Consider the following 45,164-nt stretch of genomic DNA (forward strand, 5'->3'; position numbering starts at 1 on the left):
TGAATACCAAGGTCTTTGGACGCCTGCGCATACGACACGCCGCGCTGCTTGATCAGCCGCACGGCCTCAAGCTTGAACTCCCGCGTAAACTGCCTTCTCTCCATGACGCACCTCCTGCTCCATAAAACACCTAACTTGGTGTCTTCGGAACCGGGTGCAGCTCAAATCGATTGTTCTAATAGAAGAGCCTGAGTGCTTCCTTTCACCAGGTTCCCAGTCTGCCTTCACCGATTTTCTACTCAAAGTCCTCTACTCTAAGAAGATCTGCGCGGTAGTCAGCAGCCATTCAGCTGAAATTATAACCCCCTTGCCTTCTGAATGCGTTCGCTTCTTCCGACGGGAACAGAAAGGAATTGCGTTACTCACCGAACGCCCATCGCCCATATTGCTGGAAACGATTGGCATTCGACAGCCGACAGACATTCTCGCCTTCGTCGAAGATGAAGCTGCAGCAAGGTTCTGCCGCCTCCTCGCGGAACGTTTTGCTCCATTCCTGTCGCGCCGCATGATCATCGTGCCAAAAAACGGAGACGGCGAGATCGTCAATCTGCTCAAGCAGATTGAAAACACGTACGGCACGTTATCCATCCTTGGCATTTTTGATGGAGATGCGGCCGGCAAAATCCCGGCGCAGATCGCCACGAAAGCTAGCTTCCTTCCGGGTGACAAGCCGGTTGAGAAATTGTTCAAGACTTTTGCTGAAGAAAATCAGAACGATCTGCAGACGGCAATTGGCTCTGGAGATATCAGAGAGGCGCTTTTTGCGCTCCAAGGCAGGGATCATCATGACTGGTTTGTCGAGCTGGCGAAGAGCTACGGGCTCGAGCCCGGGCAGATGTTTATGATCCTCTTCAGATTGTGGATGACAAGCGGAGATAATGAAGCCCTTGCCCGCAAGGCTTTTGAGAAAATCCAAAAGAGAATTGACCCGATGTTTAGGTGTGAGGACAGCCCAAGCGAAGAGGCAACAAGCAGAGCTCCGGCGAACGAGAAAATTGACATTTCTCCCGTTGCAGTAGCCGAGGCACCCCAAAAAAGCTGCGATTAGCGCCAGACGCGACAATAAGATCTCGGCTGGGTCTCATGCAGGCAAGGCAAACGGCCCCGACCGGCCCGCGGCGGACGATTTCGAGCAGCGCTTCTACGATGCGGGCTGCGACGACGCGGCGATCGCATTCCAGAAGGGGCGCATCATCGTCGACTTCGCTCGCGAGGCGAGATCAGTCAGCGAGGCCATCGTCACGGCGGTGCAGAACGTGCAGGCCGCTGGCGCCCGCGTCGATCGCGTGCTCGACCGGTCCGCGTGAGGCGGGGATCGTTAGAAACGCGATGGGCTGACGTTGAATCGAGTTGCCAACGGTGCTCTCTCCGTTCCCTCCCGCTTTGAGGGCTGGAAAGGGTGCCGCATGGGGAGTCTCTCCATCGCGCACCGGCCTCGGTCCATCGCCCAAAACGGGGACCTTCTCCTGGGCTACCCCTCTCCCTAGCCCTCCCCCACAAGGGGGGAGGGAACGCACCTTTGTCGGCGCGTTCGTCGAGACTCATTCCATCAGGTGTGGAAGGCGGATTGCTGTGCGGCTCGCCCCCCCCCCCGAAAATCAATGCTCCGCAGCACGATCCCGGGCGGCGTCCCCTCAAACTCCGTCGCCTGATACTTCCGTTCCGCGCAGGCTTCGATGCACTCGCGCAGGCGCACGAGCTGAGCTTCGCGCTCGGCGGGTCTGGCGCGCACGCCCGGCGCTAGCGCCCCGCGCGCGTTAACCGTCCATTAACCAACGCACCCTAGCCTAAACTAATCGTCCAGCCATCATTAGCCCGAAATGCCTTCCCGGCTCGCTCCAGGAGAAGCGCCGATGTGCGTTGCGTTGTTGACGTATGCCGATCTCAGTGCCCGCCTCAATATCTCGCGCGAGGCCGCTCGTTCGCTTGCCAGGCGACGCGGTTTGCCGCGCTCGCGTTCGGATGATGGGAAAGCCCTGGTGAGCGTTGATTTCTCCGAACTCCGGTACACGCCTCGCCCACGAATTGGCCGCCCGGCAGACCGCATCGATGTCTCCATGGCAAAGATCGAGGCCTTCAAGATCGAGGCATTCAAGGCGGAGGTCGCGCGGCTCGAAGCAGTCGCAGCCGGCTACCGGTCAGATCTCGAGCGCGAGCGCGAGTGCGCCGATCGCCTCGCCGTCGAGCTGACGCAGGCGGCTGCCGAGACGATGGCCGCCAATGCGTGGGCGGCACGACTGGAAGACGAAGTGGCGGCTCTGCGGACCGGTCGCCGGGCTGGCGGCGCGACCGCGGGACCAGCCGCGCTTCGATTGGGACATCTGGCGGCGGCCATCGTGGACGCAGACCGCGCGGCTTGCGGGTAGCACTCGATACTCATCCCACCCGGCCTGCCGGAGCAACCGCGAGGACAGAATGACTGGCACTACAGATATTCGCGAGATGAAGGCGCGCATTGTCGTATTCGGGGTTGGCGGCGCTGGCGGCAATGCCGTCAACAACATGATCACGGCCGGGCTGCAGGGGGTCGACTTCGTCGTCGCCAATACCGACGCGCAGGCGCTTGCCATGTCGAAGGCGACGCGCCTCATCCAGCTGGGCACACAGGTGACTGCGGGCCTTGGCGCCGGCTCGCAACCCGAATTGGGACGCGCCGCAGCCGAGGAGGCAATCGATACGATCCGCGAACATCTGACCAGCGCGCACATGGTGTTCGTGACTGCCGGCATGGGCGGCGGTACCGGCACCGGGGCTGCACCCATCATCGCCAGGACCGCGCGCGAGCTCGGCATCCTCACGATCGGCGTGGTCACCAAGCCATTCTACTTCGAGGGCCAGCGCCGCATGCGCTTTGCCGAAGCCGGCATCGAGGAATTGCTGAAGACAGTCGACACCCTGCTGATCATCCCGAACCAGAACCTGTTCCGGGTGGCCAGCGCGAAGACCACATTCGCCGATGCCTTTGCCCTTGCCGATCAGGTGCTCTATTCGGGCGTGGCCTGCATCAGCGACCTCATCGTCAAGGAAGGCCTGATCAATCTCGATTTTGCCGACGTTCTCTCCGTGATGCGAGAGAAGGGCAAGGCGATGATGGGACGGGGCGAAGCTTCCGGCGAGAAACGCGTGCTCGCCGCCGCCGTGGCCGCAATTTCCAATCCGTTGATCGAGAACCCCTCGATCAAGCGCGCCAGTGGCCTCATCATCTCCATCACCGGCGGCAGGGATCTCATGCTGTTCGAAGTCGACGAAGCTGCCACCCGCATTCGCGACGAGGCCGACCCGGACGCCAACATCATCGTCGGCGCGTCGTTTGACGAAAGCCTCGAGGGCATCGTCCGCGTCTCGGTGGTGGCGACGGGAATCGACAATCTCGATCCGACGCTGCAGACGCCGCCGGCGGAAACCTCACTCACGCAGCTCGCCGGCAAGCTGCGCAACGACAGCCGCCGCATCGCCGATCGCATCGAGCGCAGCGCACCGCTTCCGCAGGTGGAAAGCCCGCCGCGCCACCCCGCGGCCGGCCGACCCACGGGGCAACCGGCAAGGCCGGATCTGGAATATGCGCGCCAGGCAGCTCCTCAGCCGCTCGATCCCTACGGCCGCTCATCTCCACGCAACGCGACCGACGAAAGCATTCTCGATATCCCGGCCTTCCTGCGCCGCGCCGCCAACTGAGCTGGCCGCAAGAGCCGGAGTTACTTGCCTGGCGGACCAGCGAGCCTGACAACGGGTCGTCATCCCGGGGCGCAACCAACGGGTCCGCGCGAAGCGCGGCCCGGTGACAGACTCCGTCGCGAGCTACGATGCCGGGAATGGGCCGCTGCTAGGCGTCCAGGGCGCGATGAGATTGGGACGAATCGTCATCGCGCAATTTCATCGGCGAATTCCGAACGTCATGCATTCGAGCTTCTTGAGGTGCGCGGCGCGCCGATGATTCACGCTGCCGTGCTGCGCGGGCTCTCCGCTGTTTCCTTTTCCGGCTCCTTGTCGCGAGACAACCATGCCGGGAAGCGAAGCAGGCGATCGTTGTTGTCTTTTGGCGGTTCCACGGGCGGTACGATGGCCCCCTCATTGGCCGAACTCGGGATGTCCGGTGCAGCGTGGCCTATTCGCACCGCATCCGCGCGCTGATCCAGTTCGCGCACCAAGGGATCGATGACGTTGTCGATTTCGGCCGCCACCGATACCAGGAAGCTATTGAGCTCGCGGGCCTCGGGCACAACTGCCGCAGCCTGCTCGATCGCCTTGCAGAGACCATCGACAACAGGTGCAAATGCGCTCCCGGCCTGTTTGATTCGGGTTTTGATCGCTTCGATTTCGCCCAGGACGCGATCACGCTCCCGCCTGTTCTTCTCCTCCGAAAGGCGGGTTTCGATTTCGGCGATCTGAGCCGTCAGGGTCGCAGCCTCGGATGCAAGAGCATCGCGTCGTCCGCGCGCGCGATCGAGATCGCGACCGAGATTGTCCACTAAATCGTCCTTTCCGAACATGGCATTGCTCCGTAGGACAGCCGTTTTGGTCTGTATGAAGGCCTTGGCACGAACCGCGAGCCCGCCAAGCAGATGAAAGGCAGGATCGGCTGGCATCAACTTCGGTCGCGTCACATGGGCCGACATGGTGATCCCCCAATCCTTCACATTAGGCGACCGCATGGTTAACAGATGGTTAATATCAACAGCTGAGGCGGTAAAGGGGCCTGCGGATGCGATCGAAAATGCGCGAAGCCTGCACGCTCGCGGTGCGAACCGTCGCCCCCTATCCCCGAAAATCAATGCTCCGCAGCACGATCCCCGGCGGGGTGCCCTCGAACTCCGTCGCCTGATACTTCCGTTCGACGCAGGCTTCGATGCGCTCGCGCAGGCGGGTGAACTGCTCTTCGCGCTCGAAGGGCCGGGCGCGCGGGCCGCGCTCGAGGTCGTCCATCGCGGAGGTCGAGATCGCGCAGGCGATCTGCTTCGCGCCGTCCTGCATCGAGAACTGGACGATGCCCCGGTCCTGTTCGTGGCCGATGAAGCGGCTGCTGGTGAGCGTCATGGGGTACTCCTTGTGCCGATTGGTTCTGGTGCGCTCCCTCTCCCGCTTGCGGGGGAGGGTTGGGGTGGGGGTGTCTCCACAAGCGATAACCCCGATGAGGAGAGAGCCCTCACCCGCCGCGCGCGGGACGATGCTTCGCATCGCCCGGGGCGCGTCGACCTCTCCCGCAAGCGGGAGAGGTGCAGCGAGCCCGGGGCTTGCGGCTCGAGTCAATTATCGCCGTTCAGTCTTGCGAAATCGTCGAACAGCGCGGCCACCAGCGCGCGGTGGCGGGTGTCCTCAGTGGGCAGGCTCGCGGCATAGAGGTTGAGCAGATGGCGCGCCTTCACGGCGGCCTCCGGCCAGGACGCGGCGGGCACCGACATCATGCGGTTTTCGAGATCGGCCTCGCGCTCGCGCAGCTCCCTGACCTGGGCCTCGACGTCGGCCAGCGCGCGGCGCAGATCGGTCGCCTTCTGGGCGGCCATGCCGCGGTGGCTGTCGAGATCGACCGGGATGTCAGTCATTGGCGGCACTCGCGTCGATGCGTTGGGCATCCGCCAGATCGACCGAGCCGATCGACAGCATCTCCATCGCACCGCGCACGCCTTCGGCGGGCACCGTGATCATGGTGGCGACGCGGCGATAGGACGCGAACGACAGGCCCTCGATCATCTCCTCGTCGGTGACGACCTCATAGGCGCCGGCCGGCAACTCGCGCTCGACGCCGCGGATGTGGAATGGATGCTTGAAGGTGACGGTTTCTCGCCGCGAGCGGATGGTCATGCACACCTGCCTTTCACAAGAAGGGGCCCCAACCGACGCCAGCTGCCGCAAACATGCGCTCCTAGCGCGGCAATAGCCAGCATTATGTCAGCGCGGGCGGGCACTTAGGGCCGCATCGCGGCGCGCGTGCGCGGCGTTTTTGTCCTCGCCTTCGGCGTGGCGCAGGCGTACGCTCGTAAGCGTCAGCGCAACTCACGCAATTGCCGTGAGGTCGAGATTGCGCTGCATGTTTCGTGTGCGCGGCACCGCGTGTCTTTTCTCGTCGCCGCGTGCCTAGCGCATACGGCAGCGCCAATCTCGCAGTCGAACGAACCCAGCGAATTCGAGCCCCACAGGAGACGGACGTCATGGCCAAGGGACAGCAACGCAGCAATCGCGAGACCAAGAAGCCGAAGAAGGACAAAGTCAAAGCAACCGCCGCGGCACCGAGCCGCAAGGACGCCGCCTGGCAGCCGGAGATCGGTCAGGGGAAGAAGAAGTAGGGGCGATAGAGGCCGGGCGCCTCGTCCTTCGAGACGACCGCTACGCGGTCTCCTCAGGATGAGGCTTGGCTGCATCCGTCTGCGTTGAAATGCTGCCGCACACTCATCCCTCATCCTGAGGGCCCGCCGGAGGCGGGCGTCTCGAAGGATGGCTGCAGTTGAGCTTCCAGCCATATGTTTCTTCATATGCGATAGCCCTGCCCACAATGGGAGAGGGAGAAGCGACCGCTATCATCTCTTCTCCCCTACCCTTTTCCGCTATACTCGCCCGGGTAGCACCACCGGGAGGGCGTACCGTGGAGCACGACCGCACGACCGACCATCAATCCGAGCCGAAAAACCTCGTCATCTGCTGTGACGGCACCGGCAACGAGATCTCGGAGAACATCTCCAACGTCCTGAAGCTCTATCGCTGCCTGCGCAAGACCGACAAGACGTCGCCGCGGCAGATGGTGTTCTACGATCCAGGCGTCGGCACCGTGACGGAGCCGTCGACGTGGCACCGCTGGAAAGCCAACGTCAATCTGGTGCTGGGGCTCGCCACCGGCTACGGGCTCGATGACAATGTGCTGTCGGCCTATCGCTTCCTGGTCGAGCACTACGCGCCGGGCGACAAGATCTATCTGTTCGGCTTCTCGCGCGGCGCCTATACCGTGCGGGTGCTGGCGGGGCTGATCCACAAGATCGGCCTGATCTCGCCGGAGCAGGCGAACCTCGCAGGCTCCGGCCTCGTCGCCTACAAGCAATATTCCGGCACCGGGCGCGGCAACGACATCGAGGACCTCAAGGGTATCGATGTCGATGATCAGGGGCCGTTGCCGAAAGACGAATTCGACCTCGCCGCGCAATTCGCGCGGATCACCTCCACGCGCTGGCCGACCATCCATTTCATCGGCGTCTGGGACACGGTGGCGAGCGTGATCGTGCCGCGGCGCGACGTCTTCTTCCTTGTGTTCAGCCTGGAGGAGCTCGCCTTCACACTGCGCAATCCGAGCGTCAACATCTTCCGGCAGGCGATCGCGATCGACGAGCAGCGCTGCATGTTCCGCCTCAAGAAGCATGACGAGCCGCAGGAGTACTGGAGCCACCGTTACGTGCCCGACGAGAAGAAGGAGCCACAGGACATTTTGCAGGTGTGGTTCGCCGGCGTGCACTGCGATGTCGGCGGCGGTTATCCGGAGGCAGAGAGCGGCGAGTCCAAATATCCGCTGATCTGGATGATCGAAGAGGCGGCGAAGGCCGGGCTGAACTTCAACCCGCGCACCGTGAACCAGCTTGCCTGGGGCATCCAGCGCAAGCACTCACCGTTCCAGTATGTCGAGCCCGCCTACACCGGCAAGACCGGCGAGCTGCACAATTCGATGACCGCGCTCTGGCGCGTGCTGGAGTATCTGCCGAAGAGCGCGACCTACAAGGAATGGCCGGAGCGGAAAGTCTTTCTCGGCTTCTATATCCCCGATTGCGAACCGCGCCCCATCCCCGAAGGCGCGCATGTGCATGAGAGCGTGCTGAAGCGGATGGCGGTGGAGCCGGGATACCGGCCGGTGAACTTGCCGAAGGATTATGTGACCGTGCCGATGCCGGTGCCGCCGGGTGTGGGGGCGGCGGCGGAGTGAGGTGGGGCCTCGTCATACCCCACTACCGCCGCTTTCTCCATTCGCCGACACTTTTCATTAAAATTCTCACCCCCGCCTTAGCCGGATCGCATCAACTCCTCTGCATCATCTCCCAGACCACCCGCGCTATTCGCGGAAATTGGAGGAGAGTGCCAATGCATCCGCGCCGACATGCCCGCGTCAAACCCGCCGGCCTGGTGTCCCGCCAGGCCAAGATCATCACCGACCCGCGCGCGCCGGTCATCGTCTGCACGCTGATCGACTATTCGCCCGGCGGCGCCTGCGTCGATCTCGGCGGGCAGGTGAAGATTCCTGATCGGTTCGAGCTGCTGCACGTGAATACCAAGAAGCGCTGCCGCGTGGCGTGGAAGCGCGGCACGAAGGTGGGCGTGGTGTTCTGAGGCGAAGCCGCCCCACCTACTTCCGCATCCGCGCCTTCGCCCCCGCGACGATCTGCATCGCGACGCCTGCGATCCAGCCCAACAGGGCGAACCAGCTCCACGCGATGTGCGGATCGAGGCGGAGCACGATGATGGCGACCGAGGCGAATGCGGTCAGCGTGGCGCAGAGCGTGCCGGCGCCGCTCAACAGTTCCGCGGCGTCGATGTCGCCGTGGGCCTCGTCGAAGGGCAGCTGCGGCGTGTCGATGCCGAGATAGAAGCCGACGAAGCCCAGCACCATCATCAGCAGCAGGAATCCCTCCGTGGTGAGCGCGGGTATCACAGATCCCACATAGGCGCCGACGAACAGCCCGCACGCCGCCCCTGCCATCGCAAGACCCACGCGCTCGATGACGTGGGCAGCCTTCCGGACACGAAACCGCATGGCGGGCCTCCGTGACGAATTGGAGTGCGCGCGAGGTTAGGCCAGTTTTGCCTGACGTGGAAGGTGAGAGGGGTTACGGATGCGTGAGGTTAATTCCCTCTCCCCGCAAGCGGCAGGGCTATCGCATATGACGTCCTGGCGGAGGCTGAGCGAGCGCCTCGTCCTTCGAGACGACCGCTTTGCGGTCTCCTCAGGATGAGGCTGAGCGGCATCCTTGCCTGCCGAAAGTGCTACCGCGCACTCCGTCCTCATCCTGAGGGCCCGCCAAAGGCGGGCGTCTCGAAGGATGGGCGGCAGGTGAGGACATCACCTTGCGCCGAACGTGGTCTTGCCGAACAGCGCCTTCTGCGTCGAGGGCTGCGAGCGCCAGTATTGCGGGGGTGCCTCGACTTCGCCGCCGACGTCCGCTGCGGCGTGCCAGGCCCAGCGGGGATCGTAGAGCATGCCGCGGGCGAGCGCGACCATGTCGGCCTTGCCGGATGCGACGATCTCTTCGGCCTGCTTTCCATCGGTGATCAGGCCGACGGCGATGGTGGGCAATCCGGTCTCGCGCTTGATGGCCTCTGCGAACTGCACCTGGTAGCCGGGGCCGAGCGTGATCTTCTGCAGCGGCGAGACGCCGCCGGAGGAGGCATCGATCCAGTCGACGCCGCGCGCCTTCAGCGCGTTGGCGAATGCGATGGTCTGCGCCAGATCCCAGCCGCCCTCGACCCAGTCGGTCGAGGACACCCGCATGCCGACCGGCTTGTCGTGCGGGAACACCGCGCGCACCGCATCGTAAACCTCCAACGGGAAGCGCATGCGGTTTTGCAAGCTACCGCCGTATTCGTCGGTGCGCTTGTTCGAGATCGGCGACAGAAACTGATGCAGGAGATAGCCGTGCGCGCCGTGCAGCTCGATCGCGTCGATGCCGATGCGATCCGCGCGTTTCGCGGACTCGACGAAAGCGTCGCGGATGCGCTTGAGGCCTGCGGTGTCGAGCGCGAGCGGCGCGGCCTCGCCTTCCTTGTGCGGCAGCGCGGACGGCGCCACGGCCTGCCAGCCGCCTTCGCTCAGCGGAATCAGCTGGCCGCCGTCCCAGGGCCGTGCGCTCGAGGCTTTCCGGCCCGCATGCGCGAGCTGCATCGCGACCGCCGTGGAGGAATGTTTGCGCACCGAGCTGAGGATCTGTTTCAGCGCGGCCTCGGCGGCGTCACTGTAGAGCCCGAGGCAGCCGGGCGTGATGCGGCCGATCGCCTCGACATGAGTCGCCTCGATGCAGAACATCGCCGCGCCCGACAGGCTGAGATTGTTGATGTGAGTGAAGTGCCAGTCATTGGCGACGCCGTCGTCGGCCGAATACTGGCACATCGGCGACACCACGATGCGGTTCTTCAGCGTCAGGCCGCGCAGCTTGATCGGGGAAAACAGGGCGCTCATGCGGGGGGAGTTCCGGAGGATGGAGGGGCGATGGTGGGGGCGACAGAGGGAGTGTAGTGATGGAAACGCGGATTGCCAGCCGCGCGGGGGGAATGGCGGCCCGTAACGTCATGCATTGCGGGAGCGCGCCGGGCCGCCCTACTCCACCAGCGCGAACTGCAACAGCAGCGTGCGCTGGAGCAGCGAGAAATTGTCGTCCGACACCAGCGTCAGCACGGTCTCGCCGTCGGCGCTGACGTGGGCGTCGATGCCTTCCATGTTGTCGATCTCGTGGCCGAGATCGGCCTTGAACAGCACGGGGCCGTCGACCACGGCGCCCGGCGCGATCGACTTCAGGGGGATCGCGCGGATACGGATATCGATGCCGGTGAACCAGGAGAATTTGCGCTCGAGGATCAGGAGATCGCCCGAGGGCAGCAGCACGGCGTCGCTGATGAACTGCTGGTCGGTGCGGCGAATGCTGAACTGGCCCGGCGTGGGGCCGCCGATCAAAAATCCGATCAGATTGCCGTCGGCATCGAAGCCGCCCTCCGACAGCGCGATCAAGCTGCCGGCGAGCGGCTGCCCTTTGGGGACAAACACCAGCGCCTCGAGCCCCTTGTTGTAGGGCAGCTTGCGCACCGCCGGCGGCGCCTGCAGCACCTCGCCGCGGGCGCGGATGCCGCCCTTCGAAAAATCGAAACGCATGATCTGGTTGACGCGCTCGAGCCCGACATAGACCAACGAGCCGTCACGCGCGAGCGACTCGGTATCGTACCACAGGCGCTTCTCGGTGATCGGCCGTCCCTCCGCATTCAGCACCGGCGCGGCCTCGACGTCGTCGAGACCCGTCATGCTCCGTCCCGAATAGCGGATCGCGCCGGTGAACCAGGTGCCCTGGTCGGAGATCGCGAGAAAGCGCTCGCCCTTGGTATCGAGGAAGCGAAAGCCGGAGAGGCCACCGAATCCGCGATGCGGCGAGGTCAGCACAAGGCCGCTGCGATACTCAAGCGAACCGAAGCGCGTGCGTGAACCGTCGCGCGGTGCGAAATTCGGAATCGGTCGCGCGTTCACCTCGATGCGGACGGGCGCGGCGACGGCGTGCTCGATCAGCGAAGTGCGCGGCGGCGGCTCGGTCGCAGGCTGCGCCTGCGCCAGGCGAGAAAGTGCGAGAGTGGAAAATCCCGCCGCCGCGTGGCCGATAAAGCTGCGGCGGGATCGATGGTTGCTCACGAATGCAATTTGCGTCGCGGGCGGTTGGCCGGTTGCGTGGGTGCGGTGTTGGTCTCGCTGAAGAGTTCGGCGAGTTTTTCAGTGATGGCACCGCCGAGCTCTTCGGCATCCACGATTGTCACCGCGCGGCGATAATAGCGCGTGACGTCATGGCCGATACCGATCGCGATCAGCTCGACCGGCGAGCGGGTCTCGATCTCCTCGATGATGTGGCGCAGATGCCGCTCGAGGTAGTTGCCGGGATTGACCGACAGCGTGGAATCGTCGACCGGCGCGCCGTCCGAGATCATCATCAGGATCTTGCGCTGCTCGGGCCGCCCGAGCAGGCGCTTGTGCGCCCAGTCCAGCGCCTCGCCGTCGATGTTCTCCTTCAGCAGCCCCTCGCGCATCATCAGGCCGAGATTCTTCCGCGCACGGCGCCAGGGCGCATCTGCCGATTTGTAGATGATGTGACGGAGATCGTTGAGACGGCCGGGATTGGCCGGCTTGCCGGCGGCAAGCCACGCCTCGCGCGATTGCCCGCCCTTCCAGGCGCGGGTGGTGAAGCCGAGAATCTCGACCTTGACGCCGCAACGCTCCAGCGTGCGGGCGAGGATGTCGGCGCAGGTCGCCGCGACCGTGATCGGGCGGCCGCGCATCGAGCCGGAATTGTCGAGCAGCAGCGTCACCACGGTGTCGCGGAAGGTCGCCTCCTTCTCGTGCATGAAGGACAGCGGGTGATAGGGATCGGTCACCACGCGCGACAGGCGCGCGGGATCCAGAATGCCCTCTTCGAGATCGAACTCCCAGGCGCGGTTCTGCTGCGCCATCAGCCGGCGCTGCAGGCGGTTGGCGAGACGGGCGACGATGCCCTGCAGATGCGCGAGCTGCTTGTCGAGATAGGCGCGCAGGCGCTCCAGCTCGTCATGGTCGCAGAGGTCTTCAGCGGCGATGATCTCGTCGAATTTCGGCGCGAAGGCGTGATATTCCGGCCCGCGCGGCTCGTTCTTCCCGTGCGAGTTCGGACGCGTCGCCTCGCCCGGCGTCTCGTCGTCGCCGAGCTCGCCGTCGTCGAAGGTGTCGGAGGTCGAGGCCTGCGCACTTTCCATCGCGCTCTCGCTCATATCTTCCGAGCTGGCCTGCGCCTGGTCGGCGCTCATCTCCTGCGCGGCGTCGGAATCGGGCGAGCCCTCGGCGCCGGACTGGTCGTTGTCGCCGTCCTGATTGTCCTCGTTGTCGTCGTTGTCTTCACTGTCGGCGTTGCGCTCGTCGCCGATCTCGAGCGCGGTCAACAGATCATGCACGGCATCGCCGAACCTGGTCTGGTCCTCGACCAGGATATCGAGCCGGTCGAGCCGCTTGCCGATCTTGTCTTCGAGAATGGGACGCCAGAGGTCGACGACCTTCCTGGCAGCCGTCGGCGGCGCCATGCCGGTCAGGCGCTCGCGCACCAGCATCGCCAGCGCGTCCGCAAGCGGTGCGTCGGCGCGGTCCGTGATCTCGTCGAACTTGCCGCGATGGAAATGGTCGTCGAGCATCGCGGTGAGGTTTTTGGCAACGCCCGCCATGCGGCGCGCGCCGATCGCCTCGACGCGGGCCTGCTCAACCGCTTCGAACACGCCGCGCGCCTGCGGATTGCCGGGCATCAGCTTGCGATGCAGTTTTGGATCGTGACAGGCGAGCTTGAGCGCGATGGAATCGGCGTGGCCGCGCACGATGGCGGCATCACGCTTGGTCATTTTTCGCGCGGGCTCAGGCAGCCGCGCCTTGCCCGGCGCGAGCCCGGGACGCTCCGCAGCAAAGCTGACATCGAGTTCGGGCGCCTTGGCGATCGCCTTCAGGCAGGAGGCCACCGAGCGCTTGAACGGCTCGGTCGGCGCTTCCTTGGTGTTGCGGAATTTGGAGTTGGACGTCGTCATCTCACCCTATCCGTCGTCCCGGCGAAAGCCGGGACCCATAACCACCGGCCGTTGTCGGGCAGGGAAAACTATCGGCGTCGCTTCAATCGAGAGACCTCGCGGTATGGGTCCCGACTCCATGTGCGCGATTGCGCACCAGGCCGGGACGACATCTCGAGATATCAGCTGAGCGCCACGTTGACCGCCGATTCCGGCAGCTCCGCGTTGAAGCAGCGCTGGTAGAACTCGGCGACCAGCGGACGCTCGAGTTCGTCGCACTTGTTGAGGAAGGTGACCCGGAACGCAAATCCGATATCGCCAAAAATGTCGGCGTTCTCAGCCCAGGTGATCACCGTGCGCGGGCTCATCACCGTCGACAGATCGCCATTGGCGAAGGCGTTACGGGAGAGATCGGCAAGGCGCACCATCTTGTTGACGATGTCGCGTCCCTCCGGGGTGCGATAATGCTTGGCCTTCGCCAGCACGATCTCCACTTCCTCGTCATGGCTGAGATAGTTCAGCGTGGTGACGATCGACCAGCGGTCCATCTGGCCCTGGTTGATCTGCTGGGTACCGTGATAGAGGCCCGAGGTGTCGCCGAGGCCGACGGTGTTCGCGGTCGAGAACATGCGGAACGCAGGGTGCGGCTTGATCACCTTGTTCTGGTCGAGCAGCGTCAGGCGGCCGGAGACTTCCAGCACGCGCTGGATTACGAACATCACGTCCGGGCGTCCGGCGTCATATTCGTCGAACACCAGCGCGATGTTGTGCTGGAGCGCCCAGGGCAGGATGCCGTCGCGGAATTCGGTGACCTGCTTGCCGTCGCGGACCACGATCGAGTCCTTGCCGACGAGATCGATTCGGCTGATGTGGCTGTCGAGGTTGACGCGCACGCAGGGCCAGTTCAGCCGCGCAGCGACCTGCTCGATATGGGTAGATTTGCCGGTGCCGTGATAGCCGGTCACCATGACGCGGCGGTTCCGGGAAAAGCCGGCGAGAATGGCGAGCGTGGTGGCGCGGTCGAAACGGTAGTCGGAATCAACTTCGGGTACATGAGGATCGACCTCGGAATAGGCCGGCACTTCGAGATCGGTGTCGATCCCAAAGACCTGGCGCACCGACACCTTCATGTCGGGCAGACCGGAAACTTCCTCAACTTTGGACAGGGCGGCGGTCGTCATCAATCCTCCGAGGCCCCGGGCGGTCCCGAGACCAGTTATTTGCACGTTGGCTGCGGCTGGGTGCGGTCGCGAACCTATCAGAGACAACGTGCGGGCAGAAGCCCGCCCCCCAATCAAAGTTCCGTTGTCTTTTCATTTAGATAGGCAAGGAACGCAGATTTTGGAGGGCTGCCTTGCGAATCACGCCTGAAATTCGTGCGGGATGCGCGGCCCTGCGTACCTGGGTGGCACTTTTACCGCCGCTTGTTACTTATGTAGGGTCTTAACCCCACAGCCCAACCCCACCACAGAGACGATGTGACGTCCTTCCTCGATCCCCTCATTTCATTCGTCTCGGCCCATGCATGGCTGGCCTATCTGACCCTGTTCCTGGCGGCCCTGCTGGAGGCGGTTCCGGTGGTCGGCTCGGTGATCCCCGGCTCGACCATCATCCTGGCGCTGAGCGCGCTGGTTCCGGGCGGCGAGCTGAAGCTGCAATGGGTGTTGCTGGCGGCGGCAATTGGCGCTGTGCTCGGCGACGGGTCGGCCTACTGGATCGGGCACCGGCAGCAGCGCGAGATTCTCAACACCTGGCCGCTGACCAACTATCCCCGCGTGATCGAGCAGAGCGAAAACTTCTTCCGCCGCTTCGGCGCCTGGGCCGTGTTCTTGGCCCGCTTCGTGCCACCGATCCGGGCCTTTGTGCCGGTCACCGCCGGCGCGCTGGGCATGCCCCCGGCCCGCTTCTACGCCATCAACATCCCGGCGATCCTGGTCTGGGCGCCCGCGCATGTGCTGCCGGGTGTTTTGGCGGTGTCGGCTCTGCACGAATATGCCGGGCTGCCGCATCATGATCATCTCGGCAAACACATCTGGATTCTCAGTGTGGTCGGCGGAGCGATCATTCTGGGACTGACGATCTGGTTTTACCGTCGCCGCCACGGAGCCGTCGTCGCGGAAGCAAAGCCGCGGGCTTAGACCTCAGCGTACCAGTTGGGGAAGCTTCTACAACGGCGGCCATCGTCGCTGTTTGCCGAACATCACTCGACCTGTCAGCGTCATCGCCCGGCCTCGAGCGGAGATCGAACGAACATCACCGTTGGATAGAGCCCGAAAATCAATCTCATAAGCACCCCGCGACGGCTCGCGTTGCCGCAAATGCTGACCTGACCCTTTCGGGATCGGCGCTAGCGTAAGAGGATTGCTTCGGGCGGCACCGCGACCGAGCCAAGCGGCACATCCAATGAATAGATGAACCCACCGGGGTCGTAGGCAAGTTGCACCCGACCGGTCAGCTGTTGGCCGAGAGACTCCATCATTCGGGTGCCGAAGCTTCGCCGGGTTGGAGGCTCCACGGCCGGACCGCCTCTTTCCATCCAGACCAGGCGGAGTCTCTGCTTCAGCTCGTCTATCGTCCACGTAATTTCGACGCGGCCCGCAGGAACCGACAACGCCCCGAACTTGGTGGTGTTGGTGCACAGCTCGTTGACGGTCATCGCGAGCGCGATGACCGCTGCGGATGTAATCCTGATGTCCGGTCCGTTGAAATGAAAGCGTCGATCGCCCTGGCCGTCATAGGGCTCCGTCGCGCTGCTCAGCGTGTGAGTAAGGCTGGCATCCGCCCAACTGACCTGCATCAGCAGGTCGTGCGCTCGTCCCAATGCCGTCAGCCTTCCCTCCATTGCCTTCTGTCCGTGCTCTATGCTGGGGGCTGCGCGGAAGCTCTGGGACGCGATCGCGCTGACCATCGCCAGCGTATTCTTGACGCGATGATGAAGCTCCCCGAGGATCAGCTTCTGCAATTTGTCAGCGGCTTGCCGCTGCTCGGCGTCGATCCCGGCCTGGATAAGGAGGGCCTGCGCGTCAATCCCGGCCTGTTCAAGCAGCAGGCGAAGGCTGTCGTTCTCCGCGGAAAGGACGGCATCCTGCGCGTGGTGGGGCGCGGAATCAGCCGCCGCCGGGGCGCGAAGCGCCTGATCCGCCGGCCAGTCGGTTGGTCCCGGAACAATCCTGAGCGCCCCCGCACCGACCATCTTCTGCAACTCGGCAATCATCTGCTCAACGCCAAGCGGTTTGCCGAAGAAGCGGCTATTCTCCGGCCTTTCCGCGTCAGATGGCTTCACTTGACCTGAAACCAGTATGATCTTGATCGAGGGCCAGCGCTCGTGCACCGCATGCGCGAGTTTCAAGCCGTCGATGCTTCCGGGCATCTGGATGTCCGTAAATAGCAGCGAGATGTCCGAGCGGGACTCGAGAATCGATATCGCCTCGTCGGCGTTGACGGCCTCGACAGGATGAAAGCCGGCATCCTCCACGATGTCGACGGCGCGCATGCGCAGGACCATTTCGTCCTCGACGACAAGCACATTCGGCACCGAACCTGGATCTGCTGACATGGATGGCCTCACACTTTCGAAGGAGCGGATGGATCGGTCCGGAGAATGTTTCGCGAATAGCGGAAGGGGCTTGCCCGGCCTCTCGGCGGCTCGACGCGGTCGTGATGACTGGGTCTTTCGCACGAGACGACAAGCATTCGCGGCTTCCGCCAGCGCGTCATCTTCGATGAACGGATGAAGCGAATCCGGCCTATCGGCGGGCGGTCACAAGACGAGCTTCCACGATTTTTCCGCCCGCGCCCCTGTCTTGCAAACAAGAGGCGGAGAAATCGGGCCAGATCTGTGTGGAGCAATTCGAAGCTGCGGCCCGGACTTCAAGCCGGTCACTCTTGGCCATCGCGATGACCTCACTCGATTGCACCTGGGGGGTGAAACCCGGTAGGGCAATAACCAAAGCTCCGAGGAGCGAGAACATCGCCGTCGCCGAAAGTAATCTAAACATTTTGGGCTGCTGACTTTTTGGATCTTCGGTCCCGCCACTTTCGGGGACCACATTGGCAACAACCATAACGGAAGATGGTTCCACGAGAACAACTTGTATTTGTTCCGGCTCTCGGCCCCTTGTGTTGGCAACTCCCGACGCGAGTAAGTCTTCAGGCTATGACCGCGCCTAACGCGTCCGGTTGTTGGCAGAAATAGAGAGATCCTGAGCGCCCCAAGTGCTGGCGTGTTTCCGAGTGGCGCGAACCACGCTGAAAGAGGCGGTGGCCTATCCATTTCGTCACCGCGAAACGAATTAGATGGACTTCAGAACTCAACAGGCGCCCAGTTCCGCCATCGCCGCGTTGCCTTATGGCTCATATCGGCGACTGAGAGTCCGGTAATGCTCCCGCCCAACGCTTAAAGGAGCGGCTATGACCTGGCTTGTCAACAAATCGCCAACACTGCGTGAACGTCTTGCTGATGAACACAAGCGCATCGAAGCGGCGATGTCTCTTCTCGCACCCGGATTGAAACGCAACAAGCTTTTGGAGAAGCTTCGTCAGCTTGATGTCGCCGCACAAACCAACGAATGGCTTTCATCTCCCAACCTGCGCGCACCGCTCTAAACATGAACAAGGCCGTTGCAGTTGGCAGCCGGTTTTAGGGCCCTCACCTGAGCCCTCGTCATCCTGATCCGCGTCGTCGATAGGACATCCCAGGTTGCGCAACGTCTTGGCGCTGACTTGAGAAGTTGAGCCGGGCTCTCCACGATTTTATCCACAAGCGGCAACCCGCCTGATTTGCTTCAGCGAGTGAACTTTCACACCGCTCGTCCCGACCTATTTACATCCGGGATTTTGTTAGTTCCTTCCGGGGAAGAGATTCAGCGCCGCCGGCGATCGTTTCAACGCCCGGCGGCGCTGCATTTACCAGCACCTCCAGCTTGATCTTCAAGGCCTGTTTGCCCTCCATGCGCGCGCGGCGTTCGTCATCTTTCATGGCGTTCCTCGCATCGCTTATGACTGGCACGGCACTCCTTAGCTCTTGAACACGGTAGCAGTCCCTCTCCGCCCCGGCGCCGGGCCCACATAGCGGGCCCGCGGGCGGATCAGCTTGCCGTGCTGCAATTGCTCGCTCGCATGCGCGATCCATCCGACGCTGCGGGCCATTGCGAATAGCGCGAGCTCGCTGCCTACAGGCAGGCGCAGTGCGTGCACGAGCACCGCGAGCGCGTAGTCGATGTTGACGAGCTCGCCGGTCGCCTCCGCGATGCGCTCCGGCACCTCCTTGGTGAATTTGCGCGGTGCGCCGGCGCGGGCCAGGGCATTCAGGAGCGACTGCGCGCGCCGATCGCCCCGCTTGTAGACGCCGTGACCGAAGCCGGCAAAGCGTTCGCCGAGCGCGACGCGTTCGCGGACCATTGGCTCGACGTCACGATCCACCAGCGCCTTGACGAGCTGCGAGGCGAGCACGCCGGCGCCGCCGTGCTTCGGCCCCTTCAGCGCGGCGAGGCCGGCGATGACGGAGTCATAAAGATTGAGGCCGGTCGAGGCCGCGCAGCGCGCGGTGAAGGTGGACGCGTTCAATTCATGCTCGGCGAGCAGAACCAGCGCGCGGCGGATGAGATCAGCCGCGTGCTTGCTGTCGGGCGCCCAGGCCCTGGCGATCTGCTGGTGCAACGGCTCGGCCGACGGCTCCGTATTGAGCATGGTCGCGACCAGGAGCCGGACGATGCGCGCACCGACCATCGCACGTCCGTCATGTGCACGGGTGAAGGCGCGGGGATCGGCGCTCGATGCGAGCGCCAGCACCGCGATGGCGCGATCAATCGGCGCGGCGCGGCGCGCGGCCTGCGCGATCAGGCGCATCTCATCGGATACTGCTGGAAAATTGTCAGGTGCAAAGGGATCGACGCCGGAGACGTCCCATAGAAGCGTCGCGGTGTGCTCCAGCGTGTCGTTCTCGGCGAGATCGACGCAATTGACGCCGCGATAGATCGCGCCGTCCTCGGTGATGGTGGATATCTCCGTATCCATGACCGGCAAATCGGCGTCGAAGCTGCGCAGGCCGCGCGGCTCGGGCGATGGCACCCGGCGCTCCTTCAGCGCCCGGACGTCCTCGGCGCGATAGCGATTCTTGCGCGAGTCCGGCGTCGGCTCGGAGCGGACCAGGCCGCGGCTGACATAGGCGTAGAGCGTGGCCGGCGAGATCGCGAGTTCGGCAGCGGCCTCCCGGGCCGAGAGATAGAGCTCCTCAGAATTTTTCATATTGATTTATATAATCAAGATTGATCAATCTGTCGAGAGGCCCGACCTTTCGCTGCGTAGCAAAACGGAGATTGGGCCATGAACATCCACCTCACCAAGAGTCAGATCGGGCTGGACGGCGTTCCCGCGGCTGAGACCGTGCTGAGCCATGTCGACGGCGAGCGCGGCGAGTTGATCATCGCAGGCGAGCATGTCGGCCGACTGGCGAGCCAGTCGAGCTTTGAGGGTGTTACCGCCCGGCTTTGGAACGGCGCCAGCCAGACCACGCTGAGCGAAGCCAATGTGCGGGCGAACCTGGGTGCCGCACGCGAACGCGCTTTCGCGCGTTTGGCCGACCTGCTGCCGGCGACAAGCGGCATGGGCATCCTCGACGGGTTTCGCGCGGCGGTCGCGGGACTTCGCGCGGAGCACGGGCTGGAGCACGAGGCGACCATCGTCGGCGCATTTCCGGTGATCGCAGGTGCGCTGGTCCGGCGCGCCAAAGGTCTCGATCCGGTCGCGCCCGATCCGAGCGTGAGCCACGCCGCCGATACGCTCCGCATGCTGCACGAGTGCGCACCGGCGACGCGCGAGGTCACGGCGTTAGACGCCTATCTCGTCACGGTCTGCGATCACGGCATGAATGCCTCGACCTTCACCGCGCGCGTGGTGGCCTCGACGCAAGCCGATCTGTTCGCCGCCGTCACCGCCGGCTATTGCGCGCTCACCGGCCCGCTGCATGGCGGCGCGCCGGAGCCGGTGCTGGAAATGCTCGACGCGATCGGTTCGCGCGAGCGCATCCAGACCTGGGTCGATGCGGCGCTGGCACGCGGCGAGCGGATGATGGGTTTTGGTCACCGCGTCTATCGCGTGCGCGATCCCCGCGCCGACGTGCTCAAGACCGCGATCGAGGCGCTCGCCTCGGACGGCGCCGGCCTGCCGTTTGCCGGCGAGGTCGAGGCCTATATCCGTAGCGCGCTGCGCAAGAAGAATCCGGACCGGCCGCTGGAAACCAATGTCGAGTTCTTCACCGCGATCCTGCTCGATGCGCTGGCGGTTCCAAGACAGGCTTTTACGCCGATCTTCGCGGTGGCCCGCGCAGCCGGCTGGACCGCCCATGCGCGTGAGCAGCAGCGGACGGGGCGGTTGATCCGGCCGAGTTCGTCGTATGTGGGGGCGATGCCGAACGAGTAGGGAATGCGTGGCCCGGAGCGGCGAGACGGGTGAGGGTTGTCTCGACATCCTCATCTCTCTTGCAGTTGAATTCGCCGAGAGAAACCCCTCATCGGGCGCTTCGCGCCACCTTCTCCCGTTAGCCACCTTCTCCCGCAAGGGAAGAAGGGAAGAAGGCGAGTGCGGGGCCTACGCCTCGCGCACCACGGTCTTCAGATAATTATACGCCTTGATGATCTCGATCAGTCGATCCTCTGTGGAGCGGTCGCCGCCGTTGGCATCGGGGTGGTGCTGCTTCACCAGCGACTTGTACTTGGACTTGACGTCGGCGAGCGAAGAGTCGGGGCCGAGGCCCATCACCTGGAGCGCCTTGCGCTCGGCGTTCATGATCTTGCGCGTCTCGGCCTTGGGCGCGGCCTGCGGGCCGGCGCGCCAGCCGGAGCGGCCGTTGAGCTCCTGGAACATGCTGAACGGATCGAAGGCGCCGTCGATCTCGGCCTCCGCGCCTTTCTTGACGCCGCCATTGGCGCCCATCTTCCAGGTCGGACGGTGGCCGGTCAGCGCATCTTTCTGATAACGCGCGACCGCATCGGCATTCATGCCGGAGAAGAAATTGTAGTTCTGATTGTACTCGCGCACGTGGTTCAGGCAGAAGTGCCAGTATTCACGCTGGTTGTCGCGACCCTTGGGCGCACGATGGGCGCCCTTGTTCTGACACCCGGTCCATTCGCAGTTGGCCACGGCGTCGCGCGGCTTCACTTCCGGCTGCTTGCCTTTCGGCTTGACCCGGATGGAGTCGAAGAACTTTGATGAATCGATCGGCATGACTGACTTTGACTACGCAATGCAAAAACCTTCAAGTCTTGACATTGCAATTAGCTGAAAACACATAGCCAAAGCTCGGCTTCGGCGTTCTCAAGAACGGTCGCCAGAGGCGGCCTGCGCAAATAACGGAGAGCGATCTCGCACCTTAATGGCACATCCATGGCTATGACAGATACTATCAGCAACAAGTTGCAGGAAGCTTTCACGCCGGAAAGCCTGCAGGTCGTCGACGAGTCACATTTGCATGAGGGCCACGCCGGCCATCGGCCGAGCGGCGAGACGCACTTCCGCGTTTATATCGTGTCTCAAGCCTTCAAAGGGAAGGGCCGCGTCGATCGTCACCGCATGATAAATGCGGCGCTGGCCGCGGAACTCTCCGGCAGCGTGCACGCGCTGGCCATCCACGCGCAGGCGCCGGGGGAAGGCGGGACTTAGCTCGCCAATTCGAGCAGCAGACGGCGCCATTTCTCCTCATCCTGAGGAGCGCGCATTTGCGCGTCTCGAAGGATGCAGGCCCCCGCTGCGGCATCCTGGCCTGCATGGTTGGAGACGCGCCTTGCGGCGCTCCTCACCATGAGGGGGCAACAGGGTCACGCGAATCCTAAAACGACGTCCCGGCCCTTCTCGGCTTCGCCTCGTCCACCTCCGACTCGCGCGGCACCGGTGAAATACGGAGCGCGGTGATGCGGTTGCGTTCGCGGCGGAGGACGCGGAAGCGGAAGCCGTGGAAGGTGAAACTCTGGCCGCGGTCGGGGATCGAGCGCGCCTCGTGAATGACGAGGCCGGCAACCGTGGTCGCCTCTTCGTCGGGCAGATGCCAGTCCAGGGCGCGGTTGAGGTCGCGGATCGGCACCGAGCCGTCGACGACGACCGAGCCGTCCGGCTGGGCGCGCACGCCCGCAACCACGACGTCATGCTCGTCGGAGATGTCGCCGACGATCTCTTCCAGAATGTCTTCCAGCGTCACAAGACCTTCAACTTCGCCGTACTCGTCGACGACCAGCGCGAAATGGGTCTTGCGGCGGCGGAACGCCTTGAGCTGCTCCGACACCGGCCGCATCTCCGGCACGAACCAGGGCGGCAGCGCGATGGTGGAGACGTCGATGCGCGAGGTGTCGCCGTCCGAGGCGCGGATCGCGCGCAACAGATCCTTGGCGTGGAGCACGCCGATGATGTTTTCCGACTTCTCGCGCCACAGCGGGATGCGGGTGTATTCGGTCGCCAGCACCTCGCGCACCAGCTCTTCCGGCGGCAGATCGGCGTTGATCATCATCATCTCGGTACGATGGATCATGACGTCGGAAACCTGAAGCTCGCGCAGATCGAGCAGGCCGCCGAGCATGTCGCGATCCTGCTTCTCGACCTTGCCCTCGTGATGCAACAGGTCGACCGCGCCGCGCAGGCGTTCGGTCGGCGACAGGATCGCCTGGTGCTCGCCGGCGAGGCCAAACATGCGCATCAACAGACGCACGATGACTTCCACGATTCTGAGCAGCGGCCCCAGCACGTACATCGTCATCCGCATCGGGCGCGCCACCGCAAGCGCCATGCGGTCGGGCGCGTTGATGGCGATGGTCTTCGGCAGCACCTCGGCGAAGATCACCACCAGCACGGTCATCACGCCGGTCGCATAGAGCACGCCGACATCGCCGAACCAGGACGTGAAGATGCTGGTGGCAAGGGCGGATGCACTGATATTGGCGATGTTGTTGCCGAGCAGCAGCGCGCCGATCAGGCGCTCGCGCATGGCGAGCAGTCGCGAGACCACGTCGGCGTCGCGGTTGCCCTGCTTGGAGAGCCGCAACATGCTGGCGCGCGAGGCGCCGATCAGCGCGGTCTCGCTCGCGGCAAAGAAGCCCGAGACGAGCAGGCAGAGGACGACGATGGTGAATCCGAGCCAGTCCATGAACCACTCTGGTTTCTTGTTTTGACGCGTTTTCCTGACACGAACCGGTACCCACTTCGCTCGAAAACGCTCTCACGCCGTTCAGCCGCGTATCACGCCTTGAGGGCGAGCTTGTCCTTGAGGAAATCGCGCACCGGAGCCGGCTCGACGTCCTTCGCGATGACGGCGCGCCCCACGGCCTCCAGCAGGATGAAAGTGAGCTTGCCGCGCTCGACCTTCTTGTCCTGTGACATCAGCGCCATCAGCGCATCGGCATCGGCAAGCCCTTCCTGCGCGAAGCCCGCGATGTCCTGCAAACGCGTCGGCAGGCCGGCCTCAATCAGATGCCGCTCGACGCGCGCGGCATCGGCTTCGCCGATCATGCCGAGCCTGGCCGAGAGCTGCGCCGCCAGCGTCATGCCGATCGCAACGCCCTCGCCGTGGAACAGACGATCGGAGAACCCAGTCGCCGCTTCCAGCGCGTGACCAAACGTGTGGCCGAGATTGAGCAGCGCGCGCTCGCCGGTCTCGCGTTCGTCGCGCGAGACGACGCCGGCCTTGGCGCGGCAGGAGGTCGCGATCGCATGCTCGCGCGCCGCGCCGCCCCTGGAGATGTCGGAATGGTTGTTCTCAAGCCAGGTGAAGAAGGCCTCATCGCCGAGCACGCCGTATTTGGCGACCTCGGCATAGCCGGCGCGGAATTGCCGCGGCGACAGCGTGTCGAGCACGGCGGTGTCGGCGACGACAAGCACCGGCTGGTGAAAGGCGCCGAGCAGATTCTTGCCCTGCGGCGAGTTGATGCCGGTCTTGCCGCCGACGGAGGAATCGACCTGTGCCAAAAGCGAGGTCGGGACCTGCACGAAATCGACGCCGCGGCGCAGGATCGCTGCCGCAAAGCCGGCGAGATCGCCGACAACGCCACCGCCAAGCGCGACGACGAGATCGTTGCGCTCGATCTTTGCGGCGATCAGGGCCTCGCTGACCTTTTCGAGCCCGGCATAGGTTTTCGAGATCTCGCCTTCCTCGACGACGATGCGCGATGTCGGGATGCCGGCGGCTGCGAGCGAGGCCTCGGCGGGTTCGAGCCAGTATTTTGCGACGGTGCGATCCGTCACGATCGCGGTGCGCACGCCGGGACGTAAACGCGCGACCCGTTCGCCCAGCGAGGCCAGCACGCCGCGGCCAATGACGATGTCATAGGCGCGATCGCCGAGCGCGACCTCGACGTTGACGGGATCGGAATGTTTCAAAGGCGCGGTCATCGTGCGGCACTCGCGACGTCGGCTGGTGGCGGGGACGCCTGTTCGCCGCAGAGATGGGCGCGCAGCGTCTCGATGGTCTCCTCGACGATCTTGTCGTGCGGCACGTCGCGCGAGGCGATGGTGAGGTCGGCATGGCCGTAGACCGGCTCGCGTTCGATGAGCAGGCGCGTCACGGTTCCTTCGGGGTCGGCGGTCTGGAGCAGCGGACGGTCGGCGCGCCGGCGCACGCGGCGCATGATGACGTCGGCATCGGCCTTGAGCCAGATCGAGATCGCCTTCGCCGCGATGCGGCCCCGCGTCTCCTCGCGCATGAAGGCGCCGCCGCCGGTCGCCAGCACGATGGGGCCGCCGTCGAGCAGACGCGCGATCACGCGGGCCTCGCCATCGCGGAAATGCGGCTCGCCGTGGCGCTCGAAGATTTCCGGTATGGTCATGCCGGCCGCCGCCTCGATCTCGGTGTCGGCATCGACGAAGGGCAGCTTGAGCCGGATCGCCATGCGGCGGCCGATGGTGGATTTGCCTACCCCCATCATGCCGACGAGCACGATCGAGCGCGCGCCCAGCGCCGACAGGATGTCGGCCTCGGGCGAAGCTTGGATCGGCAACGCGGCGTCGGACATTTGTCTCGCTCGAATGGGTCTCGCTCGAACCGCCGCCAAAGGCGGCATGCTTTGGCCACCTATACGACCCCAAAGGGGGCCTCGCCAGAGGACTCTTGCCACGAAACGGCGAACATGTTGGATGATTTCATTGGTTAATTCGGCCGCCCGAGACCCTCTCCGAGACCTTGCCCGATGCCCAGCCTGTTCCGCTTCCTGACGGTCGTCGCCGTGATCGCCGGCATTGTCTATGGCGTGGTCTTCGCGCTGGCGAACTTCGTCAACCCCAAGCCGCGGGAAATGACGGTGACGATCCCGGCGGACAAATTTCTCAAGAAATAGGCGCTAGGCTGCCGGGCATGCGTGCCAGATCTTCCGCTAACAAGCCCTCAGATGCCAAGCTCACCGGCCTGTTCCTCGACATGCTCGCCGCGGAACAGGGCGCCGGCCCCAATACGCTCGATGCCTACCGCCGCGACCTCGCCGATTTCTCGGAGTTTCTCGGCCGCGTCGGCCATACATTTGCGGACGCCGAGACGCAGACGCTGCGCGACTATCTCGCCGACCTCGACACGCGCGGCTTCAAATCCACCAGCGTCGCGCGGCGGCTGTCGGCGATACGGCATCTCTGCCGTTTTCTCCTCAACGAGCGCATCCGCGCTGAAGATCCCGCGGCGATCCTGTCCGGCCCCAAGCGCGGCCGCGGGCTGCCAAAGGTGCTGTCGATCGCGGACGTCGACCGCATGCTCCGCCGCGCCACGGAATTGAGTACGGCGGAAGATGCCTCGCCCTCGAAACGGCTGCGCGCTTTGCGGCTCTATTGCCTGCTCGAGGTGCTCTACGCCACCGGCCTGCGCGTCTCCGAGCTGGTGGCGCTGCCGCGCACTGCCGCAAAGCGCGACGCCCGCATGATCGTGGTACGCGGCAAAGGCAACAAGGAACGGCTGGTGCCGCTCAACGAGGCCTCGCGGCAGGCGATGGCCGATTATCTCGCCGCGACGGAAGCCGCCAAGGAAAACAACAAGACGGACAAGAAGAACAGCGTGGCGGCCTCGAAATGGTTGTTCCCCTCGTTCGGCGAGAGCGGGCATCTGACGCGGCAGCATTTTGCCCGCGACCTGAAGGAGCTCGCGGTCGCTTCCGGCCTGCAGGCCCGGCTGGTCTCCCCACACGTGCTGCGCCATGCGTTTGCCAGCCACTTGCTTCACAACGGTGCCGATTTGCGGATCGTGCAGACGCTGCTCGGCCACACCGACATCTCGACGACCCAGATCTACACCCACGTGGTCGAGGAGCGGCTGAAGAGCCTCGTTCGCGACCTGCATCCGCTGGCGGAGAAGTAAGGCTCGTGCCCCGGTCGCAGCGCAGCGTGAAACGGTGCGCTGCAGAGCCGGGGTCCATGCCGCTTGCTGGGTCCCGGCTCTGCGCAGCAGCACTGAAGAAGCGCTGCAACGCGTGCGGGACACGAGAGCCGGCCGGGACGACGATGAAACCGCCTTGACTTCGGCCACATCTCCGCAGAAAGAGCCGGGGCCTCACGATTGATTTGGCGGGCGGCCTAAGAGTGCACAAGCCAACTCATTGAAGAAGCTACACTTCTTTCCGAAGGCTCGAATCTGCTTCGCCGCCTCGCCCCGCCCTCCCTATATTGAGTTGATGCCAGACCAGATGCGCAGCTATCTCGATTTCGAAAAGCCCGTCGCCGAGCTCGATTCCAAGCTCGACGAATTGCGGACGCTTGCGGCCTCCGGCAGCGACATCACTGATGAGATCGGGCGAATCGAGGACAAGGCAGCGCAGGCGCTGGCCGACCTCTATCTGAACCTGACGCCGTGGCAAAAGACGCTGGTCGCGCGGCATCCGCAGCGGCCGCATTTCAACGACTTCATCAAGGGCCTGATCACCGAGTTCACTCCGCTCGCCGGCGACCGCAAGTTCGGCGAGGACGAGGCGCTGGTCGCCGGCTTCGGCCGCTTCCGCGGCGAGGCCATCTGCGTGATGGGCCAGGAAAAGGGCGATTCCACCGAGAGCCGCATCAAGCATAATTTCGGCATGGCGCGGCCCGAGGGCTATCGCAAATGCGTGCGGCTGATGGAGATGGCCGAGCGCTTCGGCCTGCCGGTGCTGTCGCTTGCCGATTCCGCCGGTGCCTATCCCGGCATCGGCGCGGAAGAGCGCGGCCAGGCCGAGGCGATCGCGCGCTCGACCGATGCCTGTCTGGCGCTGACCGTGCCGAACGTCGCCATCATCACCGGCGAGGGCATGTCGGGCGGCGCCATCGCCATCACCACCGCCAATAAGGTCCTGATGCTGGAGCATGCGATCTACAGCGTGATCTCGCCCGAGGCAGCCTCCTCGATCCTCTGGCGCGACGGCTCCAAGGCGCAGGAAGCCGCCAACAACATGAAGATCACCGCCCAGGACATGCTCCGGTTCGGCGTAATCGACAGCATTCTGAAGGAGCCGGTCGGCGGCGCCCATCGCGACCCCGCCGCCATGATCGCCACCACGGGCGACGCCATCGCCAAGGCTTTTGACGAGCTCCGCGGCCTCGACGGCGACGCCGTCCGCAAGCACCGACGCCAGAAATTCCTCGATATCGGCCGTAAACTGGGCTGATTCGGACGGTTTTTCGTGTCCCGGACGCGGTGCGGCACGAAGTGCCGCTCCGCAGAGCCGGGACCCAGAAACTTCCGGAGATCGCCTCAAGCATGGGCCCCGGCTCTGCAACGCACCGCTGAAGGAGCGCTGCGCTGCGTCCGGGGCACGAGAGACCTGTCCCGAGCCCCCGGTAACTCCGCGTTAACCCTTTTTTTGCCCAAATCAGCGATCTCAGTACCGGTTTGGCCGCAAGGCCCAAGTTACGGCCCAGTTTAAGTCTTCGTTGACCACACCTTTGGGCCAACGGGCTCGTGATCCCCGCTCGGGTTGCGACCACATGCCCCAGAGGTTAGAATTTTAATCAATGGCTTCAGGGCATAAGCGCTGGAGTGTGATTGCGAAAAAGCCCGTCGCGACGGGCCCGGATGGCCGGTCGGATCATGCTTCAAGATTGGGGTTTGCGCGATGCCCGGCACGGTGTGGGGTCCGTCTTGATTTCTCGTTCGCTTGCTCGCGCGGTTTTGGCTTCGGTTGCGCTTGCCGCCAGCATTGTGCTGGCCGGCTGCGATACCGATCAGGTCTCGCTCGCGACCAACGCCAAGGCCAACCAGCCGGTCCCGCCAAAACTTCTCGCCGCGATGGTCGAAAAGGACATGGACCTGCAATCGCCGATCCTGGTGCGCCTGTTCAAGCAGGAGGCCGAGCTCGAGATCTGGAAGCAGGCCCGCAACGGCCAGTTCGCCCTGCTCAAGACCTATCCGATCTGCCGCTGGTCGGGCGATTTGGGGCCGAAGGTCCGTGAAGGCGACCGCCAGGCGCCAGAGGGATTCTATTCGATCAATCCGGGCCAGATGAATCCGCAATCGGCCTATTACCTCTCGTTCAACACCGGCTTTCCCAACGCGTTTGATCGCGCGCTCGGCCGTACCGGCTCGCAGCTGATGGTGCATGGCGATTGTTCTTCGCGCGGTTGCTATGCGATGACCGACGAGCAGATCGCCGAGATCTATTCGCTCGGGCGCGAGTCCTTCTTCGGCGGCCAGAAAGCGTTCCAGTTCCAGGCCTATCCGTTCAAGATGACGCCGGTGAACATGGCCAAGCACCGGAACAACCCGAACATGCCGTTCTGGAAGATGATCAAGGAAGGCTATGATCATTTCGAAGTGACGCGGCAGGAGCCGAAGGTCGATTTCTGCGAGAAGAAGTACGTCTTCGACGCAACCAAGGCGCCCGACGCCAAGCGTGATCCGGTGTTCGACGCCTCGGCAAAATGTCCGGCCTATGTGATCCCCGAGGACATCGCCCGCGCCGTGCGCGAGAAGGATGCGCGCGACCAGGCCGAGTACAACAAGCTGGTTTCGCGCGGCACACCGGTGGCGCGCATGAACACCGGCATCGACGGCGGCATGAACAAGATCTTTGCCGCGAAGATTCCGGAAGGCTCGACCGGTCTGTCCGAGGGCGCCGAAGGCACGACCTTGCAGATGCTGGCGATGGCGAAGGCGCCGGGCACGATCCCCGGCCACGTCAATCCGCCGAAGCCGAATCTCGACGCAGCCGCGCCCTCGCCGCAGGCAGAGCCGGTCGTCGCCGTCAGCGCGCCCGCCAACGCCCGTGTCGCCAACGCCGCGCCGGCTGAGAAAGCCGGCTTCTTCTCCAACCTCGGCCGCAAGATGGGCATGGGCACCGCCGATACCACGGCGACCACGCCTCCGCCGCAGGCCACCGCGTCCGTCGCCCCGGCCGCGCCGTCGACAACGCCGCCCACCGCAGCGTCGAGACTGAAAGCCGCAGTGACCCGGTTCGTGCCGGGACACGACAAATCCAAAGATACGGCCAAGGAGGCGCCGAAGCCGATCGTGGCCGCCAAACCCGCCGAGCCGGCGAAGCCCGACACCCGCCTCGCCGCGACGCGCCCGGCGCTGAAGCCGTCGGTATCGGATGGTGCCGGTGAAGCGACACAGATCATGGGAGCTGCGCCGGTCATGTCATCGAACTCGTTCGACAGCCGCTTTGGGGCGGTGAAGTAGGACGAATCTAATCGCTTACAACGGTTTCCTGCATTTTAGGTGCCGCCGTTGCGCCAGCAGCGTGCCTGATACTATTCAAGTCCAAGAAGCTGAGACTTGGACCGGGAGCAAACCGAGGAGATCGCTGGCACACTTTGGACGGAGAGCGAGATCTCCGCAGTGGTCGATAGCTATTTTCAGATGTTGACCTCCGAGAGGGCGGGCGTTGCCTACAGCAAGGCGCAGAATCGGCGCCAGCTCATGACGACCGTGCATCGGTCTGAAGGCTTGATCGAACGCAAGCTTCAAAACATCTCCGCCGTTCTCGATATGCTCGGAACGCAGGTGGATCAACGGCTACAAGCCGTTAACGCACGATCAGGATGCTTTGGTGGCTGCCGTCGAGCGTAACGTCGGACGAGCGCCGGATTTTCTTTGCCCTGCGAGCATCGACATTCAACCGCTGACGCTCAACGATGATGCCGTCTTCGTTGCTCCGCCATCTGTTGCAGACTTCGAGAAGACAATGACACCCGCCGGCTGGTCGGAAAGTCGGTCCCAGCCGAGCGCGATGCCAGGAATCGTCAATTGGGGAAAGCCGCCTGGAGGATGACGTTCGCTGGGTTTCCGACCAGCGTTTTGGCTCATGTCTGGGCTACTTGCACTTGATGATATCCAGCTTAAGATATACAAATATATTGTATATCGTGGAGCAAGCAATGTTGGTTTCCAAATGGGGCAACAGCCTTGCGGTTCGCTTGCCCAAGAGACTCGTTGAAGCCTTGAACCTCGCCCCCGGCGACGAACTCGACGTCGTGAAGGCCTCGAAAGGCCAGATCGCGGTGGAGAAGATCGACAAGCGGGCAGAATTTCTCAAGCAGGCGGAACAGTTCCAATTTCCCCTGCCCGAAGGCTACGAATTCGACCGCGACGAGGCGAACGAGCGGTGAGCGCTTTCTTCGACAGCAACGTCCTGATCTATGCCTTTTCGACCGACGTCCGGCGGCAGCGCGCATTGACCACGATTGCCGGCGGCGGTGTCATCAGCACACAGGTGCTGAACGAGTTCACCAACGTGTTGCGCAAGAAGCAGAAACAGGATTGGCCTGTGATCGAAGCTGCGGTGCAATCGATCCGGTTTCGCTTTCCGGATACTGCACCGCTCACCGCCGACACGCACGCCGCGGCGCTTGCGCTTGCCCGCGACCACACGCTTGCTTTTTACGACGCGCTGATCATTGCCGCTGCGATCGAAGCCGGATGCGACACGCTCTACAGCGAGGACATGCAGCACGGCCGCAGCATCGGCGGACTCACCATTCTCAATCCGTTTCTCGGAAGCACGCCGTGAACGCCCCACACCAAGCGATCTGACAGTCCGCAAGTTATCTACGGCGCCAGATACCGCAGCAGCTCCGGATTGCCCTTCACCTCGCCCGCCTTGCCCTGCAGCGCGACGCGGCCGCGGTCGAGCACATAGGCGTAATCGGCAACGCGCAGCGCGAGATCGAGGTGCTGCTCGACGATGATGACGGCGATGTTTTTCGCGAGCTCGATCAGGCGTTCGGTGATCTCCTCGATCACGCCGATCCAGACGCCTTCGGTCGGCTCGTCCAGCAGCAGCAGTTTTGGATCGCCCAGCATGGCGCGGCCGATGGCGAGCATCTTGCGCTCGCCGCCGGAAAGCGTGCCGGCGGGCTGGTCGAGGCGCTGGCCGAGCTTCGGGAAGATGGTCAGCACGTGGTCGACCGCGTCGGCCTTCCTGCTCGCAAGCGAGCCGACCGCGAGATTGTCGCGCACCGACAGGCGCGCGAACACCGAGTGCTCCTGCGGCACGTAGCCGATGCCGGCGCGCACGCGCTCCTGGGTGGCGCGGCGGCTGATGTCGCGGCCGTCGAAGGCGAGTTCGCCCTTCCACGCCGGCAGCTCGCCGACGATGGTCTTCATCAACGTGGTCTTGCCGGCACCGTTGCGGCCGAGCACGGCGACGCCGCCGCGCCAGGGAATGCCCAGGTTGACGTCGAACAGGACCTGGCTGCGGCCATAGCCGGCATCGAGATGCTTGATGTCCAAAAATTCAGGCACGGCGCAGATAGATCTCCTGGACGGATTTGTTGGCCTGGATCTCCGACACCGTGCCTGACGCCAGCACCTTGCCCTGGTCGAGCACGGTGAGACGGTCGCAGATATCGCGGATGAAATCGAGGTCGTGCTCGACGATGACGAGCGAGCAATGCTTTTTGATCGGCTGCAACAATTCGCCGGTGACGCGGCGCTCCTCCAGGCTCATGCCGCCGGTCGGCTCGTCGAGCAGCAGAAGTTTCGGCTTGCCGGCAAGCGCCATCGCGATCTCCAACCATTGCTGCTGGCCGTGCGACAGCGCCGCCGCTGCATCGAAAGCGCGGTCGGCAAGGCGAAATTGCGTCAGCATGGTCATGACCTGGTCGTGCAACGCGCCCCGGGTGCGCGAGAAAACGAGGTCGAGCAGCGAGGACTGCGCCTGGAGCGCGAGCAAGATGTTGTCGTAGAGCGTCAACGACGGCAGCACGCTGGTGATCTGGAATTTCAGGCTCATGCCGGCGCGGGCACGCTCGGTCGGCGTGAACGCAGTGATGTCGGTGTTGACGAAGGAGACCTTGCCCTGCGTCGGCACCTCGGCCCCTGCAATGCATTTCATCAGCGTGCTCTTGCCGGAGCCGTTCGGACCGATCAGGCCGTGAAACTCGTTCTCGCCGACGGTGAGCGCGGCGCCATCGAGCGCAGTGAGCTTGCCAAAGATTTTTTTGACGCCGGCGGCTTCAAGGAGCGGCATTGCGCTTCTCCTTTTCGGTCTCCTTGGGCCTGGCACCAAAACTGCCGACCCGCTCGCGCTCGCCGAGCACAAAGCTGATCAGGCCGAGCGGCCGAAACAGAATCACGAGCAACAGCAGCACGCCAAGGATGATCGGCCAGACCTCGCGGTAATTGTCCGACAGCCAGAAGCTGACGCCCTCGACGATGACAGCGCCGATGACCGCGCCGATCAGCGTGCCAGAGCCGCCGAACAGCACGTAGAGCACGACTTGCGTCGAGACCACGACGCCGACCATGTTGGGCCAGACGAACCCTTCGTGGAAGGCATAGAGGCTGCCGGCGAGGCCCGCGACGGCGCCGCCGATCGCGAAGATGATCGCCTTCAGATGCTGCGCCTTGTAGCCGAAGAAGGCGATCCGCTGCTCGTTTTCGCGCAGGCCCGCCAGCGCAAGGCCAAACTGCGAGCGCACCAGGAAGCGGCAGAGGAGATAGACCACAATGAGGATGCCGAGCACGAGATAATAGAAGGACGGCCCTTCCGAGAATTCGTAACTGCCGAGCGTCATCGACGAAATCGAGGGGATGCCATTCTGGCCGCCAAGATAGTACCAGCCGCGCGCGAGCCGATCGGCGGCGTAGGAGCCGGTGAGTGTGCCCAGGGAGACGAAGATCACGCTGGAGGGATGCCGTCCCAGCAGCAGGAAGCCCCCGAGCAGCAGCGCGAAGGTCAGGCCGATCAGCGTTCCCGCGGGCAGCACCAGGAAGATGTTGGTGATATCGAGGTCGCGCGCGAGCAGCGCCACACCGTACCCGGCTGAGCCGAAGAACAGCGCCTGGCCGAAACTCATGATGCCGGCATAGCCCCACACCAGATCGAACGACAGCGCGAACAGCGCGAGGATAATCACGCGCGTGGCGAACACCGTGAGGTAGTCTTGCAGCACCAGCGGCGCGAGCAGCGCCGCGACGAGCACGACGCCCTCCACGATCGGCAGGACCTTTCGTCCCGAAGCGGCCTGCCCTGCCGTCCCGCTGCCACCCATTGCGACGTCCGCCTCCCCGCCGATCTCAGCGGGGATCGCCTGTTTTACTGCGCCCATCGATTTCGGCATTCGACCTTAGCATTCCTTGGGATCGACGAGCCCGTCGCTGCGTCCGACGATCTCGTAGTTTCCAGCCTTGGCGACCGCGGTGTACATCTTCATCTTGCAGTGCCGCTTGCCCGGCACCATCTCCGCTGGTCCGCCCGGTCCTTCAGCGATCTTGGCGTGGTCGAGGGCTGCGGCCACCGAGTCGCGATCGACCTTGCCGGCCTCCTTGACGGCCGCTTCCCACAGCTTGAGGCCGCGATAGGTGCCGGTCGCGGCACTGCCGGCCGCGAACAGGAAGTTACCCGGAAAATCCTTCTCGTAGGCCGTCTGGATCTTTGCGTCGAACGGGTTCTCCTTGGTCAGCACCTTGAAATAATCGAGACAGCTTGCGAGCCCCTCGATCTCGGCGGCCTGGTTGATGTTGAGCGTGTTCTCGTCATAGTAAACGCAGGCGAGACGCCCACCGTTCTTGAGGAAGCCCGCTTCATAGAGCTGCTTGAAGAACGGGCCGACACCGGGCGGAATGACGGTGTTGAAGACGACGTCGACCTTGTTGGAGATGATGCGGTTGACGGTCGAAGAGAAATCGACCTGGTCAAGCGGGTAGTATTCCTCGAACACGACCTCGCCGCCGTTGGCCTCGATCACCTTGCGGGCGTAGACGTTGAGCGTGTGCGGCCAGACATAGTTGGCGCTCGGCAGCGCGAATTTCTTGCCGCCGTTCTTGATCAGCCAGGGAATGAATTCGTCGCACTGCTGCGCCGGCGTCGGCCCGGTGCAGAACAGATAGGGCGTGCACTCCTTGCCTTCATAGAGCTGCGGATAGATGTAGAGCGTCTTGCCGCGCGCGACGATCGGATCCTTGATCGCGTTGCGCATCGACGAGGTGATGCCGCCGAGCACCATGTCGACCTTGTCGCGCTGGATCAGCTTTCGGACGTTGCCCACCGCGACCGATTCGTTCGACGCGGTGTCCTCGATGTAGAGCTCGAGCGGACGGCCGAGCAGGCCGCCGGCATCGTTCATCTGCTTGACCAGCATCTTGGCAACGTTGGCGTCCGCCGTGCCGGCGTACGCAATCGGGCCGGTGAGGTCCGTCGCGATGCCGACCTTGATCGGACCTCCCGCTGCATTGGCCCAGGGCGCCGGAATCACCCAGCTGCCGACACCGGTCGCGACTGCGCCGGTTGCGAAGGCGAAATTGGAGAGGAAACGACGTCGGGTGAGATTGGTGCGTTCTGCAAACATATTTAAACCCCTCTTCCAGCGATGAGGCCCTGTGGCCGGAATTTGATGAAAACAATGGCAAGCACGAAGACGAGAACATCGGCGACGACGGGCGCCATCACCCAGGGCAACGCGGCGCTGAGCGTACCGATGACGCCGGCGCCAGCGACCGGCCCGATGAAGGAGCCGACGCCGCCGACCATGACGGCGACAAATCCCTGGATCAGGAAGCGCAGGCCGAGATCGGCGTAGAGACTGAACACGGGGACGATCAGTGCACCGGCAAGGCCGGCAAGCGCGGAGCCAAAGGCGAAGGTGGCGCCGTACATCAGCGGCGTTGAAATGCCCGAGGCGCGCGCCAGCGACGGGTTTTCCAGCGTGGCGCGCATGCGCAAGCCGAAGTTCGTGCGCGACAGCAGGAGATAGCAGCAGACCATCACCAGCAGCGTGATGACGATGATGGTGAAACGCCAGGCCGAGATGTGCATGGCGCCGATGTCGATCGAGCCGCCGATCGGCTCCGGCACGGTGAGATAGAAGCCGCCGATCAGTCCGCGCACGGTCTCACGGATGATCAGGCCGAGCGCATAGGTGCCGAGCATGGCCACGATCGGCGCGGCGTAGAACCGGCGAATGATCAACGCCTCCAGCACGAAGCCGAGCGCGCCGACCACGAAGGGCGCCGCGACCATGCCGGCCCAGATCGGCAGGCCCTTGGCGTAGGCGAGATAGGTGATGTAGGCGCCGAGCAGGACGAACTCGCCCTGCGCGAAGTTGAAAATGCCCATCATGCTGGCGATGATCCCGAGCCCCAGCACGATCAGGACGATGATCGCACCAAAGCTCAGGATCTCGAACGCCGCGACGAACGCGTTAGCCATGCGCTAAAATCCCGCTCGTCTGCATCCATGCCTCGCTCACATCTTCTTCCAGTCGCCGATCTGCTCGAAGGCGTGGGCGGCGCGGTAGATGGTGGTTTCCTCGAACATGCGGCCGACCAGCATCAGGCCGACGGGCAGGCCGTCGACCATGCCGCAGGGCAGCGACATCGCGGGATGGTGGGTGATGTCGAACGGCGCGGTATTGGAGATCATCTCCAGCGCGCGCGCGACGTAGTCTTCGCGGCTGGCCGTGGGCTCCGGCAGCTTGGTCGCCTTCATCGGTGTGGTCGGCAGCAGCAGCAAATCGTAGTCCTTGAAGGCCTTGTCGTAGGCCGCGGTCAGGCGTCGGGAGATGTTGAGCGCCTTGCCGTAATAGCGGGGACCAAAAGTGTTGTTGATGTAGGTGCCGAGCAGCAGGAACAGTTTTGTGGTCTCGGACAGTGAATCCGCCTGCCGCCGCCAGCCACGATGGAAATCCATCAGCGTGGTCGAATAGAGGTCGGACCGGCTCAGGCCGTAGCCGTCGCCATACATCATGGTCTGGGTCATGCCCTCGGTCCCGATCGGCGTCCAGATCGCGGGGCCGACGAGATGCATCGGGATCGAGACGGTCTCGACAGTGGCGCCGAGGTCCCTGAAGCGTTTTGCGGCTTCGCGAACGCTTTCGTTGACGGCGGCTTCCGCGGTCGCCTGCTCAAAGCCTTCCTTGAGGATGCCGATCTTCATGCCTTTCACGCCCTGGCCGAGCGCCTTGGTGTAGTCCTCGACCTTGGGCGCCTTGATGCGCGGATCGTAGCCGTCGTCGCCGGCGAGCACTTCGAGCAGCAGCGCGTTGTCGGCGACCGTTGCCGTCATCGGGCCGGTGTGATCGACGAAAACCTCGATCGGCATGATGCCGGTGTAGGGCACGAGGCCCCAGGTCGGCTTCATGCCGTAGGTGCCGCAGAACGAGGACGGCATGCGGATCGAGCCGCCCTGGTCGCCACCGATCGCCATGTCGACCTCGCCGAGCGCGACGACGACGCCTGAGCCCGAGGACGAGCCGCCGGCCGAATAGCCCATCTTGTGCGGATTGTGCACCGCGCCGACCGCGTTGGTGTGGCTGCCGCCGGACATGCAGAAGGATTCGCAATGCACTTTTCCGGCGATCTCGGCGCCGGCATCGAGCATACGTGTGACGATGGTGGCGTCGAAATCGGGAACGTAGCCTTCGAGTGTCGCCGAGCCGTTCATCATGGGAACGCCGGCGAGCATGATGTTGTCCTTCAACGCGACGGTCTTGCCCTTGAGCTTGCCGCTGGCAGCGCCCTTCACTGTCGACTTGCGATACCAGGCGTTGCGCGGGTTCTCTTCCGGTGAGGGCCGATAGCCCGGCGTGCGCGGATATTTGACCTCCGGCACCTCGTCCGGCATGGCTCCGACGAGATTGTAGGCTTCGATCGAGCCCTGCATCAGGCCGCGGAACGAGGCGACATCGTCGTCGGTCAGCGAAAGGCCGCACTGGTCGGCGACACTGCGAAGTTGGGCTGGCGTGGGAAGGACAACTGTCACGGCGCTCTCCTCAAAGGCTTCTTGATCCCTGGCGTTGGATCCTCATGGGCGCGCGTGCACGGCGCGGGCCAGTCGGCTCCACTTCGATATTACAGGCGGAAATATTTTCCTTTTCAAGTATTATTTCACGAATGTGCCGGACCGGAGGGACGACCTGAGGTCAGAGCGTCTTGATGAGCCTGAAGTCGAGGCCGTCCGCTTCGGCGAGGTACATCGGCATCTCGGCGCGGCCATCGCGGATGGTGACGGGACCGCGGCCTGCCGAATAGACGGTGTTGCGCGCCGCCTTCAGCAGCGGACGCAAGGCCAATGAGCCGGCACGGTTGGCGACGGACTCCAGGAACCGCAGCCCCTCATAGTTCGACTGGCCGACCGAGCCGACCGGCGGCGCGTGCGGGCCGAACATGGCCTGATAAGCGCAGAGGAATTCGTCATTGGCGCGCGAGGCCATGCAGTTGAAATAGCCGGAGGCGCAGAACAAGTTCTCGGTGTTGTCGGCACCGATGCCGAGCAGCACGGTCTCGTCCATCGCGCCCGCGAGCCGCAGCGTCGAGGTCGCGAGGCCCGCTTCCGCGAAGGCGCGGTTGAAGGTGATGCTGTCGGTGCCGATCAGCGAGATCAGCACCACGTCCGGCTTGGCAGCGCGGATGCGCGCCAGATGCGCCTCGTGATGGTCTTCGCCGACGGGGACGAACTCCTCGCCGACGACCTGGCCGCCAGCTTCCTTGATGTAGCGCTTCACCGCGCGATGCGACAGCCAGGGCCAGACATAGTCGCTGCCGATCAGATACCAGCGCGCCGCCTTCTTGACGTCCGCGAGCCAGTGGATCGAAGGCCGGCTCTGCCAGCGCGGCGTCTCGCCGATCGCCATCACGCCCGGCGTACGCTCGCCGCCCTCATAGACCGGCGTGTAGATATAGGGGATCCGATTGCCGGTGACCTTGCGCAAGGCAACGCGCACGGCGCTGATATGCGAGCCCATGATGAGGTCGACCTCGTCGAAGGCGATCGCCTGCTCGGCGCGCCGCAGCACCTCGTCAATCGGGCCGCCGGAATCGTAGATCGACAGCTCGAGCTCGCGACCCAGAATGCCGCCGCGCCTGTTGATCTCGGCAACCGCCAGCATTGCGCTGTTGGTCGAGGTCGGGCCCCAGATTCCGGGCGAGCCGGTGAAGGTGAGAAAATTGCCGATGCGGAGCTTGTCGCGCGCGCCGCGGCGCTTCATGAAATGCGCGTCGATCGGAGACAGGTCGAAGTCGGTCGCGACGGGCGACAGATTCCGCAACAGCATGGACGGCGGCAACGCCGGACCGCCGTGAGCCGGGAAGTTTACCGTCGTGTGCACGCCAACTCCTGTCTGGCACCAGACCTGAAAGCACATTGAGCAGGCGGCCGCGGCATCCGCCCTTTTGTTGGGCAATATCCTATTTTGAAAATATTGAATATTCAAGAATTGAAGTGCATATAGATGCAGCATCGATTGCAAGACATTCACTCATTTGGGTCAAGACAAAGTCTTAGCCGTGGCAAAACCAAACTCCCCGATCACCGAACACCTCGCCTACCTGCTCGCGCAAGCTAACCGGGAGATCAACCGGCAGCTCGAACTGCGGTTGAGCAAGGAAGGCGTGCCCGTCGAGCAATGGCGCATCCTGAAAGTGCTGTCGGATGGCAACGGCCATTCGATGGGCGAGCTTGCGGATGCCGTGCTGCTCAACCATCCGACGCTGACCAAGATGATCGACCGCATGGTCTCGGACACGCTGGTCTACCGCGTGCAGGACCCGAACGATCGCCGCAAGGTGCTGATGTTCATCTCCGATCGCGGCAAGGTGCTGAGCAGGAAGCTCAACTCGCTCGCGGTCGACCAGGAGGAGCACATCCTGGAAAGCTACGGCGACAAATCGACCAGCGAGTTGAAGCGGCTGCTGGAGAGCTTGATCGACAGCTCGAATTAGAGCGGTGGCGTAGCACACGCTCGGCACGTCCTCCCGGACAAGCGAAGCGCACAGCGGGCACCACATACTCGCTGTCATCGCCCGCCTTGTGCGCAATTGCGCACTGGGGCGGGCGATCCAGTATTCCAGAGACTGATATGACGGAACCGAGAGGTTGCGGCGTACTGGACGCCCGGTCAAGCCGGGCGACGTCAGCGGAATTTAACGGCTAAGCGTACCGCCCATGGCAGTGCTTGTACTTCTTGCCGCTGCCGCACGGGCAATCCTCGTTGCGGCCGATCTTGCCCCAGCTGGCCGGGTTTTTGGGATCACGCAGTGCCGCGTCGGTGGCCTGCGCTCCGAGCGAGACGTGGGCGAGCGCCATTTCGTCCTCGCCGGTGTTCGGATCGAACTTGTGCGCTTCCATCTGCGGCAGCACCGGGGCTTCCTGCTCCGGCGGCACGATCTCGACCCGCATCAGCTGCGCGGTGACGGCCTCGCGCAGATGCGCGCTCATCTCCTGGAAGAGATTAAAGGCCTCGGTCTTGTACTCCTGCAACGGATCGCGCTGGCCGTAGCCGCGCAGGCCGATGACCTGACGCAGATGGTCGAGCATGATCAAATGCTCGCGCCAGAGATGGTCGAGCGTCTGGAGCAAAATGGTCTTCTCGACGTAACGCATCACGTCGGGGCCCCATTGCCCGACCTTGGCGGCCATGTGCTCGTCGGCGCGGGTCTCGATGCGCGTGAGCAGCTCTTCGTCGGCGATGCCTTCTTCCTTGGCCCAGTCCTCGACCGGCAGGTCGAGATCGAGCACGCGCTTGAGCTCTTCCTTCAAGCCCGCGACGTTCCACTGCTCGGCATAGGCATGCTCGGGCACATGCTTGGCCACGAGGTCGTCGATGAAGGCGTGACGCATGTCAGTGACGGTCTCGGCGACGCTGTCGTCCTTCATCAGGTCGACGCGCTGGTCGAAGATCACCTTGCGCTGGTCGTTCTGGACGTTGTCGAACTTGAGCAAATTCTTGCGGATGTCGAAGTTGCGGGCTTCGACCTTCTGCTGCGCCTTCTCCAGCGCCTTGTTGATCCAAGGATGGATGATGGCCTCGCCCTCTTGCAGGCCGAGACGCTGCAGCATGCTGTCGAGGCGATCCGAGCCGAAAATGCGCATCAGATCGTCTTCCAGCGACAGGAAGAACTTCGAGCGGCCGGGGTCGCCCTGACGGCCGGAACGGCCGCGGAGCTGGTTGTCGATGCGGCGGGATTCGTGGCGCTCGGAGCCCATGATGTAGAGGCCGCCGGGCTTCTTCACGGTCTTGGCGGGCTTCGAACCCTTCGCCGGCTCGATCTCGACCTCTTCCTCGGCCTTCAGCACGATGTCGCGGAAGTGCTCGATATCGGCCTTGATCTGTTCGATCTTCTTGGCCTTCTCGGCCTCGTCCTCGATGCCCCCGGTCTCCTGAAGGATCCGCATATCGAGCGAGCCGCCGAGCTTGATGTCGGTGCCGCGGCCGGCCATGTTGGTCGCGATCGTGATCGCGCCGGGCACGCCGGCTTCCGCGACGATATAGGCTTCCTGCTCGTGGAAGCGCGCGTTCAGCACCGCGAACAGCTTGGCCGGCTTGCCGGCGCGGGCGGCGGCGTACAGCTTCTGCATCGAATTTTCGTTGCCGAAATCGATCTGCCGGTAGCCGTGCTTCTTCAGATATTCGGCGATCACTTCCGATTTTTCGATCGAGGCGGTGCCGACCAGCACCGGCTGCAATCGCGCATTGGCGCGCTCGATCTCGGCCAGGATCGCGGCGTATTTCTCGTTCTGGGTGCGATAGACCTCGTCGTCCTCGTCCAGACGAGCGACCGACAGATTGGTCGGGATTTCCACGACCTCGAGCTTGTAGATGTCGAACAATTCGTCGGCTTCGGTCAGCGCCGTGCCGGTCATGCCGGCAAGCTTTTCGTACATCCGGAAATAGTTCTGGAAGGTGATCGAGGCCAGCGTCTGGTTCTCCGGCTGGACCTGGACATGCTCCTTGGCTTCCAGCGCCTGGTGCAGGCCTTCGGAATAGCGGCGGCCCTGCATCATGCGGCCGGTGAACTCGTCGATGATCACGACCTCGTCGTCGCGGACGATGTAGTCCTTGTCGCGGGTGAACAGCGTGTGGGCGCGCAGCGCCTGGTTGATGTGGTGCACGACGGAGACGTTCTCGACGTCGTAGAGCGACTCGCCCTTGAGCTGGCCGGCATCGCGCAGCAGCGTCTCGATCTTCTCCATGCCGCCTTCGGTGAGCGTCACGGTGCGCTGCTTCTCGTCGACCTCGTAGTCGGTCTTGTCGAGCTTGGGCAGGAAGCCGTCGATGGTGTTGTAGAAGTCGGAGCGGTCGTCGAGCGGGCCGGAGATGATCAACGGCGTGCGCGCTTCGTCGATCAGGATGGAGTCGACTTCGTCGACGATCGCGTAGAAGTGCGGCCGCTGGACCATGTCCTCGAGCCGGTACTTCATGTTGTCGCGCAGATAGTCGAAGCCGTATTCGTTGTTGGTGCCGTAGGTGATGTCGCAGGCATAAGCCGTCTTGCGCTCGGAATCGTCCAGGCCGTGGACGATCACGCCGGTGGTCATGCCGAGGAAGCCGTAGATCTGGCCCATCCAGGCGGAGTCGCGGCTGGCGAGGTAGTCGTTGACGGTGACGACGTGGACGCCCTTGCCGGCGAGCGCGTTGAGATAGACCGCGAGCGTCGCAACCAGCGTCTTGCCTTCGCCGGTCTTCATCTCGGCGATGTCGCCCTCGTGCAGCACCATGCCGCCGATCAGCTGGACGTCGAAATGGCGCTGGCCGAGCGTGCGCTTGGCGGCTTCACGGACCGTGGCGAAAGCGGGGACCAGGAGGTCGTCCAGCGTTTTGCCCTCGGCGATCTCTTTCCTGAAGTCGGCGGTGCGGGCCTTGAGCGCCTCGTCGGAGAGTTTCGAGACCTCGGGCTCCAGCGCGTTGATCGCGCTGACGCGGGACTGATATCCCTTCACCCGCCGGTCGTTGGCGGAGCCGAAAAATTTGCGGGCGAGCGCGCCGATCATGCCTGGTTCCTGTGTTCGCGATTCAACCGCGTTGCAGCCGAGAGGTTGTCACCCGCCTGCCCATCAACTCACCGTGACGCCTGGTGGCGCCGGAGCCCGGACTGCGGGGTCCATCCGCCATATGGGTGGGAGTTGGGCAAGTCTGGGTTCAACGGCCAAAAACGTAGCAAAATAAACGCCATCGCCATGGACGCGACCGCGCAGAGATATGGCCCGGTCAGGGCCTTGTCAACGGCGGGCGCATTGCGGCTAATTCATCATTTTGACAGACTTTTCGCGTTGCCAAGGCCCCCTGAATTGGGCGAGTGTCCGCCCCGCTCGAGCAGCCCCCTGCTTCAACAAAAGGATTTTCCATGACCACCTCGTTCCCGGTAACAACCGGCCAGCGTTTCCGCCACGCGTCCGCCCTGGCTGGCTGCCTCGCTTTGGCGCTGTCCCTGGCGTTCGCGGGCCCGCTCCGGGCCGCCGACGATCCGGTACTGGCGAAGGTCAATGGCGCGGAAATCAAGAAGAGCGACGTCGCCATGGCCGAGGAGGAACTCGGGCCGAGCCTCGCCCAGATGGACCCGGCGACCAAGGACGAGAACGTCCTGTCCTTCCTGATCGACATGAAGATCGTCGGCAAGGCCGCCGAGGACAAGAAGGTCGCCGACGGCGAGGAGTTCAAGAAGCGCCTCGCATTCGCCCGCAACCGCCTGCTGATGGACAGCCTGCTCGCCGGCGAGGGCAAGGCCGCCATCACCCCGGACGCAATGAAGAAGGTCTATGACGAGGCCTCCAAGCAGATCACCGGCGAGCAGGAAGTTCGCGCGCGCCACATCCTGGTCGAGACCGAGGACGAGGCCAAGGCGGTGAAGGCCGAGCTCGACAAGGGTGCCGATTTCGCCGAGCTCGCCAAGAAGAAATCCAAGGATCCGGGCTCGGCCGACGGCGGCGACCTGGGCTTCTTCACCAAGGAGCAGATGGTGCCGGAATTCTCGGCGGTCGCCTTCGCGCTCGAGCCGGGCAAGATCTCCGATCCCGTGAAGTCGCAGTTCGGCTGGCACGTCATCAAGGTCGAGGAAAAGCGCAGCCGCAAGGCGCCGGACTTCGAGCAGGTCAAGGCCCAGATCGAGCAGTATGTCACCCGCAAGGCCCAGGCCGACTACGTCGCCAAGCTGCGCGCGGAAGCCAAGGTCGAGCGGCTGGACCAGCCGGCCGATGCGGCAAAGGACGCCAAGCCGGCTGATGCGGCCAAACCTTCCGATGCCAAGCCTTCCGATGCGAAGCCCTCCGACAGCAAGATGGCGCCCCCGGCGAAGAAGTAAGAATTCGCTGTCACTTCACGGACGCCAATAGTATCTAACGTCGCAATGGCCGGGCCAAAAGTGCGAAGCACGTCTTCGCACTGGATGTCCCGGCCATCTGCATGTCCAGACCTCACCAAGGCGCCCCGATGTCCTCCTCCGTTTCTCCCCTCGCCCCGAAAAACGTTCCCGACATGCCCGTGATCGCGGGCGTCCGCCTTGCGACGGCCGAGGCCGGCATCCGCTACAAGAACCGCACCGACGTTCTGCTCGCGGTGATGGACAAGGGTACCGCGGTCGCAGGTGTCTTCACCAAATCGAAATGCCCGTCCGCGCCGGTGGAATGGTGCCGCGCCAAGCTGAAGGGCGGCAAGGCGCGGGCGCTGGTGGTCAATTCCGGCAATGCCAATGCCTTTACCGGCAAGACCGGCCGCAGCTCCACCGCGCTGACCGCGAAGATCGCGGCCAAGGCCGTCGGATGCCCCGAGGGCGAAATCTTCCTGGCCTCGACCGGCGTGATCGGCGAGCCGCTGGATGCGACCAAGTTCGACGGCGTGCTCGGGCGTCTCGCGGAAACCACCGAGGCCGGCGATTATCTGGCGGCCGCCAAGGCGATCATGACCACCGACACCTTCCCGAAGGTCGCGACCGCGACCGTGAAGCTCGGCAAGGCCAAGGTCACGATCAACGGCATGGCCAAGGGCGCCGGCATGATCGCGCCCGACATGGCGACGATGCTGTCGTTCGTCTTCACCGACGCGCCGATCGCGCCCGCCGCGCTGCAGGCGCTGCTCAAGAGCGGCGTCGAGGACACCTTCAACGCAGTGACGATCGACGGCGACACCTCGACCTCGGATACGCTGCTGGCCTTTGCCACCGGCGCTGCCGCCGAACACGGCGCGCCAAGGATCAGCCGCGCCGGCGACCCGCGCCTGAAGGCCTTCGTCAAGGCGTTCAACCAGGTGCTCGCCAGTCTTTCCGAGCAGGTGGCCCGCGACGGCGAAGGCGCGCGCAAGCTGGTCGAGATCACGGTCGAGGGTGCCAAGACCAAGACGTCGGCACGCAAGATCGCGATGTCGATCGCCAACTCGCCGCTGGTGAAGACCGCGATCGCCGGCGAAGACGCCAATTGGGGCCGCGTGGTGATGGCGGTCGGCAAGGCCGGCGAACCGGCCGACCGCGACAAGCTCTCGATCTCCTTCAACGGCATCCGCGTCGCCAAGAGCGGCGCGCGCGATCCGTCCTATGACGAGGCGCAGGTGTCGGAGGCGATGAAGGCACCGGAGATCTCGATCAAGGTCTCGCTCGGCCTCGGCAAGGGCCGCGATCGCGTGCTGACCTGCGACCTCACCAAGGAGTATGTCGCGATCAACGGGGATTACAGGTCGTAGCCCATCTCCTCGCCCCGTTCTTGCGGCTGTCGAATTCACACATATTGCGGAGGAATTTGATTGCTGATTCCGTGAGTTGAGTGATGATTCGCGGGAGCGAGCGATGTCTGGGATGGATTACGGTCTGG

General features: G+C 63.8%; 46 protein-coding genes and 1 pseudogene. 21 read left to right on the top strand and 26 right to left on the bottom strand.

Annotated features, from left to right (window positions below; translation table 11 throughout):
• The coding region (locus IVA74_RS03985) for a transposase (protein WP_247340152.1) at window positions 1-104 on the bottom strand (104 nt) is incomplete at its 3' end.
• A 50-nt stretch (window positions 105-154) separates the two neighbouring features.
• Between IVA74_RS03985 and IVA74_RS03990 the strand changes: the two genes are divergently transcribed.
• A complete protein-coding gene (locus IVA74_RS03990; protein ID WP_247340062.1) occupies window positions 155-1,048 on the top strand; it encodes a hypothetical protein in 894 nt (297 codons plus the stop codon).
• Between the two features lie 501 nt (window positions 1,049-1,549).
• Here IVA74_RS03990 and IVA74_RS03995 read toward each other — a convergent pair.
• Window positions 1,550-1,735 (bottom strand): annotated as a pseudogene (locus IVA74_RS03995) (hypothetical protein); the annotation flags it as partial.
• A 322-nt stretch (window positions 1,736-2,057) separates the two neighbouring features.
• Between IVA74_RS03995 and IVA74_RS04000 the strand changes: the two are divergent.
• Together IVA74_RS04000 and ftsZ are read left to right on the top strand one after the other, a co-directional pair.
• Window positions 2,058-2,366, top strand: coding sequence for a hypothetical protein (locus tag IVA74_RS04000; RefSeq protein WP_247340063.1), 309 nt, complete (start codon window positions 2,058-2,060; stop codon window positions 2,364-2,366).
• Window positions 2,367-2,415: 49 nt separating this feature from the next.
• Window positions 2,416-3,675, top strand: coding sequence for a cell division protein FtsZ (gene ftsZ / locus IVA74_RS04005; RefSeq protein WP_247340065.1), 1,260 nt, complete (start codon window positions 2,416-2,418; stop codon window positions 3,673-3,675).
• A gap of 260 nt (window positions 3,676-3,935) precedes the next feature.
• Here ftsZ and IVA74_RS04010 read toward each other — a convergent pair whose 3' ends face one another.
• The 4 genes from IVA74_RS04010 to IVA74_RS04025 all read right to left on the bottom strand — a co-directional run bounded on the left by IVA74_RS04010 (window position 3,936) and on the right by IVA74_RS04025 (window position 5,799).
• Window positions 3,936-4,616 (bottom strand): hypothetical protein, encoded by a 681-nt coding sequence (locus tag IVA74_RS04010; protein WP_247340067.1) that lies wholly within the window; start codon window positions 4,614-4,616, stop codon window positions 3,936-3,938.
• A gap of 139 nt (window positions 4,617-4,755) precedes the next feature.
• Entirely contained in the window at window positions 4,756-5,034 is a 279-nt protein-coding gene (locus IVA74_RS04015; RefSeq protein ID WP_247340069.1) for a DUF1488 family protein, read from the bottom strand.
• 209 nt (window positions 5,035-5,243) lie between these two features.
• A complete protein-coding gene (locus IVA74_RS04020) occupies window positions 5,244-5,540 on the bottom strand; it encodes a hypothetical protein (RefSeq protein ID WP_247340071.1) in 297 nt (98 codons plus the stop codon).
• A complete protein-coding gene (locus IVA74_RS04025; protein WP_247340073.1) occupies window positions 5,533-5,799 on the bottom strand; it encodes a hypothetical protein in 267 nt (88 codons plus the stop codon). The genes IVA74_RS04020 and IVA74_RS04025 overlap by 8 nt, the downstream gene beginning before the upstream one ends.
• Before the next feature lie 347 nt (window positions 5,800-6,146).
• Between IVA74_RS04025 and IVA74_RS40915 the strand changes: the two genes are divergently transcribed.
• The 3 genes from IVA74_RS40915 (at window position 6,147) to IVA74_RS04035 (ending at window position 8,298) form a co-directional block, all read left to right on the top strand.
• Window positions 6,147-6,281 carry a hypothetical protein gene (locus IVA74_RS40915; protein WP_256467629.1) on the top strand — a complete coding sequence of 45 codons (135 nt, stop codon included), beginning with the start codon at window positions 6,147-6,149 and terminating at the stop codon, window positions 6,279-6,281.
• Between the two features lie 296 nt (window positions 6,282-6,577).
• On the top strand, window positions 6,578-7,897 hold the full coding sequence (locus IVA74_RS04030; RefSeq protein ID WP_247340076.1) for a DUF2235 domain-containing protein: 1,320 nt from the start codon (window positions 6,578-6,580) through the stop codon (window positions 7,895-7,897).
• A 155-nt stretch (window positions 7,898-8,052) separates the two neighbouring features.
• The gene (locus IVA74_RS04035) at window positions 8,053-8,298 is read left to right on the top strand and encodes a PilZ domain-containing protein (RefSeq protein WP_027535908.1); all 246 of its coding nucleotides are present in this window, start codon (window positions 8,053-8,055) and stop codon (window positions 8,296-8,298) included.
• Window positions 8,299-8,314: 16 nt separating this feature from the next.
• On the opposite strand, the gene IVA74_RS04040 is transcribed toward IVA74_RS04035, so the two are convergent.
• The 5 genes from IVA74_RS04040 to cobS all read right to left on the bottom strand — a co-directional run bounded on the left by IVA74_RS04040 (window position 8,315) and on the right by cobS (window position 14,411).
• On the bottom strand, window positions 8,315-8,722 hold the full coding sequence (locus IVA74_RS04040; RefSeq protein ID WP_247340078.1) for a hypothetical protein: 408 nt from the start codon (window positions 8,720-8,722) through the stop codon (window positions 8,315-8,317).
• 306 nt (window positions 8,723-9,028) lie between these two features.
• On the bottom strand, window positions 9,029-10,141 hold the full coding sequence (locus IVA74_RS04045; protein WP_247340080.1) for an NADH:flavin oxidoreductase/NADH oxidase: 1,113 nt from the start codon (window positions 10,139-10,141) through the stop codon (window positions 9,029-9,031).
• A 138-nt stretch (window positions 10,142-10,279) separates the two neighbouring features.
• Window positions 10,280-11,353, bottom strand: coding sequence for an esterase-like activity of phytase family protein (locus IVA74_RS04050; protein ID WP_247340082.1), 1,074 nt, complete (start codon window positions 11,351-11,353; stop codon window positions 10,280-10,282).
• Window positions 11,350-13,251 carry a cobaltochelatase subunit CobT gene (gene cobT / locus IVA74_RS04055; protein ID WP_247340083.1) on the bottom strand — a complete coding sequence of 634 codons (1,902 nt, stop codon included), beginning with the start codon at window positions 13,249-13,251 and terminating at the stop codon, window positions 11,350-11,352. Before cobT ends, IVA74_RS04050 begins: the two co-directional genes overlap by 4 nt.
• Window positions 13,252-13,412: 161 nt before the next feature.
• Window positions 13,413-14,411, bottom strand: a complete 999-nt coding sequence (gene cobS / locus IVA74_RS04060; RefSeq protein WP_247340084.1) for a cobaltochelatase subunit CobS — start codon at window positions 14,409-14,411, stop codon at window positions 13,413-13,415.
• 297 nt (window positions 14,412-14,708) lie between these two features.
• On the opposite strand from cobS, the gene IVA74_RS04065 reads away from it, so the two are divergent.
• Complete coding sequence (locus IVA74_RS04065) at window positions 14,709-15,368, top strand: DedA family protein (RefSeq protein ID WP_247340085.1); 660 nt, start codon at window positions 14,709-14,711, stop codon at window positions 15,366-15,368.
• A 209-nt stretch (window positions 15,369-15,577) separates the two neighbouring features.
• On the opposite strand, the gene IVA74_RS04070 is transcribed toward IVA74_RS04065, so the two are convergent.
• Window positions 15,578-16,786, bottom strand: a complete 1,209-nt coding sequence (locus IVA74_RS04070) for an HWE histidine kinase domain-containing protein (RefSeq protein ID WP_247340086.1) — start codon at window positions 16,784-16,786, stop codon at window positions 15,578-15,580.
• 854 nt (window positions 16,787-17,640) lie between these two features.
• Here IVA74_RS04070 and IVA74_RS04075 point away from each other — a divergent pair.
• Window positions 17,641-17,835, top strand: coding sequence for a hypothetical protein (locus IVA74_RS04075; RefSeq protein WP_247340087.1), 195 nt, complete (start codon window positions 17,641-17,643; stop codon window positions 17,833-17,835).
• Window positions 17,836-18,052: 217 nt separating this feature from the next.
• Here the strand turns inward: IVA74_RS04075 and IVA74_RS04080 are convergent, their stop codons facing one another.
• Window positions 18,053-18,208 (bottom strand): hypothetical protein, encoded by a 156-nt coding sequence (locus IVA74_RS04080; RefSeq protein WP_247340091.1) that lies wholly within the window; start codon window positions 18,206-18,208, stop codon window positions 18,053-18,055.
• 38 nt (window positions 18,209-18,246) lie between these two features.
• A complete protein-coding gene (locus IVA74_RS04085; RefSeq protein WP_247340096.1) occupies window positions 18,247-19,476 on the bottom strand; it encodes a citrate synthase family protein in 1,230 nt (409 codons plus the stop codon).
• A 78-nt stretch (window positions 19,477-19,554) separates the two neighbouring features.
• Here IVA74_RS04085 and IVA74_RS04090 point away from each other — a divergent pair, with 78 nt between their 5' ends.
• Window positions 19,555-20,649, top strand: a complete 1,095-nt coding sequence (locus IVA74_RS04090) for a citrate synthase/methylcitrate synthase (protein WP_247340097.1) — start codon at window positions 19,555-19,557, stop codon at window positions 20,647-20,649.
• Window positions 20,650-20,817: 168 nt separating this feature from the next.
• Here IVA74_RS04090 and IVA74_RS04095 read toward each other — a convergent pair whose 3' ends face one another.
• Window positions 20,818-21,453 (bottom strand): DnaJ domain-containing protein, encoded by a 636-nt coding sequence (locus IVA74_RS04095; protein WP_247340098.1) that lies wholly within the window; start codon window positions 21,451-21,453, stop codon window positions 20,818-20,820.
• Between the two features lie 159 nt (window positions 21,454-21,612).
• Here IVA74_RS04095 and IVA74_RS04100 point away from each other — a divergent pair, with 159 nt between their 5' ends.
• A complete protein-coding gene (locus IVA74_RS04100) occupies window positions 21,613-21,888 on the top strand; it encodes a BolA family protein (RefSeq protein ID WP_247340101.1) in 276 nt (91 codons plus the stop codon).
• 166 nt (window positions 21,889-22,054) lie between these two features.
• Here the strand turns inward: IVA74_RS04100 and IVA74_RS04105 are convergent, their stop codons facing one another.
• The 3 genes from IVA74_RS04105 to IVA74_RS04115 form a co-directional block, all read right to left on the bottom strand.
• On the bottom strand, window positions 22,055-23,359 hold the full coding sequence (locus IVA74_RS04105) for an HlyC/CorC family transporter (RefSeq protein WP_247340102.1): 1,305 nt from the start codon (window positions 23,357-23,359) through the stop codon (window positions 22,055-22,057).
• 92 nt (window positions 23,360-23,451) lie between these two features.
• Window positions 23,452-24,600 carry a 3-dehydroquinate synthase gene (aroB, locus tag IVA74_RS04110; protein ID WP_247340103.1) on the bottom strand — a complete coding sequence of 383 codons (1,149 nt, stop codon included), beginning with the start codon at window positions 24,598-24,600 and terminating at the stop codon, window positions 23,452-23,454.
• Window positions 24,597-25,220: a shikimate kinase gene (locus IVA74_RS04115; RefSeq protein WP_247340104.1), complete on the bottom strand. Its 624-nt coding sequence runs from the start codon at window positions 25,218-25,220 to the stop codon at window positions 24,597-24,599. Before IVA74_RS04115 ends, aroB begins: the two co-directional genes overlap by 4 nt.
• 174 nt (window positions 25,221-25,394) lie before the next feature.
• On the opposite strand from IVA74_RS04115, the gene IVA74_RS04120 reads away from it, so the two are divergent.
• From IVA74_RS04120 to IVA74_RS04155, 8 genes are all read left to right on the top strand, one after another.
• Complete coding sequence (locus tag IVA74_RS04120; RefSeq protein ID WP_247340106.1) at window positions 25,395-25,541, top strand: histidine kinase; 147 nt, start codon at window positions 25,395-25,397, stop codon at window positions 25,539-25,541.
• 17 nt (window positions 25,542-25,558) lie between these two features.
• Window positions 25,559-26,542: a site-specific tyrosine recombinase XerD gene (gene xerD / locus IVA74_RS04125; protein WP_247340108.1), complete on the top strand. Its 984-nt coding sequence runs from the start codon at window positions 25,559-25,561 to the stop codon at window positions 26,540-26,542.
• A gap of 313 nt (window positions 26,543-26,855) precedes the next feature.
• On the top strand, window positions 26,856-27,818 hold the full coding sequence (locus IVA74_RS04130) for an acetyl-CoA carboxylase carboxyltransferase subunit alpha (RefSeq protein WP_247340112.1): 963 nt from the start codon (window positions 26,856-26,858) through the stop codon (window positions 27,816-27,818).
• Window positions 27,819-28,291: 473 nt separating this feature from the next.
• Window positions 28,292-29,830: a murein L,D-transpeptidase family protein gene (locus IVA74_RS04135; protein WP_247340114.1), complete on the top strand. Its 1,539-nt coding sequence runs from the start codon at window positions 28,292-28,294 to the stop codon at window positions 29,828-29,830.
• A 96-nt stretch (window positions 29,831-29,926) separates the two neighbouring features.
• Complete coding sequence (locus IVA74_RS04140) at window positions 29,927-30,220, top strand: hypothetical protein (protein ID WP_247340116.1); 294 nt, start codon at window positions 29,927-29,929, stop codon at window positions 30,218-30,220.
• Window positions 30,201-30,422 (top strand): hypothetical protein, encoded by a 222-nt coding sequence (locus IVA74_RS04145; RefSeq protein ID WP_247340118.1) that lies wholly within the window; start codon window positions 30,201-30,203, stop codon window positions 30,420-30,422. The genes IVA74_RS04140 and IVA74_RS04145 overlap by 20 nt, the downstream gene beginning before the upstream one ends.
• 106 nt (window positions 30,423-30,528) lie before the next feature.
• Window positions 30,529-30,759 (top strand): AbrB/MazE/SpoVT family DNA-binding domain-containing protein, encoded by a 231-nt coding sequence (locus tag IVA74_RS04150; RefSeq protein ID WP_247340121.1) that lies wholly within the window; start codon window positions 30,529-30,531, stop codon window positions 30,757-30,759.
• Window positions 30,756-31,160 carry a PIN domain-containing protein gene (locus IVA74_RS04155; protein ID WP_247340122.1) on the top strand — a complete coding sequence of 135 codons (405 nt, stop codon included), beginning with the start codon at window positions 30,756-30,758 and terminating at the stop codon, window positions 31,158-31,160. Before IVA74_RS04150 ends, IVA74_RS04155 begins: the two co-directional genes overlap by 4 nt.
• A gap of 38 nt (window positions 31,161-31,198) precedes the next feature.
• Here the strand turns inward: IVA74_RS04155 and IVA74_RS04160 are convergent, their stop codons facing one another.
• The 7 genes from IVA74_RS04160 to IVA74_RS04190 all read right to left on the bottom strand — a co-directional run bounded on the left by IVA74_RS04160 (window position 31,199) and on the right by IVA74_RS04190 (window position 38,697).
• Window positions 31,199-31,894 carry an ABC transporter ATP-binding protein gene (locus IVA74_RS04160; protein ID WP_247340123.1) on the bottom strand — a complete coding sequence of 232 codons (696 nt, stop codon included), beginning with the start codon at window positions 31,892-31,894 and terminating at the stop codon, window positions 31,199-31,201.
• Entirely contained in the window at window positions 31,887-32,621 is a 735-nt protein-coding gene (locus IVA74_RS04165) for an ABC transporter ATP-binding protein (protein ID WP_247340128.1), read from the bottom strand. The genes IVA74_RS04160 and IVA74_RS04165 overlap by 8 nt, the downstream gene beginning before the upstream one ends.
• The gene (locus IVA74_RS04170) at window positions 32,608-33,714 is read right to left on the bottom strand and encodes a branched-chain amino acid ABC transporter permease (protein WP_247340132.1); all 1,107 of its coding nucleotides are present in this window, start codon (window positions 33,712-33,714) and stop codon (window positions 32,608-32,610) included. Before IVA74_RS04170 ends, IVA74_RS04165 begins: the two co-directional genes overlap by 14 nt.
• 6 nt (window positions 33,715-33,720) lie before the next feature.
• Entirely contained in the window at window positions 33,721-34,941 is a 1,221-nt protein-coding gene (locus IVA74_RS04175) for a substrate-binding protein (protein ID WP_247340133.1), read from the bottom strand.
• Between the two features lie 2 nt (window positions 34,942-34,943).
• Window positions 34,944-35,801, bottom strand: a complete 858-nt coding sequence (locus IVA74_RS04180) for a branched-chain amino acid ABC transporter permease (RefSeq protein WP_247340134.1) — start codon at window positions 35,799-35,801, stop codon at window positions 34,944-34,946.
• A 36-nt stretch (window positions 35,802-35,837) separates the two neighbouring features.
• A complete protein-coding gene (locus IVA74_RS04185) occupies window positions 35,838-37,352 on the bottom strand; it encodes an amidase (RefSeq protein ID WP_247340135.1) in 1,515 nt (504 codons plus the stop codon).
• A 160-nt stretch (window positions 37,353-37,512) separates the two neighbouring features.
• The gene (locus tag IVA74_RS04190; RefSeq protein WP_247340136.1) at window positions 37,513-38,697 is read right to left on the bottom strand and encodes a substrate-binding domain-containing protein; all 1,185 of its coding nucleotides are present in this window, start codon (window positions 38,695-38,697) and stop codon (window positions 37,513-37,515) included.
• A gap of 178 nt (window positions 38,698-38,875) precedes the next feature.
• On the opposite strand from IVA74_RS04190, the gene IVA74_RS04195 reads away from it, so the two are divergent.
• Window positions 38,876-39,310, top strand: coding sequence for a MarR family transcriptional regulator (locus IVA74_RS04195; protein WP_247340138.1), 435 nt, complete (start codon window positions 38,876-38,878; stop codon window positions 39,308-39,310).
• 208 nt (window positions 39,311-39,518) lie between these two features.
• Here the strand turns inward: IVA74_RS04195 and secA are convergent, their stop codons facing one another.
• Window positions 39,519-42,359, bottom strand: coding sequence for a preprotein translocase subunit SecA (gene secA, locus IVA74_RS04200; protein WP_247340140.1), 2,841 nt, complete (start codon window positions 42,357-42,359; stop codon window positions 39,519-39,521).
• A 353-nt stretch (window positions 42,360-42,712) separates the two neighbouring features.
• On the opposite strand from secA, the gene IVA74_RS04205 reads away from it, so the two are divergent.
• Window positions 42,713-43,666 (top strand): peptidylprolyl isomerase, encoded by a 954-nt coding sequence (locus IVA74_RS04205; protein ID WP_247340148.1) that lies wholly within the window; start codon window positions 42,713-42,715, stop codon window positions 43,664-43,666.
• Between the two features lie 128 nt (window positions 43,667-43,794).
• Complete coding sequence (gene argJ, locus IVA74_RS04210) at window positions 43,795-45,036, top strand: bifunctional glutamate N-acetyltransferase/amino-acid acetyltransferase ArgJ (RefSeq protein WP_247340150.1); 1,242 nt, start codon at window positions 43,795-43,797, stop codon at window positions 45,034-45,036.
• Window positions 45,037-45,164: the final 128 nt, after the last annotated feature.

The organism is Bradyrhizobium sp. 132 (genome assembly GCF_023074185.1).
Classification (GTDB): domain Bacteria; phylum Pseudomonadota; class Alphaproteobacteria; order Rhizobiales; family Xanthobacteraceae; genus Bradyrhizobium.

What these genes read in the sequence shown, in the direction of transcription:
- IVA74_RS04000 (WP_247340063.1), top strand. Translation starts at nt 2,058, where the DNA reads ATGGCAAAGATCGAGGCCTTCAAGATCGAGGCATTCAAGGCGGAGGTC.
- ftsZ (WP_247340065.1), top strand. Translation starts at nt 2,416, where the DNA reads ATGACTGGCACTACAGATATTCGCGAGATGAAGGCGCGCATTGTCGTA.
- IVA74_RS04010 (WP_247340067.1), bottom strand. Translation starts at nt 4,616, where the DNA reads ATGTCGGCCCATGTGACGCGACCGAAGTTGATGCCAGCCGATCCTGCC.
- IVA74_RS04015 (WP_247340069.1), bottom strand. Translation starts at nt 5,034, where the DNA reads ATGACGCTCACCAGCAGCCGCTTCATCGGCCACGAACAGGACCGGGGC.
- IVA74_RS04020 (WP_247340071.1), bottom strand. Translation starts at nt 5,540, where the DNA reads ATGACTGACATCCCGGTCGATCTCGACAGCCACCGCGGCATGGCCGCC.
- IVA74_RS04025 (WP_247340073.1), bottom strand. Translation starts at nt 5,799, where the DNA reads ATGACCATCCGCTCGCGGCGAGAAACCGTCACCTTCAAGCATCCATTC.
- IVA74_RS40915 (WP_256467629.1), top strand. Translation starts at nt 6,147, where the DNA reads ATGGCCAAGGGACAGCAACGCAGCAATCGCGAGACCAAGAAGCCGAAG.
- IVA74_RS04035 (WP_027535908.1), top strand. Translation starts at nt 8,053, where the DNA reads ATGCATCCGCGCCGACATGCCCGCGTCAAACCCGCCGGCCTGGTGTCC.
- IVA74_RS04040 (WP_247340078.1), bottom strand. Translation starts at nt 8,722, where the DNA reads ATGCGGTTTCGTGTCCGGAAGGCTGCCCACGTCATCGAGCGCGTGGGT.
- IVA74_RS04045 (WP_247340080.1), bottom strand. Translation starts at nt 10,141, where the DNA reads ATGAGCGCCCTGTTTTCCCCGATCAAGCTGCGCGGCCTGACGCTGAAG.
- cobT (WP_247340083.1), bottom strand. Translation starts at nt 13,251, where the DNA reads ATGACGACGTCCAACTCCAAATTCCGCAACACCAAGGAAGCGCCGACC.
- cobS (WP_247340084.1), bottom strand. Translation starts at nt 14,411, where the DNA reads ATGACGACCGCCGCCCTGTCCAAAGTTGAGGAAGTTTCCGGTCTGCCC.
- IVA74_RS04070 (WP_247340086.1), bottom strand. Translation starts at nt 16,786, where the DNA reads ATGTCAGCAGATCCAGGTTCGGTGCCGAATGTGCTTGTCGTCGAGGAC.
- IVA74_RS04075 (WP_247340087.1), top strand. Translation starts at nt 17,641, where the DNA reads ATGACCTGGCTTGTCAACAAATCGCCAACACTGCGTGAACGTCTTGCT.
- IVA74_RS04080 (WP_247340091.1), bottom strand. Translation starts at nt 18,208, where the DNA reads ATGAAAGATGACGAACGCCGCGCGCGCATGGAGGGCAAACAGGCCTTG.
- IVA74_RS04085 (WP_247340096.1), bottom strand. Translation starts at nt 19,476, where the DNA reads ATGAAAAATTCTGAGGAGCTCTATCTCTCGGCCCGGGAGGCCGCTGCC.
- IVA74_RS04090 (WP_247340097.1), top strand. Translation starts at nt 19,555, where the DNA reads ATGAACATCCACCTCACCAAGAGTCAGATCGGGCTGGACGGCGTTCCC.
- IVA74_RS04095 (WP_247340098.1), bottom strand. Translation starts at nt 21,453, where the DNA reads ATGCCGATCGATTCATCAAAGTTCTTCGACTCCATCCGGGTCAAGCCG.
- IVA74_RS04100 (WP_247340101.1), top strand. Translation starts at nt 21,613, where the DNA reads ATGGCTATGACAGATACTATCAGCAACAAGTTGCAGGAAGCTTTCACG.
- IVA74_RS04105 (WP_247340102.1), bottom strand. Translation starts at nt 23,359, where the DNA reads ATGGACTGGCTCGGATTCACCATCGTCGTCCTCTGCCTGCTCGTCTCG.
- aroB (WP_247340103.1), bottom strand. Translation starts at nt 24,600, where the DNA reads ATGACCGCGCCTTTGAAACATTCCGATCCCGTCAACGTCGAGGTCGCG.
- IVA74_RS04115 (WP_247340104.1), bottom strand. Translation starts at nt 25,220, where the DNA reads ATGTCCGACGCCGCGTTGCCGATCCAAGCTTCGCCCGAGGCCGACATC.
- IVA74_RS04120 (WP_247340106.1), top strand. Translation starts at nt 25,395, where the DNA reads ATGCCCAGCCTGTTCCGCTTCCTGACGGTCGTCGCCGTGATCGCCGGC.
- xerD (WP_247340108.1), top strand. Translation starts at nt 25,559, where the DNA reads ATGCGTGCCAGATCTTCCGCTAACAAGCCCTCAGATGCCAAGCTCACC.
- IVA74_RS04130 (WP_247340112.1), top strand. Translation starts at nt 26,856, where the DNA reads ATGCCAGACCAGATGCGCAGCTATCTCGATTTCGAAAAGCCCGTCGCC.
- IVA74_RS04150 (WP_247340121.1), top strand. Translation starts at nt 30,529, where the DNA reads ATGTTGGTTTCCAAATGGGGCAACAGCCTTGCGGTTCGCTTGCCCAAG.
- IVA74_RS04165 (WP_247340128.1), bottom strand. Translation starts at nt 32,621, where the DNA reads ATGCCGCTCCTTGAAGCCGCCGGCGTCAAAAAAATCTTTGGCAAGCTC.
- IVA74_RS04170 (WP_247340132.1), bottom strand. Translation starts at nt 33,714, where the DNA reads ATGCCGAAATCGATGGGCGCAGTAAAACAGGCGATCCCCGCTGAGATC.
- IVA74_RS04175 (WP_247340133.1), bottom strand. Translation starts at nt 34,941, where the DNA reads ATGTTTGCAGAACGCACCAATCTCACCCGACGTCGTTTCCTCTCCAAT.
- IVA74_RS04180 (WP_247340134.1), bottom strand. Translation starts at nt 35,801, where the DNA reads ATGGCTAACGCGTTCGTCGCGGCGTTCGAGATCCTGAGCTTTGGTGCG.
- secA (WP_247340140.1), bottom strand. Translation starts at nt 42,359, where the DNA reads ATGATCGGCGCGCTCGCCCGCAAATTTTTCGGCTCCGCCAACGACCGG.
- IVA74_RS04205 (WP_247340148.1), top strand. Translation starts at nt 42,713, where the DNA reads ATGACCACCTCGTTCCCGGTAACAACCGGCCAGCGTTTCCGCCACGCG.
- argJ (WP_247340150.1), top strand. Translation starts at nt 43,795, where the DNA reads ATGTCCTCCTCCGTTTCTCCCCTCGCCCCGAAAAACGTTCCCGACATG.